General features: G+C 35.5%; 44 protein-coding genes, 7 tRNA genes, 1 rRNA gene and 2 riboswitches (1 of these 54 running past the window's edge). Of the genes, 37 read left to right on the top strand and 15 right to left on the bottom strand.

The genetic code is table 11. The features are described from left to right. The 4 genes from rrf to U8521_RS02860 form a co-directional block, all read left to right on the top strand. Positions 1 to 86: ribosomal RNA gene (gene rrf, locus U8521_RS12745) — 5S ribosomal RNA — on the top strand; the annotation flags it as partial. An 8-nt stretch (positions 87 to 94) separates the two neighbouring features. Beyond that, positions 95 to 167 (top strand) — tRNA-Asn (locus U8521_RS02850). Positions 168 to 181: 14 nt separating this feature from the next. Next, positions 182 to 272: transfer RNA gene (locus tag U8521_RS02855), tRNA-Ser, on the top strand. A gap of 107 nt (positions 273 to 379) precedes the next feature. Further along, positions 380 to 453: transfer RNA gene (locus U8521_RS02860), tRNA-Arg, on the top strand. Positions 454 to 495: 42 nt separating this feature from the next. On the opposite strand, the gene dapF is transcribed toward U8521_RS02860, so the two are convergent. Beyond that, a complete protein-coding gene (dapF, locus tag U8521_RS02865; protein WP_334351815.1) occupies positions 496 to 1,455 on the bottom strand; it encodes a diaminopimelate epimerase in 960 nt (319 codons plus the stop codon). Positions 1,456 to 1,469: 14 nt separating this feature from the next. Continuing rightward, positions 1,470 to 2,828, bottom strand: coding sequence for an aspartate kinase (locus tag U8521_RS02870; RefSeq protein ID WP_334351816.1), 1,359 nt, complete (start codon positions 2,826 to 2,828; stop codon positions 1,470 to 1,472). Positions 2,829 to 2,973: 145 nt separating this feature from the next. Continuing rightward, a riboswitch (Lysine riboswitch) is annotated at positions 2,974 to 3,149 on the top strand. 67 nt (positions 3,150 to 3,216) lie between these two features. Here U8521_RS02870 and lysA point away from each other — a divergent pair. The 11 genes from lysA (at position 3,217) to U8521_RS02925 (ending at position 17,238) form a co-directional block, all read left to right on the top strand. Continuing rightward, positions 3,217 to 4,500, top strand: coding sequence for a diaminopimelate decarboxylase (gene lysA, locus U8521_RS02875; RefSeq protein WP_442886003.1), 1,284 nt, complete (start codon positions 3,217 to 3,219; stop codon positions 4,498 to 4,500). A gap of 10 nt (positions 4,501 to 4,510) precedes the next feature. Next, entirely contained in the window at positions 4,511 to 5,215 is a 705-nt protein-coding gene (dapD, locus tag U8521_RS02880) for a 2,3,4,5-tetrahydropyridine-2,6-dicarboxylate N-acetyltransferase (RefSeq protein ID WP_334351817.1), read from the top strand. Positions 5,216 to 5,217: 2 nt separating this feature from the next. After that, positions 5,218 to 6,390 carry an N-acetyldiaminopimelate deacetylase gene (locus U8521_RS02885; protein ID WP_334351818.1) on the top strand — a complete coding sequence of 391 codons (1,173 nt, stop codon included), beginning with the start codon at positions 5,218 to 5,220 and terminating at the stop codon, positions 6,388 to 6,390. Next, complete coding sequence (dapA, locus tag U8521_RS02890) at positions 6,375 to 7,244, top strand: 4-hydroxy-tetrahydrodipicolinate synthase (RefSeq protein WP_334351819.1); 870 nt, start codon at positions 6,375 to 6,377, stop codon at positions 7,242 to 7,244. The genes U8521_RS02885 and dapA overlap by 16 nt, the downstream gene beginning before the upstream one ends. A 10-nt stretch (positions 7,245 to 7,254) precedes the next feature. After that, positions 7,255 to 8,028: a 4-hydroxy-tetrahydrodipicolinate reductase gene (dapB, locus tag U8521_RS02895; protein WP_334333568.1), complete on the top strand. Its 774-nt coding sequence runs from the start codon at positions 7,255 to 7,257 to the stop codon at positions 8,026 to 8,028. 79 nt (positions 8,029 to 8,107) lie between these two features. Further along, entirely contained in the window at positions 8,108 to 9,298 is a 1,191-nt protein-coding gene (locus U8521_RS02900; RefSeq protein WP_334351820.1) for an aminotransferase class I/II-fold pyridoxal phosphate-dependent enzyme, read from the top strand. Positions 9,299 to 9,316: 18 nt separating this feature from the next. Next, on the top strand, positions 9,317 to 10,375 hold the full coding sequence (locus tag U8521_RS02905; RefSeq protein ID WP_334351821.1) for an aspartate-semialdehyde dehydrogenase: 1,059 nt from the start codon (positions 9,317 to 9,319) through the stop codon (positions 10,373 to 10,375). Between the two features lie 348 nt (positions 10,376 to 10,723). Further along, positions 10,724 to 12,031 (top strand): hypothetical protein, encoded by a 1,308-nt coding sequence (locus tag U8521_RS02910; protein WP_334351822.1) that lies wholly within the window; start codon positions 10,724 to 10,726, stop codon positions 12,029 to 12,031. A 248-nt stretch (positions 12,032 to 12,279) separates the two neighbouring features. Beyond that, complete coding sequence (nrdD, locus tag U8521_RS02915; RefSeq protein WP_334351823.1) at positions 12,280 to 14,487, top strand: anaerobic ribonucleoside-triphosphate reductase; 2,208 nt, start codon at positions 12,280 to 12,282, stop codon at positions 14,485 to 14,487. Next, positions 14,417 to 14,998, top strand: coding sequence for an anaerobic ribonucleoside-triphosphate reductase activating protein (gene nrdG, locus U8521_RS02920; protein WP_334351824.1), 582 nt, complete (start codon positions 14,417 to 14,419; stop codon positions 14,996 to 14,998). Before nrdD ends, nrdG begins: the two co-directional genes overlap by 71 nt. 440 nt (positions 14,999 to 15,438) lie before the next feature. Then, positions 15,439 to 17,238 (top strand): heavy metal translocating P-type ATPase, encoded by a 1,800-nt coding sequence (locus tag U8521_RS02925; RefSeq protein ID WP_334333574.1) that lies wholly within the window; start codon positions 15,439 to 15,441, stop codon positions 17,236 to 17,238. On the opposite strand, the gene U8521_RS02930 is transcribed toward U8521_RS02925, so the two are convergent. Then, a complete protein-coding gene (locus U8521_RS02930; RefSeq protein ID WP_334351825.1) occupies positions 17,233 to 17,856 on the bottom strand; it encodes a DNA-3-methyladenine glycosylase in 624 nt (207 codons plus the stop codon). The genes U8521_RS02925 and U8521_RS02930 overlap by 6 nt on opposite strands. A gap of 117 nt (positions 17,857 to 17,973) precedes the next feature. On the opposite strand from U8521_RS02930, the gene U8521_RS02935 reads away from it, so the two are divergent. Then, positions 17,974 to 18,045: transfer RNA gene (locus U8521_RS02935), tRNA-Glu, on the top strand. Between the two features lie 4 nt (positions 18,046 to 18,049). Then, positions 18,050 to 18,122 (top strand) — tRNA-Val (locus tag U8521_RS02940). A 297-nt stretch (positions 18,123 to 18,419) separates the two neighbouring features. On the opposite strand, the gene U8521_RS02945 is transcribed toward U8521_RS02940, so the two are convergent. After that, on the bottom strand, positions 18,420 to 19,094 hold the full coding sequence (locus U8521_RS02945; RefSeq protein ID WP_334351826.1) for a hypothetical protein: 675 nt from the start codon (positions 19,092 to 19,094) through the stop codon (positions 18,420 to 18,422). A gap of 92 nt (positions 19,095 to 19,186) precedes the next feature. Next, a riboswitch (SMK box riboswitch) is annotated at positions 19,187 to 19,263 on the top strand. On the opposite strand from U8521_RS02945, the gene metK reads away from it, so the two are divergent. Beyond that, the gene (metK, locus tag U8521_RS02950; RefSeq protein ID WP_334333577.1) at positions 19,261 to 20,457 is read left to right on the top strand and encodes a methionine adenosyltransferase; all 1,197 of its coding nucleotides are present in this window, start codon (positions 19,261 to 19,263) and stop codon (positions 20,455 to 20,457) included. It overlaps the preceding riboswitch by 3 nt. Positions 20,458 to 20,531: 74 nt before the next feature. Next, the gene (locus U8521_RS02955; RefSeq protein WP_334351827.1) at positions 20,532 to 22,010 is read left to right on the top strand and encodes an MDR family MFS transporter; all 1,479 of its coding nucleotides are present in this window, start codon (positions 20,532 to 20,534) and stop codon (positions 22,008 to 22,010) included. Here the strand turns inward: U8521_RS02955 and U8521_RS02960 are convergent. After that, a complete protein-coding gene (locus U8521_RS02960; protein WP_334351828.1) occupies positions 21,954 to 22,604 on the bottom strand; it encodes a phosphatase PAP2 family protein in 651 nt (216 codons plus the stop codon). The two genes, U8521_RS02955 and U8521_RS02960, sit on opposite strands and share 57 nt — an antisense overlap. An 81-nt stretch (positions 22,605 to 22,685) precedes the next feature. On the opposite strand from U8521_RS02960, the gene U8521_RS02965 reads away from it, so the two are divergent. The 3 genes from U8521_RS02965 to U8521_RS02975 all read left to right on the top strand — a co-directional run bounded on the left by U8521_RS02965 (position 22,686) and on the right by U8521_RS02975 (position 28,619). After that, complete coding sequence (locus tag U8521_RS02965; RefSeq protein WP_334333580.1) at positions 22,686 to 23,939, top strand: glucosaminidase domain-containing protein; 1,254 nt, start codon at positions 22,686 to 22,688, stop codon at positions 23,937 to 23,939. Between the two features lie 251 nt (positions 23,940 to 24,190). Next, on the top strand, positions 24,191 to 26,605 hold the full coding sequence (gene leuS / locus U8521_RS02970; protein WP_334351829.1) for a leucine--tRNA ligase: 2,415 nt from the start codon (positions 24,191 to 24,193) through the stop codon (positions 26,603 to 26,605). A gap of 376 nt (positions 26,606 to 26,981) precedes the next feature. Continuing rightward, entirely contained in the window at positions 26,982 to 28,619 is a 1,638-nt protein-coding gene (locus U8521_RS02975; protein WP_334333607.1) for a putative polysaccharide biosynthesis protein, read from the top strand. Between the two features lie 41 nt (positions 28,620 to 28,660). On the opposite strand, the gene U8521_RS02980 is transcribed toward U8521_RS02975, so the two are convergent. Next, entirely contained in the window at positions 28,661 to 29,497 is an 837-nt protein-coding gene (locus tag U8521_RS02980) for an NAD(P)H-hydrate dehydratase (RefSeq protein ID WP_334351830.1), read from the bottom strand. A 60-nt stretch (positions 29,498 to 29,557) separates the two neighbouring features. Between U8521_RS02980 and U8521_RS02985 the strand changes: the two genes are divergently transcribed. After that, positions 29,558 to 29,640: transfer RNA gene (locus U8521_RS02985), tRNA-Leu, on the top strand. A gap of 48 nt (positions 29,641 to 29,688) precedes the next feature. Here the strand turns inward: U8521_RS02985 and U8521_RS02990 are convergent. Then, positions 29,689 to 31,062 carry an FAD-dependent oxidoreductase gene (locus U8521_RS02990; RefSeq protein ID WP_334351831.1) on the bottom strand — a complete coding sequence of 458 codons (1,374 nt, stop codon included), beginning with the start codon at positions 31,060 to 31,062 and terminating at the stop codon, positions 29,689 to 29,691. A gap of 108 nt (positions 31,063 to 31,170) precedes the next feature. Continuing rightward, positions 31,171 to 31,560, bottom strand: coding sequence for a hypothetical protein (locus U8521_RS02995; RefSeq protein ID WP_334351832.1), 390 nt, complete (start codon positions 31,558 to 31,560; stop codon positions 31,171 to 31,173). A 184-nt stretch (positions 31,561 to 31,744) separates the two neighbouring features. On the opposite strand from U8521_RS02995, the gene mscL reads away from it, so the two are divergent. After that, on the top strand, positions 31,745 to 32,143 hold the full coding sequence (gene mscL / locus U8521_RS03000) for a large-conductance mechanosensitive channel protein MscL (RefSeq protein WP_334333585.1): 399 nt from the start codon (positions 31,745 to 31,747) through the stop codon (positions 32,141 to 32,143). A gap of 14 nt (positions 32,144 to 32,157) precedes the next feature. Here the strand turns inward: mscL and U8521_RS03005 are convergent, their stop codons facing one another. From U8521_RS03005 to U8521_RS03015, 3 genes are all read right to left on the bottom strand, one after another. Beyond that, positions 32,158 to 35,055, bottom strand: a complete 2,898-nt coding sequence (locus U8521_RS03005) for a hypothetical protein (protein WP_334351833.1) — start codon at positions 35,053 to 35,055, stop codon at positions 32,158 to 32,160. 199 nt (positions 35,056 to 35,254) lie between these two features. After that, on the bottom strand, positions 35,255 to 36,571 hold the full coding sequence (locus U8521_RS03010) for a sensor histidine kinase (protein WP_334351834.1): 1,317 nt from the start codon (positions 36,569 to 36,571) through the stop codon (positions 35,255 to 35,257). Continuing rightward, entirely contained in the window at positions 36,561 to 37,253 is a 693-nt protein-coding gene (locus tag U8521_RS03015; RefSeq protein ID WP_334333588.1) for a response regulator transcription factor, read from the bottom strand. The genes U8521_RS03010 and U8521_RS03015 overlap by 11 nt, the downstream gene beginning before the upstream one ends. A 220-nt stretch (positions 37,254 to 37,473) precedes the next feature. Between U8521_RS03015 and U8521_RS03020 the strand changes: the two genes are divergently transcribed. Both U8521_RS03020 and U8521_RS03025 read left to right on the top strand, forming a co-directional pair. Further along, complete coding sequence (locus U8521_RS03020) at positions 37,474 to 39,879, top strand: ArnT family glycosyltransferase (protein ID WP_334351949.1); 2,406 nt, start codon at positions 37,474 to 37,476, stop codon at positions 39,877 to 39,879. 18 nt (positions 39,880 to 39,897) lie between these two features. Further along, positions 39,898 to 40,863 carry a glycosyltransferase family 2 protein gene (locus U8521_RS03025; RefSeq protein ID WP_334333589.1) on the top strand — a complete coding sequence of 322 codons (966 nt, stop codon included), beginning with the start codon at positions 39,898 to 39,900 and terminating at the stop codon, positions 40,861 to 40,863. Between the two features lie 191 nt (positions 40,864 to 41,054). Here the strand turns inward: U8521_RS03025 and U8521_RS03030 are convergent, their stop codons facing one another. Continuing rightward, a complete protein-coding gene (locus tag U8521_RS03030; RefSeq protein ID WP_334333590.1) occupies positions 41,055 to 42,032 on the bottom strand; it encodes a GMP reductase in 978 nt (325 codons plus the stop codon). Between the two features lie 305 nt (positions 42,033 to 42,337). Between U8521_RS03030 and glnA the strand changes: the two genes are divergently transcribed. Continuing rightward, the gene (gene glnA, locus U8521_RS03035) at positions 42,338 to 43,669 is read left to right on the top strand and encodes a type I glutamate--ammonia ligase (protein ID WP_334333591.1); all 1,332 of its coding nucleotides are present in this window, start codon (positions 42,338 to 42,340) and stop codon (positions 43,667 to 43,669) included. Positions 43,670 to 43,905: 236 nt separating this feature from the next. Here the strand turns inward: glnA and U8521_RS03040 are convergent, their stop codons facing one another. Then, positions 43,906 to 44,184: a hypothetical protein gene (locus U8521_RS03040; protein WP_334333592.1), complete on the bottom strand. Its 279-nt coding sequence runs from the start codon at positions 44,182 to 44,184 to the stop codon at positions 43,906 to 43,908. Positions 44,185 to 44,288: 104 nt separating this feature from the next. Between U8521_RS03040 and U8521_RS03045 the strand changes: the two genes are divergently transcribed. From U8521_RS03045 to U8521_RS03075, 7 genes are all read left to right on the top strand, one after another. Then, a complete protein-coding gene (locus U8521_RS03045; protein WP_334351835.1) occupies positions 44,289 to 45,407 on the top strand; it encodes a hypothetical protein in 1,119 nt (372 codons plus the stop codon). A gap of 20 nt (positions 45,408 to 45,427) precedes the next feature. After that, the gene (wsfD, locus tag U8521_RS03050) at positions 45,428 to 46,912 is read left to right on the top strand and encodes a glycan biosynthesis hexose transferase WsfD (protein ID WP_334351837.1); all 1,485 of its coding nucleotides are present in this window, start codon (positions 45,428 to 45,430) and stop codon (positions 46,910 to 46,912) included. Then, positions 46,905 to 48,461, top strand: coding sequence for a hypothetical protein (locus U8521_RS03055; RefSeq protein ID WP_334351838.1), 1,557 nt, complete (start codon positions 46,905 to 46,907; stop codon positions 48,459 to 48,461). The genes wsfD and U8521_RS03055 overlap by 8 nt, the downstream gene beginning before the upstream one ends. A 43-nt stretch (positions 48,462 to 48,504) precedes the next feature. After that, a complete protein-coding gene (locus U8521_RS03060) occupies positions 48,505 to 49,734 on the top strand; it encodes a glycosyltransferase family 2 protein (protein ID WP_334333597.1) in 1,230 nt (409 codons plus the stop codon). Continuing rightward, positions 49,658 to 51,802: a cellulose biosynthesis cyclic di-GMP-binding regulatory protein BcsB gene (locus U8521_RS03065; protein WP_334351839.1), complete on the top strand. Its 2,145-nt coding sequence runs from the start codon at positions 49,658 to 49,660 to the stop codon at positions 51,800 to 51,802. Before U8521_RS03060 ends, U8521_RS03065 begins: the two co-directional genes overlap by 77 nt. Further along, positions 51,789 to 52,646: a GGDEF domain-containing protein gene (locus U8521_RS03070; RefSeq protein WP_334333599.1), complete on the top strand. Its 858-nt coding sequence runs from the start codon at positions 51,789 to 51,791 to the stop codon at positions 52,644 to 52,646. Before U8521_RS03065 ends, U8521_RS03070 begins: the two co-directional genes overlap by 14 nt. A gap of 428 nt (positions 52,647 to 53,074) precedes the next feature. Next, complete coding sequence (locus U8521_RS03075) at positions 53,075 to 53,197, top strand: hypothetical protein (protein WP_281275445.1); 123 nt, start codon at positions 53,075 to 53,077, stop codon at positions 53,195 to 53,197. Positions 53,198 to 53,351: 154 nt separating this feature from the next. Here the strand turns inward: U8521_RS03075 and U8521_RS03080 are convergent. Next, a tRNA-Gly gene (locus U8521_RS03080) sits at positions 53,352 to 53,422 on the bottom strand. A gap of 167 nt (positions 53,423 to 53,589) precedes the next feature. On the opposite strand from U8521_RS03080, the gene U8521_RS03085 reads away from it, so the two are divergent. The 3 genes from U8521_RS03085 to U8521_RS03095 all read left to right on the top strand — a co-directional run bounded on the left by U8521_RS03085 (position 53,590) and on the right by U8521_RS03095 (position 57,255). Continuing rightward, positions 53,590 to 54,072 (top strand): hypothetical protein, encoded by a 483-nt coding sequence (locus U8521_RS03085; RefSeq protein ID WP_334333042.1) that lies wholly within the window; start codon positions 53,590 to 53,592, stop codon positions 54,070 to 54,072. Positions 54,073 to 54,630: 558 nt separating this feature from the next. Beyond that, positions 54,631 to 56,322, top strand: coding sequence for an arginine--tRNA ligase (gene argS, locus U8521_RS03090; RefSeq protein WP_334351840.1), 1,692 nt, complete (start codon positions 54,631 to 54,633; stop codon positions 56,320 to 56,322). A 12-nt stretch (positions 56,323 to 56,334) separates the two neighbouring features. Further along, positions 56,335 to 57,255, top strand: a complete 921-nt coding sequence (locus U8521_RS03095) for a prenyltransferase (RefSeq protein ID WP_334351841.1) — start codon at positions 56,335 to 56,337, stop codon at positions 57,253 to 57,255. Between the two features lie 61 nt (positions 57,256 to 57,316). Here U8521_RS03095 and U8521_RS03100 read toward each other — a convergent pair whose 3' ends face one another. Then, positions 57,317 to 57,671: the 3' portion of an RluA family pseudouridine synthase gene (locus U8521_RS03100; RefSeq protein ID WP_334351843.1), read on the bottom strand. The gene runs 560 nt beyond the window's last position; the window shows 355 of its 915 coding nt (coding positions 561–915); the start codon falls outside the window, past its right edge; its stop codon occupies positions 57,317 to 57,319.

The following is a 57,671-nucleotide window of genomic DNA, read 5'->3' on the forward strand; positions in this document are numbered from 1 at the left end:
TTCCCATGCCGAACACAGAAGTTAAGCTTCTTCACGTCGAAAGTAGTTGGTGGGAAACTACCCGCGAGGATAGATAGTCGCTACGCTGTTTTATTCCGGATTAGCTCAGTTGGTAGAGCATCTGACTGTTAATCAGGGTGTCGTCAGTTCGAGTCTGACATCCGGAGTTTTTTTTTACCTTGGAGAGTTGTCCGAGTGGCTGAAGGAGCATGATTGGAAATCATGTATACGGGTATTGACCTGTATCAAGGGTTCAAATCCCTTACTCTCCGTAAGCATAATGTCTTTGCATAAATGCAGAGACATTTTTTATCTTAAGGCTTCCCAAGGTAATTTCGACAAATTGTCTACTTGATGTTACAATGTAGTCGAAGAAAATGCGCCCATAGCGCAATTGGATAGAGTGTCTGACTACGAATCAGAAGGTTGTAGGTTCGACTCCTACTGGGCGCATAATATAAAAGAGGTTCACGATTTTATCGTGAACCTCTTTTTTTATTTTATACTTTGAACAAAAGCTTGATAATCAGATTCCTCACCAGTTTGAGTGATAGAGATGTTTGTTAAATCATTTTCGTGCAATTTTTGCTCATCTATGTTTATTTCATGAGTGAAAGTTGCATTGCCGATTAACTTGATCAAACTTTTTTCTTTATCAGTATTTAATTGAATATTTGTCTTTACCATACCGCCTGGATTGTAAACTGAAATATCTTTAGTTGAATCAAATTGCTTATTATGAAGAATTGCAAATAATAAACTAGTAGCGGACATTCCGGTTCCACAGGCATTAGTAAAACCAACCCCACGTTCGAATGTCTGGACGAACAATTTGTTAGTTCCTAAGATCTTGCAAAAACTAACGTTGACTCCTTCAGGAAAATAAGGATTTTTAGCATTTAATTTGGTACCTAAATTGTTTAATTCATCATGATCAATTTCTTCGACGAATTTGATCAAGTGAGGATTAGGAACAGCAACTGCAGAATAAGTTCCGTTACCGAATTCGGGTACTTCTTGATCGATCATTTCGTTTAAATCACGATAGGAAAATGGTAAAGCGTCTTTTTGAAATGAGATTGGTGATATTTCGACACTAAAAGCAGGAACGCCGGAATAGAAATCTTTGGCACGCTTAACTGCTAAATTTGATTCTAAAGTCTCAACTTTGAATTCATTTAACTGATATTTATCTGATAAGTAACGACTCACTGTCCGTAATCCGTTACCACACATTTTAGCTTCACTACCATCAGCATTGATAACACGCATTTTACCAAGACAGTCAATACTTGTATCGACCACTAACAAACCGTCAGCCCCATTAAGAACATTTTGGCAAAGATTGATTGCCAGTTGTTTTATTTCAGTATCAGTCAAAGGTTTATCTAATAAGGATTGATCTAAGATAAAGAATTGATTTTCAGAACCATGTACTTTTAATAATTTAACCATGTAAAAAACCTCACTTAATCAAAAAATGTTTTATAGATTTGTCGAACGGCTTCGTCGGCATCAGAAACTTGGGTTCCAATCATAATTGAGATTCGTGAAGCCCCTTGGTTGATCATATGAATAGCAATATTATTTTCAGTCAATGAATCGATCACTTTACCGATCGTATCGACGTTATGTGCGATTCCTTCACCAACCACCATAATGATTGCATAATCGTTTATCCATTCTAAATAATCTGGATTTAAAGTTTCTTTGACATCACGACACAATTTTTGGATAGTATCTTTATCTAACTTACTGCGATCGAAAATGACAGTTAGATCATCAATACCTGATGGCATGTGTTCGTACGAAATATTGTACTTATAGAAAATTTTTAAAAGTTTCAAAGTGAAACCGACTTCTTTATTCAGCAGGTAACGGTGCAAGTAGAGTGCTGAGAAGCGTTTGGAACAAGCAATACCTGTAATTTGATTGGCAGGATCAAAAATAAATTGTTCTGGAACAATCATTGTACCGGGTGCTTCAGGATTATTGGTGTTTTTAATATTAACGGGAACTTGTCCTTTAACAGCAGGAATAATCGCCTCGTCTTGAAAAACTGAAAAACCGGCATATGATAACTCACGCATTTCTCGATAAGACATTTTTTTGATAGCTTGTGGGTGTGCCACGATTTTATTATTGGCGACATAAATTGCGTCAACATCAGTGAAATTTTCGTATAGATCTGCATTTAGACCACGACTTAAAATTGCACCTGTGATATCAGATCCACCTCTAGAGAAAGTATAGATCGAACCATCTTTGCTGTAACCAAAGAAACCAGGAAAAACTAATCGAGAGTCTTTTGGTAAATCGAGGCGACTCAAATTTAAATATGTCTCAGGAGCAATATCGGCGTCATTTGGTTGACCTTTTACAACAATACCGGCAGCTTTTGGATTGATAAAAATGGCTTTGATGCCTTGAGAATTTAAAACATCAGTTAACAACATGGCATTCAAGTATTCACCGTGAGCCTTAAAGACAGCCATTAAATGTTCATCATCGGAAAAATCAGTCGTAGCTAATTTTTCTAATTTATCGTTTAAATGAGAGGTTACTGAGTCATCAAGTTTGAAGTGGTCAGCGATTTCTTGGTAGCGTGACATGATTTCTGAAACGATTGGCTGATAATCTTTTTTATTTAAAACGGACTGAGCATATTCAATTAATAAATCAGTTACTTTAATGTCGCCACTGAAACGTTTCCCCGGTGCCGAAGTTACAATTACTTTTCGTTCAAAATCATCGTCAATTATTTTAATTACTTTTTCGAATTGATCGCCTGTGGCAAGAGAACTACCACCAAATTTGATGACCTTCATACAATACACCCCTAAAAATTAAATAGTTTTTAATGATGAGTGTATCATTTTTGGAACTTATGACAAGAAAAAAGTTAATAAAGTTAGAAAAAATGATTAATTTTTAATATTGCTTGACGAATAATGAGTGTTGTTATAATCTTAATATCAATAAAGAGGTCGCAATTGACATCAGTAAATGGATGAGCTACTGCAATAGCGTTGATTTCATTGAAAGGGAAAATTGCCGAAGTGTTAGATTTTGCAGAATCTAATGAACTGGGGCGTATTAATAAGAGGATACGAACTGTCGCAGTGATTGCTGCGTTGAGCTTATAACAATTTGTGTGGACTGGGTCTCTTTGTTATTGGCAAAGAGATCTTTTTTTATTCTAAAGGAGTTTTGAATATGATTATTGATGAATTGCAAAGTAATAATGGTCACTTGATGATAGGTGGAGTCGACAGTACCGTTTTAGCAAAGAAGTATGGCACGCCACTGTATGTTTTTGATGTTGAGAAAATTAGAAAACAGATTAGAAGTTTTAAAACTGCTTTTGAAAAAAATCAATTGAAATATCAAATTAGTTACGCCAGTAAAGCTTTTGCGGTTAAAGCAATTTATCAGGTCATGAAACAAGAAGATGTTCATGTTGATGTCGTTTCTGGTGGCGAATTGTATACGGCACTGCAAGCTGGTTTTCCAAGTGAAAAGATTAGTTTTCACGGTAATAACAAGTCAGCGGATGAATTAAAGATGGCCGTGGAAAATCATGTCGGTGTGATTATCTTAGATAACTTCTTAGAGATTTCCTTGCTCAGTCAAATTTTACACACAACTAATCAAAAAATTAACGTCATGTTACGTTTGACTCCGGGAATTTCAGCTCACACTCACAAGTATGACCAAACTGGACAGACTGATAGTAAATTTGGTTTTGATGTTGAATCTGGTCAAGCTAAACGTGCTTTGAAACTAGTTTTAGCTGATCCAAATATGAAAATGATTGGGATTCATGCACATATTGGTTCACAGATTTTTGGAACACAAGGTTTTGTTATGTTAGCGAAAAAGATGATTGAGATCGCCAAAAGTTTTCAAACTGAATTAAATTATTGGCCCGATGTTATTAATTTGGGTGGAGGTTTTGGTATCAGCTATACCGAAGACGATGATCCGATCACTGCAGAAACATTTATCTCACAAATTAGTGATGAATTAAAAAATGATTGTCAAAATGTTCCCGAAATTTGGATTGAACCAGGACGTTCAATCGTTGGACCAGCCGGATATACTTTGTATTCTATTGGATCACGTAAGGATATTCCTAATTTAACCTCTTATCTATCAGTTGATGGTGGCATGGGAGATAATATCAGACCGGCTTTGTATCAAGCTAAATATGAAGCTGTCGTGGCCAATAAGATGGATCAGCCAAATCAAGAAAGAGTGCATATTGCTGGTAAATATTGTGAATCAGGTGATATCTTGATTGAGAATCTAGCAGTGCCTAAGACTAAACCAGGTGACATCTTAGCAGTTTTAGATACAGGTGCTTATGGATATTCGATGGCAATGAATTACAACCGAAATCCGAGACCGGCAGTTGTTTTTGTAGAAAATGGCAAGGACAAGTTAGTAGTAAAAAGAGAAACTTATGCGGATTTAATTAAATTAGATGGTGACTATTAAGGAGTAGCTTATGACAAAGATGGGTGCAGAAGAAATTATTAATTATATAGGAAACGCTAAGAAAATTACGCCAGTAAAAGTATATTTACAAGCAGATATTAGTGGTATTGAATTTCCTCAAGCAGTTAGTGTATTTCACAGCAATGATTTAGCAATTTTAATTGGTGATTATCAAGTTATTCTACCAATTTTACGAACACATAATTTAACAAACTACTATGTCGAAACAATAGCTCAAAATTCAGCGGTTCCGATGCTAGATATTAAAGGAATTGATGCGCGAATCGAACCAGGTGCAATTATTCGTGATCAAGTTTCGATTGGACATAACGCCGTTATAATGATGGGAGCGATTATTAATATCGGTGCAGAAATTGGTGATCGATCAATGATTGATATGGGAGCTGTTTTAGGTGGCCGAGCTATCGTCGGAAAAGATTCTCATATTGGAGCAAATGCTGTTTTAGCAGGTGTTATTGAACCAGCTTCGGCACGACCAGTTAGAATTGGTGATCACGTAATCGTCGGAGCAAATGCTGTTGTTTTGGAAGGCGTTCAAGTTGGTAATGGAGCTGTTATCGGAGCGGGAGCTGTTGTTACTAAAGACGTCGCAGAAAATGAAGTTGTTGCGGGTATTCCTGCAAAACAATTAAAAATTAAAGATCAAAAAACGACTGATAAAACAAAACTTGAAAGTAATTTAAGGAAGTTGTAAAGATGGTCTTATCAAGTGATAAATTAATTCGAATCAGACGACAGTTGCATCAGATTCCAGAACTAGCGATGAACGAGTTTCAAACGAATGATTATTTGCTACAAGTCATCAATAGCTTTTCGCAACAATATTTAGAAATTGGCAGCATACCTGATTTGCCTACGGCCATATTGGTACGAGTCAATGGTAGTAGTCCTAAACGCAACATTGGTTATCGGTGCGACATGGACGCTTTGCCCGTCGATGAAGATAATGGTTTAAGTTACGCTTCGAAACATCCACATGTTATGCATGCTTGTGGACATGATATTCATATGACAGTAGCTTTAGGAATTTTAAATTATTTCAGTGAGAATCAACCAATCGATAATTTGATATTTTTCTTTCAACCAGCTGAAGAGAGTCAAAGCGGTGGGAAAGTTGCTTATGATAGAAATGCTTTTTCAGGACGCTTTCGTGTAGATGAATTTTATGGACTGCATGATAATGCCCAGTTACCAGCAGGCGTTATAGGATGTCGTAACGGTACCTTATTTGCCGGTACAACCGAAGTCAATATTATTATTACTGGTAAGAGTGGCCATGCAGCTTATCCTCATTTAGCAAATGATAGTATCGTTATCGCAGCAAACTTTATCCAGCAAGTACAGACAATTGTGTCACGCAATATCGATCCCACTAAATGCGGTGTGATTACTTTCGGTAAGATTGATGGTGGTGTGATTAGAAATGTAATTGCCGGTTCAACGCGCTTGGAAGGTACGATACGTGGTTTAACACAACCAATGATTGAATTTATTCGTCAACGAATTACTGAAATCGCTAGTGGATTACAAAAATCATTTAATTGCCAGATTACGGTCGAATTTAATCAAGGTGGTTATTTTCCGGTTGAAAATAATCCAAGATTGACTAAGATCTTTATTGATTTTATGAAAAACGATCCTAAAGTCACTTTTCAAGAAACCGAGCCAAAAATGACGGGCGAAGATTTTGGCTACTTGTTAAATAAGATTCCAGGAACGATGTTTTGGTTAGGCGTCGACAGTCCAGGAGCCTTACATTCAGCTGAGTTTTTACCTAAAGAGTCTGCAATTGACAAAGGAATTGCAGCGATGACTAGCTTTTTGAAATATAGGATGAAATTGGAGGATAAAAAATGTTCAATGATGTAGATTTAATGACGGCGATAATTACTCCGTTTGATCAAGCACAAAAAATTGATTATCCAGCTCTGAAAAAGTTGACGGAACACTTACTCGCAACAGGCACGAAGGGTTTTGTCATTGGCGGTACGACAGGAGAGACACCAACTTTGACAGAAGCTGAAAAACTAGAATTGTATCGGAAATTTGTTGAAATAGTCGATGGTAGAGTGCCAATTATTGCTGGAGCCGGTAGTAACAATACTCAACAGACGATTGATTTTATTAACAAGTTGGCTCAGATTTCAGGAATTGATATGGCTTTGGTCGTAGTACCTTATTACAACAAGCCTAATCAACGTGGCATGAAGGCTCACTTTGAAACAATTGCTAAGAATTCCCCCTTACCAATTATGATCTACAATATTCCAGGTCGAACCGGAGTCTTGATGGAAAAGGAAACTGTCGTTGAATTATCTCAAAATCCAAATATTCAAGGAATCAAACAGTGTAATACGATGGAAGATTTGGAATACATCGTTGAACATACTCCAGCTGATTTTAATGTTTACAGTGGTGAAGATGCCCAAGCACTTTTTGCAAAAGTAATTGGTGCAAATGGAGTCGTGTCAGTAGCTTCACACATTTATGGAAATGAAATGTCGAAGATGTACAGCCTTTTGGATCAAGGAAATTATCAAGAGGCAGGGGCAATCCAACGTCAATTGACACCTAAGATGGCAGCTTTGTTCATGTATCCTTCACCTTCACCAGTTAAAGCAGCTTTGAATAAATTAGGTTATCAAGTTGGTGGCTGTCGTTTGCCAATTGTATCTTTGAATGATGAAGAAAAAGCTATTTTATTTGAAAAACTAGGATTATAGGAGGATTTAGATGATAAAAGTAATTGTTTCTGGTTTCAATGGATCAATGGGACAAAAGGCCGTTAAGATGGTCAATTCAAATGACGATTTACAATTAGTTGCAGGTTTTAATCCAGTAGTTAAAGAGCTAGATCCAGCAAAATATGGGTTAGCTAAGGAAGTAAAAATTTTTAATCGGTTAGATGATATTGATGTTGCAGCTGATATTTGGATCGATTTCTCAATCCCTAGTGCTGTTTATGAAAATACTAAGTTTGCAATTGAACACGGTATTCGTCCAGTAATTGGAACTAGTGGAATGTCTGAAGAACAGACGCAACAGTTAAAAAAATTAGCCGATAGTAAAAATCTTGGTGGGATCATTGCCTCAAACTTTGGTTTATCAGCAGTTTTGATGATGAAATTTGCGCAGGTAGCTGCTAAGTACTTTGATGAATCAGAAATTGTCGAAAAGCATCATGAAGATAAAATCGATGCACCATCTGGAACAGCTTTGAATACTGCTCGCTTGATTTATGAAGCTCGAGGACATGATCAAGTTCAGCACAGTAATAACGACCCAATGCAGACGCGTGGTGGCGATTATCATGGAACGAAGATTCATGCTTTGCGTCTACCTGGATTTGTCGCCGATGAGGAAGTTATTTTTGGTGGAACCGGTGAAACTTTAACAATTTCTCAGAGTACGACGGATCGAGAATCATTTATGACTGGAGTTAAATTAGCTATTCATGAAGTGATAAAACAAGATCATTTAGTGATTGGACTAGAGAAAATTATTTAGAAATAATTACATTAAAACTAATTAAATGAGTCTGATTTATTATAGAATTAAATTAATATAATTTAAGGAGTGTAATAGAATGCCAGAATTAGATTCAACTGTAAAGAATGTTGTAAATGAGACGCTTGATCCAATGGGTCGTTCCCAAATCAGAATTTTTGCAGAAAAATTTGCTAAGATTCCTGGAATCATCAAAATGACTCTAGGTGAGCCTGACTTCAATGTTCCTGAACATGTTAAAGCCGCCGCAATTGAAAGTATAAAGGATAATGATTCACATTATTCTGACCAAAAAGGAATTCTTGGTTTACGTGAAGCCATTTCCAATTATTTAAGTCAACGTTTTGATATTCACTATGATCCAGAAACGGAAGTCGTAGTAACGATTGGTGCTACCGAAGCTATTTTAGATTCTTTAGCTGCCATTATTAATCCGGGTGACAAGGTATTGATTCCGACACCAACTTTTGCTTTGTACATTCCAATTGTCAAAGTACTAGGTGGAATTCCAGTTCAAATCAACACTACAGACGATGGTTTTCGTTTGACTGGTGAACGCCTTCAAGAAGTTATTGATGAGGAGGGAGCTGATAAGGTTAAAGCTTTGATGCTCAATTTCCCAGGTAACCCAACAGGCTTTGTTTATTCAAAGGAGCAACTGGAAGAAATTGTTGATGTAGTTAAAGATAAAAATATGTTTGTCGTTTCAGATGAAATCTATGCTGAATTGACTTATGGACGAAAACATATTTCATTGGCAAAATTAATGCCAGGAAAGACGATTTTGATTAATGGGTTATCGAAATCACACGCAATGACAGGTTACCGGATCGGTTATGTCGTTGGACCAAAAGATTTCATTACAAACGCAGCAAAGATGCATGCCTTTGCTGTCACTGCACCTTCTAATCCAGCTCAATATGCGGCTAAAGAAGCGTTGACTAATGGAATTGATGATCCAGTTGCAATGCGCGATATTTATCAAAAGCGCCGAGACTACATTGTTGAGCAATTAAATGACATCGGCTATAAAACACTTTTGCCAGAGGGAGCTTTTTATACTTTCTCAAAGATTCCAGAAGAGTTTCATTTAACAGCTATTGAATTTGCCAATAAGTTAGCAACTGAAGGCAAAGTTGGTGTCACGCCAGGTGTTGCTTTCGGTGAAGGCGGCGAAGGTCATTTCAGAATGTCCTACGCTTGTTCAATGGATGATATTAAAGAAGCCATGAAACGTTTAAGAGCTTTTACTGAACAATTAAAAAATTGATTTAAGGGATGAAATAATATGAGTGATGGATATACAGTAGCAATTTTAGGTGCCACAGGTGCCGTGGGAACGCGTTTAATTCAACAATTGGAACAATCAACGATTCCAGTAAGTAAAGTTAAATTATTAGCGTCATTTCGTTCAGCCGGGAAAGTTTTACAATTCAAAGGTCAAGATGTGACCGTTGAAGAAGCTAAGCCAGAATCCTTCGATGGTGTCGATATTGTTTTAGCTTCAGCAGGTGGTTCAGTTTCAAAGAAATTCTTGCCTGAAGCTGTCAAACGAGGCGCAGTTTGTGTCGATAACACTAGTGCTTTTCGAATGGAAGAGTCAGTTCCTTTAGTTGTTCCTGAAGTCAATGAGGCAGCGTTATACAACCATCACGGTATTATTGCCAACCCTAACTGTTCAACGATTCAAATGATGGTCGCACTAGAACCGATTAGAAAAGCTTTTGGTTTGAAACAAATTATCGTTTCAACTTATCAAGCTGCAAGTGGTGCAGGTCAGAGTGCTCTAAACGAGCTATATTCCGAAGCAAAAGATTACCTAGATGGTAAAGATATGCAAGCTAATATTTTCCCAACTAAGGGAGATAAAAAACACTATCCACTAGCCTTTAATTTGTTGCCACAAATTGATGTCTTAGAGGACAATTTATATTCACATGAAGAGTGGAAGATGATTCATGAAACTAAGAAAATCATGCTTGGCGACATGAATTCACCAAAAATCAAAGTTACTGCAACTTGTGTCAGAGTTCCAGTTCCCATCAGCCATGGTGAATCGATCTATATTGAAGTAGAAGACAAGTCAGCTACAACTGAACAAATTCAAGACTTGATCAGAAAAGCTCCAGGAGCTGTTTTGCAAGACGATCCCAAGAATCAAGTTTATCCACAACCTATTAATGCAGTTGGCAAGCGTGAAACATTTGTTGGTCGGATTCGTCCAGATTTGGAAAACCAAGGTGCTTTCAATATGTGGGTCGTTTCCGACAATCTACTAAAAGGTGCAGCTTGGAATACGGTTCAAATTGCGGAGTGCTTAGTAGCAGACGGCTTGGTTCATAATTAGAGTTTGTTGCTCCGGACTGAATAACGGATCTATGTTTTATCTGCTTTCCGTTTATTTAGGAATAATAGTTCTATTTGAAATAAAAGAAACAAAATTTAAAACAAACTAAAAAAATAACATCTATTCTTTAATAGTACGCAATTGGTTGTTAAGTAATCATACGCATATTGAGAATAGATGCTATTTTATTTTCAGAATTGATTGAGATAAATATTAATAGATACTATCTTGTGCGGAAAACGGCAATGCAAAAAGAAAACTGCTGTATTTTAAACCTTGTTCCATTTTTTTTGCGTGATTTCTGTTAGAATATTCAGAGACAAAAAAATTTTCAAGGTGAGAATAAAAATGAAGCGAATAACGAATGTTTTCAACGAAGGTGCCTTAGACTTATTGGCAAATGCCGGAGTCGCGATACCGTATTTCTTCTGTTTGACTTTGTACAATCAAAATAAGAGTGTCTTTGTATATGCTTTACCATTTTTAATGCTGTATACTTTTCGGGCTTTAGGGATGTTGATGACTACTTTTATCACATTGCCAGCTTCGACCATGTTAGCAATGTCGAGCTTTTTTGGCGTTATAGGTTCGTTATGTATCTTGGGAGCAGGCAATCCTGTCTTTGGTATTATCGGTGGAATCCTTTTAGGATTAGCATCTAGTTGGATTTGGCCTTATTATTTGACGGTGCGTTCTCGAGGTAAAATGGATAAAGAGTTTAAATTCAATCGGATGCATTTGTTATCAGTTGTTTTGACATTAATTCTGTTGCTCGTGGTTGAATTGATTGCGACAAAGACAAAATTATTGAGTTTATCTTTTGTTTTGCTAGCGTTCCTATTTTTTGCAGCGATGGTTGGCGGTATGACGATCACTCATCGTCTGACGTTCTACCAAGGGATTGAGACGAAACAAAAATTCAGAGTTAATTCTTTATTTAGTTTGATTGTTTTGGCCAGTTTAGTGATGATGGTCTTTATTATTCGTTATTCTAGACTCCAAGCAGTTTCCAAGACTTTTGATTTAGTGATTGGTGTCGCTGCTATTTTGCTATTTTTATTCTTGGCTTATTATCAGATTGATATTCATAAGAAGATTTTTCCAGTTAGTTTGGTTGCTATCAATCGTGGTGTTGTGATGAACTTTGTCATGTTGTATGCAGTATTTGACAGTACAGTTCGTTTTGGTTTCAATTCTTTGATGCTGATTTATGCAATTTATTTAATTGGTTTTGAATTAGGCCCAGTTATTTTGAAAAAGTATCAGTCTTTACGCTATCCATTGTTACTATTAGGCTTGTTGTTGACGCTGATCAATTTCACATACTTTATAGGTTTATTCCTATGTGCAGTCTTCGTAGGGACAGATAATCGAATTTTGAATGATACTTTATACAGTCACCCGGACTTAGATTCTGAAAGAGCATTTTTGATTAAATATCAATTGTCTTGTGTTGGGAATGTTTCTCAACAATTAGTCTATATGACGACAATTTATTTCATTAGTTATTTTACTAATATCAATGCTTTAGGATTCTTTAACAATTTGAGTGATGGGCCAACGAATGGTGTTTTGTATGCTGTTCATATTTTTATTACTGCAGTAGTTTTCATTTATGCTGCCGTGACATTTTATTTTGCCCGCGAAAAAGAATAGGCATTACAACGTTACGTATTTTTTGATTTTAATATTTTTACACAAAATAAACAGTTGCTCCGTCGATAGGGTAACGCCGATTTGTGAAAAATCAGAATGATGATTTTTCTAAAGTTACAAATTGACTACTATATATAGTATATGTGTGTTATATAGCACAATATATTGTATTTGGTAGTCTTATTTTTTTATAAAAATCTCTGTATACTATGACTGATAAAAATTATTTTGAAATGGTGGGAAAATAAATGGAAACGGTCTTAAATCAGTTAAAAACAATCCCAGTTGAAAAAAGAGATGGTACTCAAACTGATTTTTATAGTTATAAGATTGATTTTATTTTAGATAAATTAGAACTGACAAAAAATTCAAAGCAGACTTTAGAAGAAGTGCTAGTTTCTAAATTTCATAATAACGATTTAATAAAAACTAGTGAACTTCATCAGGTTATCTTTGAACAATTGTCAAAAGAATCACAGACTGCGGCTGATAAATATCAAACGTACTATTTGGCAGATCAAGCTCGTTTTAAAGATGCGACCAATGTGCAATTAAATATTGAAAAATTGTTTGATCGTAATGAGCAAGTAGTTCATGAAAATGCAAATAAGGATAGTAATATTTTTAATACGCAACGTGATTTAGAGGCTGGTGTGGCTAGTCGAGCTATGGGATTAAAAATGTTGCCTAATTTAGTTGCGAAAGCTCATCTACGTGGTGATATTCATTGGCATGATTTGGATTATTCGCCGGTGACACCAGAAACTAATTGTTGCTTGATTGATTTTGATGAAATGTTGAGTAATGGTTTTAAAATCGGTAATGCTTGGGTAGCTTCACCTAAATCGATTCAGACGGCGACGGCACAGATGTCACAGATCATTGCTAATGTTGCTTCATTACAATATGGAGGATGTTCAGCTAATCGAATCGATCAATTATTGGCTCCTTATGCGCAAATGAATTACCGGAAACATCTAGCTGATGCAAAGAAATGGATCATAGCTGAGAAACAAGTTGAGTTTGCTAAAGAAAAAACTAAAAAAGATATCTATGATGCTATGCAAGCTTTAGAATATGAGATCAATACTCTGTATTCTTCGCAAGGGCAGACACCGTTTACGACGATTAATTTTGGCTTAGGAACTAGTTGGATCGAACGACAAATTCAAAAATCAATTTTACAAATTAGAATTAAAGGCTTGGGGAAAGAACATCGGACAGCAATTTTTCCTAAATTAACGTTTACAGTTAAACGCGGTTTAAATTTGAATCCCAATGATCCAAATTATGATATTAAAGAATTAGCTTTAGAGTGTTCAACTAAAAGAATGTATCCCGATTTATTGATGTACGACAAAATCAAAGAAATTACTGGCAGTTTTAAAACGCCGATGGGATGTCGGTCATTTTTACAAGGTTGGAAAGATGAGAATGGGCGTGAAGTCAATTCCGGTCGCATGAATTTAGGCGTTGTAACGGTCAATTTACCTCGTATTGCTTTAGAAGCTCAAGGCGATATGGAATTATTTTGGGAAATTTTTGAAGAGAAGATGAATATTTGTCATCACGCTTTGGAGTATCGAATCGAAAGGACTAAACAAGCTAAGCCTGAGAATGCGCCATTATTATATATGTATGGTGCTTTTGGAAAACGTCTGAAAAAAGATGATTCGGTCGATGAATTGTTTAAAAATGAACGAGCCACAGTTTCGTTAGGTTACATTGGTTTGTATGAAGTTTGCACAGTCTTTTTTGGTGATCACTGGGAAAACAATCAGACGGCACATGATTTTGCCGAAAAAATTACTAAAGCTTTGCATGATAAATGTCAAATGTGGGCTAAAACTAGTGGCTATCACTACAGTCTGTATTCCACGCCGGCTGAATCGTTGACAGATACTTTTTGTCGTGATGATTTAGAGAAATTCGGTGCAATTCCTGACGTTACGCAAAAAGAATACTACACTAATAGTTTTCACTATGATGTTAGAAAGCATCCAAACCCATTTGAAAAATTGACTTTTGAAGAAGTTTTTCCTAAATATGCTTCGGGTGGTTTCATTCATTATTGCGAATATCCTAATTTGCGCCAAAATCCTAAAGCTTTGGAGGCTGTTTGGGATTGGGCCTATGATCATGTGGGTTATTTAGGGACCAATACTTCGATTGATCAATGTTTCAAGTGTGGTTTCAAAGGTGAATTCAATGCGACTGCTAGAGGTTTTGTCTGTCCTAGTTGTGGAAATCATGATCCTCAATTTTGTGATGTGGTAAAAAGAACTTGTGGATACCTGGGCAATCCTCAGCAACGACCAATGATTCATGGACGGCATGTAGAAATTGCCTCTCGAAAAAAGAATTTGACTCCGGAGATGATAAAGAATGTCGCAGAATACGAGAAAACCAAACAATCCGACTCCCAAAGAATGGTTAAGCGCGGATTACAGTCTTAAAAAATACGCTGATTATAAACCGTTCAATTTCGTTGATGGGGAAGGAATACGGTGCAGTTTCTATGTTTCGGGATGCTTATTTAAATGTCCTGGTTGTTACAATGTAGCTGCTCAAAGTTTTAATTATGGTAAACCTTATACAAAACAATTGGAAGATCAAATAATTTCTGATTTGAGTCAAAGCTATGTTCAAGGATTGACACTTTTGGGTGGAGAGCCTTTTTTGAATACCGAAGTTTGCTTGTCGCTTTGTCGACGTGTCCGTCAAGAATTTGGTCATGAAAAAGATATTTGGTCTTGGACAGGCTATACATGGGAAGAAATGATGCAAGAATCAGCTGATAAATTGGAATTGTTATCACTACTTGATATTTTAGTCGATGGGCGTTTTATGCTCGATAAAAAAGATCTATCGTTACAATTTAGAGGTTCATCTAATCAAAGGATTATTGATGTACCAAAATCCCTAGCAAGTGGTAACGTTACAATTTGGGATAAACTAATTAAGTAAAACAGAGAGTGGAACAAGCCGGTTAGACTCAGACAGATAGCCTAATTTCACGAATTACACACTGGTTTTGTGTGTGATTTGGGAAATGTAGCTATGCGGCTGAGTCTGGCTTGTGTAACTCGTTTTAGTTAGAGAGTGGAAAACTCTCAAGCATTAAAACATATTAGGCCCTGGTAATTGTTTTTTGATTACCAGGGCCTTAATATGTTTTAAGCACAAAGTTTTTTGTTAGAGCTATTCAAAACTAATTGATAATTAGCCCAATTTAGAAAGAAATTGATAATTTGGGTTGATAAAAGTCTACTAATGTAGCTGTTTTTTAATAAATATAAAATGAAAATTAAATAAGAATCATTCCAATTTATGTCTCAAATGACTTCTTTTCCTGACTTGAACAAGGTATAATTATCTTAATAAGAAAATGGGAAGGTTGTGATTTCATGAACTCCGATAAAATTAAATTGTACGGAACTTTAACAATTGGTTTTATTGCAGCAATGTTGGAATTCGTTTTCCACCTGCCTCAATATGCACAATTGATTATCAGTGTTCTGGGATTATTGTTAGCCTTGATTATGTTTGTCGACATGATCAAAGTTTTAAAGTCAGGAAATTTTGGAATTGATTTACTTGCTATCACGGCAATTGTGGCAACAATCGTTTTAGGACAGTATTGGGCCGGTTGGATCGTATTATTGATGCTGACTGGTGGAGATACACTGGAAGAATTTGCCGCAAACAAAGCTAAAAGTGAGTTAAAGTCACTTTTGGATAACACGCCATCACAAGCACATCTGATTGATGAATCGGGAATTAAGGATATTGACATTGATGACGTCAAAGTGGGCGATACTTTATTAGTTCGTCCGAAAGAACAAGTACCTGTTGACGGAATCGTTTTTGAAGGTAATTCAGAAATTGACGAATCTTCTTTGACCGGTGAATCAGTGCCAGTCAATGTTTCTGAAGGGTCTCACGTCATGTCTGGTTCGATCAATGGAGACAATCCTTTTAAGATTACAGCAGAAAAAGTAGCCGCTGATTCAGAATATCAAGCTATCGTAAAGCTAGTCAAAGAATCAGAGACACATCCAGCTAAATTTGTTCGTTTGGCTGACCGTTATGCAGTGCCATTTACTTTGATTGCTTACATTATTGCGGGGGTTGCTTGGTATATTTCAAAAGATCCAGTTCGAATTGCTCAAGTTCTAGTCGTGGCTTCACCATGTCCACTGATTTTAGCTGCTCCAATTGCATTTGTATCTGGAATGAGTCGGACAAGTCGAAACGGAATTATTATCAAATCTGGTACTGCACTAGAGAAGCTCAATTCAGCTCAAACAGTTGCGTTCGATAAAACAGGTACCATCACTAAAGGTAAGTTGGTAGTTGATGAACTCCTTGTGCCAACTAATTTTGACCAAGACCAAGTCATTGCTTATGCCGCTAGTTTGGAACAAAATTCCAGCCACGTTATGGCGAAAGCAATTGTTGATTATGCCATCGAAAAGAAAATTCCATTTGAAAAAACTGAGAATTTAAAGGAGATAACCGCTCAAGGAATTCAAGGCACAATTGATGGTCATGATGTTAAAGTCGGTCAAGCACAGTTTGTAACGACGCAACAAGTTCCTGAGGTAACTGGTTCTGGAGTTTATATTTCCATCGATGGTCAATACGCTGGTGTGTACAGTCTATTAGACCAAATCCGGACGGAATCAAAGTCGACGATTCAAAAATTGAAAGATTTTGGTATCAAAAACATTTTAATGATTTCTGGCGATAAAAAAGAAGCAACTGAAATGGTTGCCTCTAAAGTTGGAATCACTCAAGCTTTTCCATCTAGTTTGCCAGCTGATAAAGTTAAGATCATCAATAATTTACCTAAAGAATTTCACCCAACTGTTATGGTCGGGGATGGTGTCAATGATGCGCCCGCCTTGGCTTTAGCTGATGTCGGTATTGCAATGGGATATAAAGGTGCTAATGCGGCCAGTGAATCAGCTGATGCCGTTATTTTACAGGATGATCTAAGTAAAGTTTCGACAGCTGTAAAAATTGCTCACGATACGATGAAAGTTGCTAAGGAAGCTGTTTTGATTGGGATTTTCATCTGTATTGCTTTAATGTTAGTAGCAGCTTTTGGTTTGATACCAACGATCATCGGTGCTATGTTGCAAGAAGTAGTCGATACCGTCGCTATCCTTTATGCACTACGTGCTAGAAGTGATAAATTATAACCAACCGTAAGTATCTAAATCCATATCACGCTTGGGTAATTTGGAAACGTAGGGATTACCCTCAACAATAAAACGCATATTTTTTGAAGTCCAAGGCTCCTTATTCTTCACGCCAATTCGAGGTGTGGCAAGAATATTTTTCGGAGTTTGGACTTTTTTTTCGGAAAAAATAAAGTTTTTGTCATTTAACTTAGTTCCGGATAAAGTTTTATCTTTGATACCAAAGGCGGACATCCACTTAGCCGGTCCATTTGTGACGTCAAAGCCAGTTTTCTTGCGATTCTGCTCCATGAGTTCTAAACCTTCAAGTGGTTGTAGAGCACGAATTAAGATACCATTTGGAGTACCAGCTTTTTGAATACTGATATCCATATCCAACCAACTGTGGATCGAATAAATATAAATTGTTCCTCCAGCTTGATATAGTGGGTCATTAGCTTCAGTATGTCGATTGTTGTAACTATGAGCCGCCATGTCGATTGGACCTAAATAAGCTTCAGTTTCCACAATAATTCCTGAAAATTTACCTTTTTCAGAATTATAAGTGAAAGTATGGCCCAACATATCCTGCGCTAAACCCATTGTTGCCGCGCTTTCGAAGTACTTTTGAATATTCAAAATAAAAAATCCTCCTGTTTTTTCAAAAAAAGTTAAAAAAAAGCTTGCTACACTCTTATTATTATTGTATTATATTTCTTGTGCTTGAGAGAGAGCCAAACACAAATAAATATTTATGACCCGTTGGTCAAGTGGTTAAGACACCGCCCTTTCACGGCGGTAACATGAGTTCAAATCTCGTACGGGTCATTTTGGAGGATTAGCTCAGCTGGGAGAGCATCTGCCTTACAAGCAGGAGGTCACAGGTTCGATCCCTGTATCCTCCATTCCAAAAACGTTAAGCATCTAACTTAGTTAGGTGCTTTTTTGTTGTGCTTTTAAACAGGATAAATTTTTAGTTATGTCATACATTTTAATATTTTGGTTGAATAGGAGCACAATCATCTATCAAAATACCAAATCTTGAATCAGAATAGATTTAGTGTTCCTAAATATACGGAAAGCAAATAAAATATAGCATCGTTATTCAGTCCTCCACAAAAAACTCAATTGTGCCCAGAGCGTTCCAGTCCCAATTGAGTTTTTTGTGGAGGACGGCATATTTACACCATCCAGCTAAAACATTAGATTATTAAAATAATATTTCCTACGATTCGATAAAATAAATTTGATTCTGAAAATCCACGATATTTTTTCAGTAAAGACATCAATAAAACAAACACAACGATAACAATTGCCGTGATTAAACTAATATATTTTAAGAAAAACAAAATCAACGCTAAAACAGATAGAACTCCAATCTGCAAATAGTCGGAAAGTTTCCCATCAAAATAATTGATCAAAACACTAGCTAAGTTTATCAAAAGCAGTGGTACGACAAAGTTAATTGAGATAAAATGCATATAGGTAAACGCTAATGCAATTGACATAAAACTTGGTACGACAAAGTTTTCAATCAAGGGACCGTAATTTTGATAATTATCTGGCAAATACTTAAGTAAGTATAAGAAGACTAATTGCGCAAAAATCAAAATGATGACAAATTTGTTGAGTGAACTTAGTGATAAAATGGCGACAATTAGATAAATGACGCTATATAAGATGTGAAAGTACTTATTAGGATTAAGCTGTAGGATATAATCTTTATAAAGTGCGACCATCGCTACCATGATGATCAAAAATCCGTTGATTGAGTAATTATGAAGATCATTTACGAAGATAAAGATAAATGGAAATATGTGGTAGCTCAAAAATTCCATGAAAGATATTAATAATTTTTTAGATTTTAAATTGGTCATGAGCACTCCTCTTATGTATAAAATCATATTAATGTAGAAAAAGTTTAACGTCAATTACAGTTTTTTTATGAAAATAGCCCAATTTTGTGTTAACCTGTTAAGAGGTTCCTGATGGGATCCTTTTTTGCGAGGAGAAGCCCTGTAACCGAAAAGGTGGAAAGAAAACATGTCAAAAAATTATTTATTTACTTCTGAATCAGTTTCAGAAGGACATCCAGATAAAGTTGCTGATCAAATAAGTGATGCAATTCTCGATGCTATTTTAGCAAAGGATAAAGATGCACGTGTTGCGTGCGAAACAACCGTTACAACTGGTTTAGTACTAGTTGTAGGTGAAATATCAACTACCGCATACGTTGATATTCAAAGTGTTGTTCGTAAGACAATTACAGATATTGGCTACGATGGCACTAATCCAGGATTTGATGGTAATAGTTGTGCCGTATTGGTAGCACTAGATGAACAATCTCCTGATATTGCCCAAGGTGTAGATGATGCGCTCGAAAAGCGTGACAATGCAAAGGACGTCGACCCATTGGATCAAATCGGTGCCGGTGATCAAGGTTTTGTCTTCGGTTTCGCTACTAATGAAACTAAAGAATTCATGCCATTGCCAATTTCTCTAGCTCACAAGTTGATGAGAAAAACTGCTGAAGTTAGAAAAAACGGTACGATCCCTTACTTGATGCCAGATGCAAAATCTCAAGTTACCATCGAATATGATGGAAATGATCATCCAGTACGTGTTGACACAATCGTTTTGAGTACTCAACACAAAGCTGATGCAAGCTTAGATCAAGTTAAAAAAGACATCAAGAAGTATGTTATCGATGAAGTTGTTCCAAGTAACATGATGGATGAAAATACAAAAATTTTAATTAATCCTACTGGTCGTTTTGTTATTGGTGGACCAGAAGGAGATTCCGGTTTAACTGGACGTAAAGTTATCGTTGATACATACGGTGGTTTTGCTCGTCATGGTGGTGGTGCTTTTTCAGGTAAAGATGCTACTAAAGTTGACCGTTCAGCTAGTTACGCTGCTAGATACATCGCTAAGAATCTAGTTGCGGCTGGTGTGGCTGAAAAAATGGAAATTCAAATTGCTTATGCCATTGGTGTAGCAAGACCAGTATCAATTCATGTTGATACTTTTGGTACTAGTGATTATTCAGAAGAACAAATTGTTAATTGCATTAACCAATTCTTCGACTTACGTCCACTAGGTATCATTCAAATGTTGGATCTACAAAGACCAATCTATAAGAAGACGGCCGCATATGGTCACTTCGGACGTACAGATATCGATTTACCATGGGAAAAACTTGATAAAATTAATGATATTAAGAGTTTCTTGAAAATTTAGTCGGTGATTACAGAGGCGTTCCTTAAAGGTAAACTTTAAGAGACGTCTCTTTTTTTATGGGAGGATTTATTTATATGGAACAAAAGAATCAATCAAATGTAGTAATTGTTACAATAGCGGTTTTCATAGCAACATTTATGACTGCCATTGAGGGGACAATCGTTTCAACTGCCATGCCAACAATAATTGGTAGTTTACATGGTGTTAGTCTGATGAATTGGGTCTTCTCAATTTATTTATTAATGACTGCAGTTGCTACACCGATTTACGGAAAATTATCAGATATTGTCGGACGTAAACCAGTTTTAATGATTGGTTTAGTTTTGTTCGTTATTGGATCAACACTTTGTGCCATGTCAAATTCAATGTTGACCTTGATTTTAGCACGAGTGGTCCAAGGAATAGGTTCCGGTGCGATTCAGCCCTTGACCTTTACAATAATTGCAGATATTTATCCGCTTGAAAAAAGAGCCAAAATTTTAGGATTCAATGGGTCAGCTTGGGGAATTGCTGCGATTATTGCACCACTATTAGGTGGTTTTATCGTTGAGCAGTTAAGTTGGCACTGGGTCTTCTTGATCAATTTACCAGTTGGATTGTTGACGATGGGCTTGATCTGGTTCTTCTTTAAAGAAGAAAAACGTGAACACACTAAATTGAGTATAGATTACACAGGAACTGTTTTATTGATTTTTGTCTTGTTGCCTTTGATGCTAGCACTACAAAATATTGGCAGTGGCAAAGCAATATTGACAATTGGATTAATATTGGTGTCACTTATTTCAATTTTCTTATTTATTAAGACAGAGAAAAAAGTTAAAGACCCAATTTTGCCTTTAGAATTGTTTAAGAATAAAACTTTCGTAATTCAGAACTTATTAGCCTTGATCGTTAGTGGATTTTTGATTGGCTTTGAAGCCTATATTCCAACTTGGATGCAAGGAATTCTTGGACTTAGCCCTTCCATGGGAGGATTTGCCGTTACACCAAGTTCAATCGTTTGGATCTTTGGATCATTCTGGGCTGGAATGTTAATTAAAAAAATGGCTCCAAATAGAGTCATTTATATTAGTTTATTTTTCTTAGCAATTGCTAATGGCTTGTTATTAATGGCCGGACCAACGACGCCATTTATTTATTTCTGTAGTTTAGCGGCAGTAGCCGGTTTAGGATTCGGCTTAACAATCACAACGACAACCGTAACCGCACAAACTGTTGTTGAACCAGAAAATGTTGGTGTGGCAACTAGTTTCAATACGTTGTTGAGAACCATTGGTCAATCAATGATGGTCTCAGTTTACGGAATTATTTTGAATACCGCCTTAGCTAAAGGTGCTGCAGAAAATAAGAATATTTCAGTCGATATGATGAATAAGCTGATTGATCCGCAAACGGCTAGTTCCTTGCCACACGAGCTTTTACCCAAAATGCGACAAATTCTTTTTTCTGGATTGCACAATATTTACGTCGCTTCTCTTGTATTATTAGTGTTGGGATTAATTTTGAATGCCTTTGAGCTGAAGAATAAAAAGATCCTTGGCTCTGAACAATAGAGTATTAAAAGTTAGGATAGTAGCTGCTAAAGTATATCCGCCTAACACATCACTCGGATAATGAACGCCGAGAAAGATTCGACTGAAGCCGACTAAAACTACCGCGAGAATTGCAAGGATACTAATGATAAATTTGATTGAAGTTTTCTTTATAATGAAGAGACTGATAATTAAAAGTGAAATGTATAACGCAAATGAGCTGGCTGAGTGCCCACTAGGGTAACTGAAGCCACCCGCATAGACATAATGGTGATGACTTGGTCGAGGTCGATCCATTATGTTTTTTATTAGGCTATTTAAGAGCGCCACGACGACCTTATTCAGTACCAAAAATATTCCAGCATAATAATATTTTTTACAAATTAAAATTATAAAAAATATAGCTGCAAGTAATATTGTAGGTATAGTATCACCCATATTTGTAATCGGTTTAAAAATATTTAAAGACCAGATATTGTGATGATAAAATTGCTGGATAAGCGCTTGATCAAAGGATGTAATCAATTTTGTTTTTAAGGCAACATTCATCGTCCAAAAAACGAAGAATAATGCCAAAAAGATATCCAATATGGATAATTTTTGAGTTATTTTCATAATTTTTAATCTCTCTATTGTTTAAGTTTTTGTTAAGAAATATAATAAAGTATAAAGATTTTGAGGGAGAGCAAAATACTTATGGTTATTACACGTCGAGAAAGAAAAAGCGAAGACAGTCGCTTGACTAGATTAAATAATAAAAAAATAAAGAATGCAAACTTCCGCAAAAACATGACCATTTTGGGTTCTAGTATGTTTGTCGGAGCAACCGTAGTTGAGATTGCCGATATTGCTGCTCCAACTCCAGTTAAAGCTGAGGCACTATCTGTCAATAATTTATTGTCTCAAAACTCAGTTATTACTAAACAAATTACTTCGAAAGGTTCAGGAGATCAACAATTCTTGGACTATATTGGTAATTCAGCACGTAAATTAGCTTCAAACAATGACTTGTACGCTTCGGTCATGATTGCCCAAGCGATGATTGAAAGTGGATGGGGTACTAGTGGTTTAGCAAGTGCGCCTAATTACAATCTCTTTGGTATCAAAGGAGAATACGACGGCCAATCAGTTAATATGGGTACACAAGAAGACGATGGTACTGGAAATCTATATTCAATCGATTCTAATTTTAGAAAGTATCCATCGTATAAAGAGTCCCTTGAAGATTACGTTTCTTTGTTGAGAGGTGGCACATCAGACAATTCGCAATTGTACGCTGGAGCTTGGAAGAGTAACACAACATCTTATAAGGATGCTACTAAGTTTTTGACTGGCCGTTATGCTACTGATACAACTTATGCTGATAAATTAAATAATTTGATTGAAAAGTACAATTTAACACAGTTTGATACTGACACAACTAGCAAGGATAAAACTTACACGGTTGCTCAAGGTGACACTTTGCAATCTATTGCGGATAAATTTAATATTTCAGTTGAAGATTTGATGAGTATTAATAATTTAAAAACTAACAATTATATTTATCCTGGTAAGACTTTGATCATCACACAAATTATTGGTGCTGATGGCAATCCATTGTCACAGTCAACAACTTCTTCAAGCGATAACAATACGATTATGGTCAATACTTCGGCTGTAAAAGAAGATACAGGTAACGTCGGTGATGCTTATGAAGATTCACAAGCACCAGTTGTCGTTCAAGATGAACGTAATGGTGTTAAAAAATATGATCCAAGTGAAAATACCGATACGATCAATGTTCAAAATGATTATGATTCACAAGCCCAAGAATCTAAATCTGTCACGGTTCAAGATGGCGATACACTGGACTCGATTGCTAATAGTGCAGGAACGACAGTTGACAATTTAAAGAAGTTAAATAACTTAAATTCAGATTTATTGGTTGTCGGAACTACATTATTGGTATAGAATACTAATCAATGGAAGTAGTAGATTTTAAGAAGACTATTCAGAAAGCGCATGGGGATGTGAATGCGTAGCTTCTTATTTTCGAACTCGTCCACTTATCATAGTTGCCGAAACTAAGTAAGTAACTACATCTAATCCGTGTTAAGGATTTCAAGAGTCGTACTTATTTAGTGCGGAACTTAGGTGGTAACGCGATAACTCGTCCTATGATTTTATAATCATAGGATTTTTTTTGTATAGGAGGAGAATTTATGTACAATCACAATACTGTTGAAAAGAAATGGCAAAAGTATTGGAAGGAACACGATACTTTTAGAACAACTAATGATCCTAAGAAGAAGAACTTTTATGCCTTAGATATGTTCCCATACCCATCAGGTCAAGGACTTCACGTGGGACACCCAGAAGGTTATACAGCTACTGATATTATTGCTCGTATGAAACGTGCTCAAGGATACAATGTTTTGCATCCAATGGGCTTTGATGCCTTTGGACTACCAGCTGAACAATATGCCCTAAATACAGGACACACACCAGCTGACTTTACTGAAAAGAATATTCAAAACTTCAAGCGTCAAATCAATTCACTTGGTTTTTCATATGATTGGGATCGTGAAGTTCAAACAACTGATCCGAAGTTCTACAAATGGACACAATGGATCTTTGAACAAATGTACAAAAAAGGTTTGGCTTATGAAGCTGAAGTTCCTGTTAACTGGTCACCAGATTTAGGGACTGTTGTTGCTAATGAGGAAATCATTGATGGAAAGACTGAACGTGGTGGTTTCCCAGTTATTAGAAAACCTATGCGTCAGTGGATGCTTAAGATTACAGCTTATGCTGATCGTCTGATTGATGATTTGGATGATATTGATTGGCCAGAAAGCATCAAGGAAATGCAAAGAAACTGGATCGGTCGTTCAGTTGGTGCTCAAATTACTTTCCCATTAGTTGACCATGACGAAAAGGTCAATATCTTCACAACTAGACCAGATACAGCTTTTGGTGTGCAATACATGGTGCTTGCTCCAGAACATGATTTAGTTGATAAAATCACAACACCTGAGCAAAAAGCAGCTGTGGATGCATATAAAGAAGAAGTGTCACACAAGTCTGATTTGGATAGAACTGATTTAAATGATGAAAAGACTGGTGTCTTCACTGGTGCTTATGCTATTAATCCAGTTAATGGTGAAAAGATTCCCGTTTGGATCTCTGATTATGTCCTTGTAACTTATGGTACAGGTGCTGTGATGGCTGTTCCTGCTCATGATGATCGTGATTTTGCTTTTGCAAAGAAATTCAATCTACCAATGAAACAAGTTATCGAAGGCAACCTTGATGATGGTGCAATCACTGGTGACGGAAAGCATATCAATTCTGATTTTCTCAATGGTTTGAATAAGGAAGATGCTATCAATCGGATGGTTGAATATCTTGAAGATAAAGGCATCGGTGAAAAGAAGGTTAATTATCGTCTACGTGATTGGGTCTTCTCACGTCAAAGATACTGGGGTGAACCAATTCCTGTTATCCATTGGGAAGATGGCACAACAAGTCTTGTTCCAGAAGATGAATTACCACTTAAATTACCAGAAGATGATGACATCAAGCCATCCGGTACAGGTGAAAGTCCATTAGCTAACTTAACTGACTGGGTCAACGTGGTTGATAAAAACGGTCGTAAAGGCCGCCGTGAAACTAATACAATGCCACAGTGGGCCGGTTCATCATGGTACTACTTGAGATACATTGATCCACATAATGATAAAGAACTTGCTGATTACGACCTATTGAAACAATGGTTACCAGTTGATCTTTATATCGGTGGTGCAGAACACGCTGTACTTCACTTACTCTACGCTCGTTTCTGGCACAAAGTTCTTTATGATCTAGGAGTTGTTCCAACTAAGGAACCATTCCAAAAGCTATTCAACCAAGGAATGATTCTTGGTAAAGGTCATGAAAAGATGTCTAAATCAAAAGGTAACGTTGTTAACCCTGATGATGTAGTCGAACAATATGGTGCCGATACTTTGAGAACTTACGAAATGTTCATGGGACCACTAGATGCTTCAATCGCTTGGTCAGAAAATGGACTTTCCGGTTCAAGCAAATTCTTAGACCGTGTCTGGAATCTCTTCATCAATGATGATGACTATTCAACACTTCGTGATGGCTTCTTGAGTGACGAAAATGATGGAAAACTTGATAAAGTTTACAATCAAACTGTTAAGAAAGTCACAGAAGACTATGATGCTTTGCATTTCAACACTGCTATTTCGCAAATGATGGTTTTCGTCAATGAAGCGCACAAAGTCGATACAATGCCAAAATCTTACGCTGAAGGATTAGTTAAGTTGCTTGCACCAATCGCTCCCCATATGATGGAAGAACTTTGGAATAAATTTGGTCATTCAGAATCAATCTCATATGCTGCTTGGCCAACATTTGATGAAAGCAAACTAGTTTCTGATACAGTTGAGATCATCGTCCAAGTCAATGGTAAACTTCGTGATAAGCTTGAAGTTGCAACTGATACGGCAAAAGATGAATTAGAAAAACTTGCTAGAAATGATGAGAAAGTTCAAAAATTCATTGAAGGTAAAAGCATCGTTAAAGTAATTGTTATTCCTAATAAAATCGTTAATATCGTTGTTAAATAATTAATCAACAAAAAAGGCTTCGGAAATTTTTCCGGAGCCTTTTTGGTTGAATAATTAAACTATCTGAACATTAAAGGGTGAGGGCTGATACGTGTGTGTAAATGAATAATTGCATGAAACTACTTTATATTTAAATAAAATATTTTATGGTCTAAATATCCAACAAACATTATTTTACCATTTGGAAACAATCGTTAGTAGCGAATAAATTGGCAATTTGTCTAATTTAATTTTTTTTGGCATAGAAATAATTTGCAATTTCTCGAATTTAAGAGTAATTTAAATTTTTTAAGATGATAACTTTGCTATAATTGAGAAGATAGTTTTTAAGGTGGTGCATGTTTTGGGCGTAAATAAGAGCCAAGATGAAGAAGTTATGCCAGTTTTAAATCCAGAATCGTCATCTCAAGATACAATGCTGAAGGGTTCAGCCTGGATGACGGCTGGTAGTATTTTCTCTCGAATATTAGGAGCAATCTATATTATTCCCTGGATGGCTTGGATGGGATCAGATTATCCGGCCGCTAATGCGTTATTTGCAAAAGGATATAATATTTATAGTCTCTTTTTAATTGTTTCAACTGCAGGAATTCCTGGAGCAATTTCAAAGCAAATTTCTCACTATAATGCTCTTGATCAATATTCAACTGGAAATAAGCTGTTTAAGCACGGTTTGAAGATCATGACCTTTATGGGTGTTTTATTTGGAGCAATCATGTTCTTTGGGGCACCTGTATTAGCGACGTTATTTACAGATGGTGATCCACGTAGTATTCCTGTTATTAAATCTTTAGCAGTAGCTGTTCTAATTATTCCAATTCTAAGTATCTTAAGAGGATACCTACAAGGTTATTCGGATATGGCGCCTTCGGCAATCTCACAATTTATCGAGCAAATAGCTCGGGTGATCTATATGTTGCTTGCAACTTATTTAATTATGGTTGTAAATAAGGGGAATTATATTAACGCGGTTGTCCAATCAACTTTTGCAGCCTTTATTGGTGCGGCAGTCGCTATTGGAATTTTGGTCCTGGCAATTTTGAAAAAATTACCACGACTACGTCAGTTATCCCGAAATGGTAAACCAACCGAGAATGTTAATGAAAATAACTTTACTCGTGAAATCTTTGAACAAGCGGTTCCATTTATTATTTTGGACGCTGGTATAACATTCTTTAATTTGTTTGACCAATCTACTTTTAATCAATTTATGAGAATGTTTGTAAATGCTACTTCAGCGCAATTAGATAATTATTATTCGCTATTTGGTTTTCAAGCAAATAAGTTGATCATGATTATCGTTTCCTTATCTAGTGCAATGGCAGTTACCGCTGTACCAATTTTGTCAGGTTTGTATTCTAAAGGGAACAAGCGAAAAATTGAAGATCAAATTTCAAATACTTTGGAACTCTTTTTCTTCATAATGATTCCAGCTTCATTAGGGATGTATGCTGTGGCACAACCATTGTGGACAACTTTTTATCGTTATGATTCACTCGGTATCTTAATGCTCCAATTTTCATCCGTGATTTCTATTTTGCTAGGTCTGTTTACTGTTTTATCCGCGGTCTTACAGGCTTTGTATCGTAACAGATTAGCTATTAAATATTTCGTCTATGGTTTTATTGCCAAAGTCGTCGTGCAATTACCAATGATTGGGATTTTCCACGAATTCGGTCCATTGGTTGCAACGAGTATCGGTATGGGTGTAGTTTCATGGTTAATGTTAAGAGAATTACATGCGATTTATCCATTTGATACCGGTCGTATTTCTCGTCGTATTAGTGGTATCATCTTGTTCTCATTGATCATGTTTGTTTCTGTAATGATCGTTAATTGGATTGTTTTCCACTTTGTTGGCAATTCAGATCGTATCATCAGTATGGTGGCATTGGTCTTTGAAGCAGGACTAGGTGGCGTAATTTATGGTTACTTAGTTTTGAAGACTTCACTAGCTGATAAGATTGTTGGTTCAAAAGTTGATCGAATTAGAAGATTGTTAAGAATGAAATAAAAAGTACCTCTTTTGGAAAATATTCCAAGAGGTACTTTTTTTTACTCCTGACTGAATTTAGCCATATATTTTGGTAATTTTTCTATTATTTTGGAAGGTAGAACGACATAGTTAGTTTTATTTAATTTATCTGCAATAATACTGTGGATTAAAAGGGCGCTGGAGACAGTTTTGATTGAAAAGCCAAACTGACCAATGAAACCGGCTAAGATGCCAGTTAAGGTGTCACCCATGCCGCCAGTTGCCATGCCCGGATTTCCAGCTTGAATTTGAAGAATTCGATCTTGATAGTAGATTTCGGACAGATGCTTTTTTACGATCAAAACGGCTTTAGAATTGAGTTGCTTTAATTTGGCTTGATTATTGGCAGGTGTTTGCTGATCAATGGTTAATTGTGATAGTCTTTGCCATTCTCCTTGGTGTGGCGTCAAAATCAAATTAGCTTCAGACTGTAAAGCAATGTCAGTTTCGGCAATTAAAGTTAGAGCTGAAGCATCCAAAATGACGGTTTGTTGCGCTGTGGCTTTTGCTAAAACTACTTTTACAAGTCCCTTAGCAATTGATGAAGTTCCTAGGCCTGGCCCAATAGCAATGACATTACTATTTTTAATGGCTTCTTGTAAATCTTTTTTATTATGATAATCAATCGTCATAGCTTCAGGAATTCTGACATTGATGGCAGTAAATTTTTCAGGTACGGTAGCGACAGTTACTAAACCAGCACCACTGTGAATGGCAGCACTACTGCAAAGGATAGCGGCACCTCCAAAATGATTGGAACCGGCGACAATAAGAATTTTTCCATAATTTCCCTTATATGATTGAGGGTTTCGAGGGTTGATTACTTGATTTAAAACGATTTTATTGATTTTTTCCATTGCAAGAACCTCCAATTGTAGTATCATTTTAATTGTAATCTATTTTTGAAAAAAAGTATTGCCGTTGTGGCGGAACTGGCAGACGCGCAGTGTTCAGGTCGCTGTATGGTTTCCATGTGCGGGTTCGAATCCCGCCAACGGCATTAAAAAAGGGCAGATGCATGAGGCATCTGTCCTTTTTGAATCTCTAATTAGAAATCTTTTTCTCCTAAAGCATGTTGAGCGGCAACGTTTAAGATACTCCATTGTCTGTCAAAACCAGGTTGGAAGAAGAAGTCAGCATCGGCTAAATCTTCAACTGTTAGTTTATGTTGAATAGCGAGTGCTAAGACGTTTCCTTGAGCTGTAACGTCATAAGTGGAAAGAATGGCGCCACCTAAGAGAACGTGTGAACTTGGATTGAAGAATAGTTGGACGTAGACTTCAGGATTATTGTTGCCTGCTGGAACATAAGCTGGTCTGAGACTTCCTTGATAGAAGGAAGATTTGACATCAACGTTTGATCTCTTGGCTGTGAAGCTATTGAGTCCACTTTCAGCGAAGTGATAGTCAAAGACGCTCAAAGCAGAACTGCCAACGACACCACTAAATGGTAGAGCAGGATTCTTTTCGAATAAATGCTTAACAACGTATCTTGCTTCACGACGAACTACTGTGGCTAAAGCAATTGGCACGTGATTGTCAGCCGGAATTGAATAAGCAAGTGTAGCGTCACCAATAGCGTATACGTCAGGCAAATTAGTTTGGAGATATTCGTTAGTCTTGATCCAACCACGATCATCCAAATCGACAGTACCTTTTAGCCAATCAGTATTAGGTTGTACACCAGCAGCTTGAATAACTAAATCACTTGGATATTCGGCCGTATCAGTTTTGACACCAGTTACTGCCTTGTCTCCAGTGTAAGCTTCAATTTTAGTTCCAGTAACAACCTTAACGCCTTTTTCTTCAAGGTGTTTTTGAAGAATATCGGTCATTTCGGAATCTAAATAAGTTCCAAGAGGACGATCCAAAACATCGATCAAAGTAACATTTTTGCCGGCTTTAACACTAGCTTCAGCAGCTTCGATACCGATGTAACCAGCACCGACAACGGTGATATTCTTAACGGCTGAGTCTTCCAACTTAGCTTTGATCTTAGTTGCCCAGTCAAAACCTCTCATTAGAAAGACATTTTCCAAATCATTTCCAGCAACGGGAAGTGACTTTGGTGTGACTCCAGAACTTAAGATCAATTTATCGTAAGGATAATCTTGACTTGAGTTATCGGTAGTATCAATAACTGTGACGGTCTTTTTATCTGAATTGATTTTAGTAACTTGATGATTATTTAAAATTGCTACATTTTTATTTTCCGCAAAATCAGCAGGGCTAAAATTGCGAACATCATTTACATCTGTAACACTGTTTTCTAAATATAACTCCATACCACAGGACATGAATGAGACGAAATCTCCAGCCTCAAATAATTTAATATCAACATCATCATAGCGTTTCAATAATTCTAAAATTGATTGATGGCCACCGTGAGATGCTCCGACGATTACTACTCTTGTCTTTGACATAAAATAACCTCCATCTGTTCTTAATAAGAATCATTACAATCTAAGAATAGCTCTAAATGAAATCACTGTCAAATTATATGTTAGTTGACATATGTAAATAAATTAGTTTTAACTAAAAACAATCTTAGAAAGAACTTTACTGAGAGACTTTGGCGATAAAGCCAAATTTTCCTGTTTTAAGAGATCGTTGATTTCTTCTTTGATAGCTTGATCTTGCAGTTTCTTTAAGTATTGAAAACCAGCAATTGTTAAGCCGTTCAATTTGATCAAAGTAACGTATTTGAGTGGACTGACCACGCCAGAAACAATGTTATCATCAACCATACTAACTAAAGTGTTTTGCATGTCACGAATCAAGATTTGATTGTTATTGTCACTGGCGATGTAGTCTTTAACCTTCTGGTAACTTCTAGAGTCATCTAGTAGCTCTTGGAAATCCTTAGGATTTTTTTCAGCCATGATTTCTAAAATCATCTTGTACATGTCGAAGTAATTCATAAATACACAACCCTTCTTATTTACTCATCTTCATTATATTATCAGTCAATGATTAATGGGGAAAAATTAAATTAATCATAAATTACGCAAAATATGCTATTTGTATATTGCGTATTCTCAAAATATTTGCAAAATTTACCTCGAAAACCCCATAATTGAAGTAATAAAGATAGGAGATTTTATTATGATTAAAGAATTTAAGGACTTTATTAGTCGTGGTAATGTTTTGGATTTAGCAGTTGGTGTCATTATGGGGGCTGCTTTTACTTCCATCGTACAATCTTTGGTAAGTAATTTGATCAATCCATTGATTGGTTTATTTCTCGGAAAAATCAATTTAAGTAATCTAACCTTTGAAGTAGGTGATGCAACTTTCAAATACGGAACCTTCATTGAATCCATTATTAATTTCTTGATTATTGCTTTTGTTGTTTTCCTATTAGTTAAAGTTATGAACAAGATTATCAAAACTCGTCAGGAAGAAGTTGAAGAGGAAGAAGACGACAAACAAGAAGAAATGATTATGTACTTAAAGAAGATTTCTGAATTATTAGATGAAAAAAAAGAAGCTAATCGAAAATAATTAGCTTCTTTTTGTTATTCAATAGAATCAACCGTTTGCCAAGTCCAATGGCTGACATAGGTACCCATTGTACCGCCATCTTTTGAGTTAAAACTTAGTTGTAATTTTTTGAGAATCTGGTCGGTGAAGTCGGTCGAATATTGCCAATCAGAAGTGTTTTTACCATTAGTTTCGCCAATTATGAAGTTATGGCTATCAACTAATTTTTTATCCCAATAGGCCGTGTGTCCAATAGATTCTTTTTCGAGACGAGATTCATCCTCATCACCCTCATCATCCGAATCCACGCCTGGATCATTATGAGTATTCTCTTCTAATTTATAAAACGTGTCCATTGACAAACTTACGGCGACTGGTCCGGAGTTTTTTTGTCGAAAATCATCAAGAACTACACGACCAGCATCGATTTTAGGACTAGTTAATGAACTGCCATTTGGAGTGACAGCAACTGTACCTAAATCGATTTCTTCGGGAGCAGACAGTTTTAATCCACCCGGCTGATGTTGGAAATAAAATTCTTCCGTGCCTGTTAAATCCTTGTCATCAGTAATAGTGAAAGTCAATTTGTGTAACTTGAAGTCATTGCAATCACTAATCGATAATTCATCTAGCTTCCAATTAACCAAAGAACCAGGCTTATCGTTTTTTAAATCTTTAAAAATTACTTTTTTAGTTGGATCGTTGTCTAAAGTATAAGAAACCTCTTTGATTTTTTTACTATCTTTATCGGTCCAATATCCAGATAACTCTAAATCAGTATCCATTGGATCGTAGGGCTCTTTTTGATTGGAATGAGGAGTAGTAACGATGAATTGAGGTGCTTTAGTCGATTCTCTAATAAAACGAATATAGTGTGTCTTAACAGGAGAACGGTGACCTTCGGCATCTTCCATATAAAAACGGATAATGTGGGTGCCTTCATCTAAATTTTTGAAATTAACTTTTTGCTTTTGAATTTCTTGATGTTTTCCATTAAAGGCATCGCTAGAAGATTGTTTACCGTTAAAAAGAATTTGGTAGTCTTCATCTTTGTCACTGTCGATCGAGTAATGCATTGTCACGTTAGTACTGTCATAGTCATACCACTGCCCAGTTATTGGTAGTGATCCCGAATTTGTTGGCAGTAATTGGGGATTATCTTCAGTTCCATGTAGGTCTAATTCGATTACAGGATTAAAAGTTGTTCCTCTAACATCAGTTTGGGTCATGTATTGCAAGGTTGTGGTTTTACCGATTGGTAAATCAATCATTGACGTACGCATCGTTAAACCAGAATCCCATTGAGTAAAATCATCATCTTTAACACCTAAACGAGTTCCAGCGGCAGAATTATCATCAGTGTCACCACGATCATTTAAGTCTTCAAAGGCGTTGAATAAATTTCCTTTAACGTAAGGGGATTTGAATTGATTCTTTTTCTTATCAAAGAATTTAGTTGGTCTACCAAAACCAGCCGTAACGTAACGATTTTTCCCAACTTTCCAAGGATAATATCTCTCAGTTACGGGAATTAGTCCAATCAAACCAGGATTATAGGCAAATCCTTTATAAGCTGCATAAGATTTAGCAGTTGAACGGGCAGCCCAGGCATTAGGACCGTTGGGATTGTTGACGTAAACACTATGTCTGACTTGGTTATCACCAGATTGAATGTACATACCACGCTTATTTCCCAAAGTTCGCATTGAGACGTAATTACCAATTCTTTTACCTTTTTTATCAGTGATCTCACGACCATCTTTATTTAAGGAAAAATCTTGATTAGAGAAACCAACAAAGTCGGTGAAGTAATAATTACCAGTATTTTTAAAGGTGATTTTTGTCACCACACGTCCCATATCATTGAAACTTTGTTTGATAGTAGTCGTGATTTCAGGATTAGGGTGATTCTTCTTGGGAATATAGAAAGCACGTTGTTTATAGACCATTTTTTGTTCTTCAAATCCAGTTTGCGGATTAGTACGATAGTAGAATTTAGGCGTCTCCGGCAATCCATAGGCTACCCCCAAAATGTCTGGTCCAGAAACTCCGGGGACTCCGTGTCCATCAGTTGGAACAACGTAGTTATATAAGTTGTTGGAAATAAAATTTCTTGGAGAACCTTCAGATTTATCTTCAATGCCTCGAGGACTGATTCCCATGTTGATAATGTCTTTTGATTCAAAATCTCCTTCTTGGTGATCTCCATAGTGTGAAGTGTAAATATGATTGCCAGAGGCTCTGGGTCCATCGAGAATTTTACTATTAGGTTCAGCATAAAGAATGGCCGAGTTCGCTGCAGTTAAACTATCTTTTCGACTATTTCCTTTAGTTGCGTATGCTTCAGTAATTGAAGCACGGCTTTGTGCCATGTTGTAATCACCAAAGTAGAGTAGTGGTCTAGTACTACTGCCATCGGAGTGCTCGAGAATTGGTCCTTCACTGACTTTTAGAAATTCAGAGAAGACCCAACCGGATTCATTGGAATCATCATCAGTCTCAGTTGCAACATTATTTTTACTTTCAGGTGGGTTTAAATCGTAATCAAAAATTTTTTCACCATCAGCCTTTAAGATGGTCAAAGTAAAAGGCTTTTCATTATTAGTAAAGAGTTTGAAAGAAAGCTTGTTAGGTTGATCTAGTGTTAATTTAAATTCATTTTGATCGTTATTACTATCGACCTTGTCATCGCCAAGATCGCTTTTTAAGGCAGTCAAGTCGATTACTTTATCTTCACTAGTTTTAACGATTAATTCTTTTTCAGCTTCTAGAATATAGCTAATGACGATTTCGTTATTATTTTTGTGTTGAAAGATTTGTGAAATATCAGCGGTAGTTAATTTTTCTGCTTGTGCTTTGATCGTGGTAGTTTTCGTGCATGAAAATAAGATGCACAAGAAAAGTATGCATAGTAAGATTTTTTTTCGTTTCATAAATTACTCCCTCAAAACATGATTTTGTAATCTTATCATCACGATAATTTTTTTATGGTTCATAATTTTGAAGTTGATTTGTTATGAAATGAAGTACGAAATATTAACAATTATATGAAATTTATTAAGTTAGATTAGATAAAACGCTTAGAAAAATAGTGCAAATAAAAAAAGTGATTTTGATAAATTAATATCATAATCACTTATTTCGTTTAATTGGCAATTCCACCACGAATTCACTACCCTGAGGTAGGTTGTCACGGACACTGATACTGCCGTGATGATTATCGACAATTTGTTTAGCAATTGCTAAGCCTAATCCATGCCCACCACTACTTTGCGTGCGTGATTTGTCAACTCGATAAAATCTCCCAAAAATTTTTTCCTTATCAGAATCTTTAATACCGACGCCGGTATCAGCGATGATCAACTGATACTTACCATTTTCAATTTGGTCATAGATACGAATAGTTCCGTTCTTTTGAGTATACTTGGTGGCATTGTCGAGTAGGATGATCAACAATTGTTTGATTTTGTCACGGTCTAAATATAAGGTGGGATGCTGGTTGAGACTGATTTGAAAAACTTTGTGCTGAGAATTAATGATATCTTTGAACGGCATAATAGGATCTTTTAAAAATACTTTTGGATCAGTGTATTCAAAATTTAATTGAGTCGTTGCATTGTCAAAGCGAGCCAAATCAAGCAGATTGTTCGTTAATGAATTGAGTCGGCTGACTTCATCTAGTGATACGGAAATTGATTCAGCCTCATCAATAATCTTTTTATTCGGCTTAGTTAGCATGTACTCCAATTTGCCTTGAATGATAGTCAAAGGCGTTCGTAATTCGTGGGCAGCATCGTTAACAAATTCGGTCTGTTGTTTCCATGAACGAACAATCGGCAACATGTTGATCCGAGCTAAGAAATAGGAGATTACCAGTGCGATTACCCAAAAGACGAAGAAGGTGATCGCAAGGATTTTTTCAAAATTGTTCATCGTTTGGATTTGTGTATCGATATTCTGCATGATCAAAACATAATTTCCAGCATACATTGGATTATTATTATTCTTGGAAACTTTTATTAAAATTGAGCGGAAGTTCATATTTTTTATTACGATAGTTTGTTTCTTGTTAAGATTTTTTTTGTTCAATTTTATATTTTTTAGAATTGAATAACGATTACCCAAACTAGATTTATTTAATAATTTTCCTTGATTATTAAAGACTAAAATGGATGCTTGAAAGGGAGCCTTAGGTGTAGGTTCCTTTTTTTTATGTTCAGGATTGGGATCAGTTTGAGGTCCGGGGTCGTCATGTTGTAAACTGGGCTGCTTTTGAACGGAGAGGACTTCTGATTTCATTTCTTTGTCAATACTTTTATAAGTTGAGCTTTGAAAAGAATTAAAAATAATTAAACCAAGGGTCAAAAATAAGACGGCAAATGAGGCCATGATTGAAAGAAAGAGTTTAAATTGTTGCCGACGTGTAATGGCATTCTGTTTAGATTTCATTTTCATCTTGGAAAATATACCCGACGTTTCTAATAGTTTTAATTAAAGAATCATTTTTGGAAGGGCGTAATTTTTTACGCAAATTACTCATATATACCTCGACTACGGTAATGGAGGTATCAGAATCAAAGCCCCAAATACGTTCAAAAATTTGATCCTTAGTTAAGATAGTGTTTTTATTTTGCAACAAATAAACTAATAAATCATATTCTTTACCATTTAAAGCAATTTTTTGATTGTCCGCCACAATTTCATGATTATTCAAATTGACTTCGAGATTTCTAATCTTTAGAACAGAATCATCAGCTAAGGTGCCACTGCGTTTTAAGAGTGCTTTAACGCGAACTAATAATTCTTCACGGTGAAATGGTTTGGTTAAATAGTCATCCGCTCCTAGATTGAAACCGTGAATTTTGTCATCTAATTCCGCTTTGGCAGTCAAAATTAAGACCGGTGTGTTGATTTTTTCAGCCCGAATATTCTTTAAAACATCATAGCCATTCATCTCAGGTAACATGATATCTAAAATTATTAAGTCGTAGACGTTCTCAGTGGCAGCAAATTTTCCACTTAATCCATCAGTCTCGATATCGACGTGTGAAAAATCAGATAAGAAAGTTGAAATGTTATCGGCTAAATTTTTATCATCTTCCACTACTAAAATTCTTATATTCTTCGGCATAATACAACTCCTTTGTAAATTCTAATTACAAGTATAAAGCAAAATCTTTAATTTAAGCTTAATTTAAGTTAATTTGGCTAATCTTGGATTCGTTGTTACGAAAGGAATGGAGCAAATGAAAAATTTGACACAATTGCGACCGATCATTTTGTCGATCTTAATTTATTCGGTCATTTGTTTTTTTATTAAAATAGCTTTCTAAGATGGGAGAAGATAAATGATGGAATCAAAAGAGAGTCGTGTCGAAAATCGACACCAAAATAATTTCATTAATAAAGTTAGAAATATCAAGTACGATTATTGGCTGATTGCCATTTTGATCTTAGCGGCTTTTCTCTATGCTTGGAATATTTGGGAAGCAGGGGAAGCTAATAATTTTTATACAGCAGCGATTGTCAGTATGACTAAAAGTTTTAAAAATTTCTGGTATGCCAGTTTTGATCCGGCAGGATTTATTACAGTTGATAAACCACCGGTAGCACTTTGGTTTATGACCATCAGTGCAAAAATTTTTGGTGTACACGGCTGGAGTGTTGTTTTACCGTCGATTCTATTTGGAATTGGTTCGGTATATCTTATTTACAATCTGATACATAAACGTTTTGGCAAAGTCCCTGCAAGAATTGCAGCGTTTATCATGACTTTAACACCAATCGTGGTCGCTGATTCTAGAACTAACAATATGGATGCAACCTTAGTATTTTTCTTGTTATTATCGGTCTGGTTCGTTCAAAAGTCGGTGATGGGACAAAAAAAGCGTTACTTGTGGATCGGTTTTGCTCTAATGGGGGTATCGTTTAACATTAAGATGCTCCAAGCTTTCATGATTTTACCAGCATTATATTTGTACTACTGGATTGCTAGTGACTTCAATTGGAAGAAAAAAATCGGTCATTTATCGATTGCAACAATTTTTTTAGCAATCTTTACACTGATTTGGCCTTTGTCGGTCGATTTAACTAACTCAAATAGTCGTCCATATGAGGGTGGTTCTGAAACCAATTCAGCTTTAGAGTTAGCTTTTGGTTATAACGGTACTCAACGGCTTTTGGGTCAGACTACTGGAACTGGTGGAGCTTTTCCAGGGATGGGCAATTCTAAGAAGAGTGGTAGTAAAAAGTCTATGACGCCACCATCTGGTTCGAAGAAATCTTCTGAATCAATGACGCCACCTTCAAATAGTGGTTCTAAAAAGAATAGTTCGTCTTCAAATCCACCTGCATTACCAAGTGGAACTAAGAAATCGTCTCAAAATGGGAATCCACCAACTAAACCTGGTAATTCTCAAAAAATGGGTGGCTCAACTAATGGTGCCGGTACAGGTGGCGGCGGTGGCGGTGCCTTCAATATTGGTACTGCTGGACCACTTAGATTATTCCAAAAGGAACTCGGTCCGCAAATTAGTTGGCTATTACTCATAGCAATCTTTGGTGTAATCTCTAGTTTTGTATATTATCGCGGTTCAAAAATGAAAAAATGGTATTCACTTAATCCTCAAAGAAATGAGCTTTGGTTGTGGGTTGCTTGGCTGATTCCAGTCGGCGGATTCTTCTCCGTCGCTAGTTTCTTCCATCCATACTACACGATCATGCTTGCACCAGCGATTGCCGCTTTAGGTGGTATCGGAATTTATACGATGATCAAACAATGGCGTGAAAAATCTATTTGGGCGATGTTGTTACCGATCTCGATTTTATCAACTAGTCTTTTACAAGCTTGGTATTTGTTTGATTACTATCCAACGCTTGCTTGGATATTGTTGATAGCTGGAATTATTTTGTCGATTCCACTGTTTGTTTTACCTTGGATCGCTATCAAATTGAAGAATAAACGAATCTGGCCAACTTTAGCTTTGATTCTAATTATGTTAGCTCCCGGATTTTGGTCATTGACGCCAACTTTGGCTGGTGCTTCTGACAGTATTCCAAGTGCAGGACCTTCCTTGTTATCACAAATGGGTGGTGGAGGAGGCAACATGAATTCTCAAGTTGATTCTACATTGCTTACTTATTTGCAAAAGCATAAAGGAAATGCTGAGTACTTGTTTGCAACTGATGATTCAAGTACTGCTGCACCATATATCATTCAAACTGGCGAGGCTGTAATGGCCATGGGTGGTTTTAATGGAACTGATAAAGCTATTACTTTGAAGCAGTTTAAGAAGCTAGTTAAAGAAGGAAAAGTTAAATATTACTATTCTGGCGGTAAGACTGGTGGCTCAAATAATCAAATCGTCAACTGGATCAAGAAACACGCTAAGAAAGTAACTTTGAATAATAGTTCTAGTGCAACTAGTTCAGTGACTGTAGCTACTAATAGTAGTAATAAGACAGGTCAAAGTTCAAATCAGCCACCTGCTCAACCACAAGGACAAGGCCAACCTCAAGGTCAAGGTCAGAACCAAGGTCAGGCTCCGCAAGGTCAAGCTCCAACTAACTCAAATGAAGGTATGGGAACACCCCCTTCCGGAAACAAACAACCTAAGAAAAAGAAATTAACTAAGAAACAATTAAAGAAAATGAAGAAGAACAAATCAAATAACTCATCTCAAGGTACACCTTCAATGGGTGGAGGAATGCCAGGACAATCTGGAACCTTGTATGACTTATCAAGTATTTATGATTAATGAAAGGATGGATTGGTTATGAAATTGATCTCCATTGTATTGCCAGTCTTTAATGAAGAAGCAGGCATTCAAGTAACCATTGATACGTTGCTGAATTATATTGAACAGCAAGAAGAAGATTATGAATTGATTTTTGTTGATGATGGTTCGAGCGATAAATCAGTGCCGATCATTCGACGTATGTTGGCACAACACAAAAATATTAAACTAGTCGAATTTTCCAGAAATTTTGGACACCAATTGGCCATCACAGCGGGTCTTCATTATGCAAAAGGTGACGCGGTTGTAGTGATGGATGCTGATTTGCAAGATCCGCCGGAGGTCATTCCGCAAATGATTAAAAAGTGGCATCAAGGCTACCAAATTGTTTATGGCAAACGCATGCAAAGGGATGGTGAAACATTTTTCAAGAAATTCACTGCCAAGATGTTTTACCGGACTTTCGAAAAAATTGCTACGATTAAGATGCCACTTGATACTGGTGACTTTCGGTTAATGGATCGGGTAGCGGTCAATCAACTTTTGAAATTGCACGAGAAAGATCCATTTGTTAGAGGACAAGTAACTTGGATTGGTTTTAAACAAACGAGTGTCATGTACCATCGTCAAGAGAGAATCGCCGGAGAAACAAAATATCCACTTTCTAAGATGATTAAATTAGCATTAGATGGAATCACATCTTTTTCAATGAAACCATTGCAGCTTGTTAATATTTTTTCGGTTATTCCTTTGGTCAGTGGGGTGTTTTACCTAGGTTATATGATTGCAAGTAGCAACGTTAATGTTGCTTCAGTAGGTATCACAATTCTATTGTTTACCTTGGGATTATTGATGTTATCAATTGGGATAATGGGTAGCTACTTAGGTAGAGTATTGGATCAAGTTAATGATCGTCCAAGCTATATTGTTAGCAAAACTGAAGGATTTGAAGAACGGAATAAAGGAATTCATAGTTTTGATGTTCGACAAATTAATAATAATTAGATTAGAAATAATCTGAAAAATTAAAAGGTTTGATACTGTTTAATTAATCGTTTATGTGTTACAGTAATGGTAAATTTGATAAGTTAATTGTTTGATGGACAGTTATCTTATTAAATTGAAAATGAACTATCCCATTCATAAAAAAAGAAGCTGACGAACACCCAGTCGTCAGCCTCTTTTTTTTGTCTTTTTTAGTAAACATCACCGTTGTAAATCGAATTTTTAACGATAACATAATCAACTTTTCTTAATGAATTTAGATCTTTACCACCAGCATATGAAATGGATGATTGGAGATCTTGTTGCATTTCAGTTAAGGTCTTTTGAATCTCACCTTTGTAAGGGACGAGCATTCTTTTACCTTCAACATTCTTGTATTCACCTTTTTGGTATTGGGAAGCAGAACCGAAATAAGCTTTATACTTCTTGCCATCTTGTTCGATAATTTCACCAGGTGATTCTTTATGACCGGCTAGTAGGGAACCAATCATTACCATGCTGGCACCAAAACGAATTGATTTGGCGATATCACCATCATTTCTAACACCACCGTCAGCGATGATAGGTTTGCTAGCAGCTTTGCCACAGAGTCTGATAGCGGCTAATTGCCAACCGCCTGTACCAAAACCAGTTTTGAGTTTGGTGATACATACCTTACCAGGTCCAATACCAACTTTAGTAGCATCGGCTCCAGCATTTTCCAATTCACGAACAGCTTCTGGTGTACCAACGTTACCGGCAATCAAGAAACTTTCAGGAATATTTGTTTTGATGTATTTGATCATTTTGATTACGCGATCACTATGACCATGAGCGACGTCAATTGTAATGTAATCAGGTTTGAGATTTTCTTTTTTTAATTGGTCGATAAAATCAAATTCGCCTTGTTTGATACCGACGCTGATAGAAGTAAAAAGGTTTTTTTCCTGCATATGTTTGATAAAACCGATTCTTTTTTCTGGTTCAAAACGATGCATGATGTAAAAATAACCATTTTCAGCCAATTTTTCAGCTAGATTCTCATCTAAAATTGTTTGCATATTTGCTGGTACGACAGGAATCTTAAATGTTCTAGGTCCAAATTGTATACTTGTATCACATTCTGAGCGGCTATCTACAATACATTTGTTCGGTATTAGTTGAATATCCTCATAATCAAAAACTTGCATGTTTTATTCACTCCATTAATTACGAACAATTATTATTTTTATATTCGTTTTCGTTCGTACTTGTAATGTACATGATAATTTCAAGGAAGTCAAATTTATTCTTCGGATAATTTTCAATAATGTGCTAAAATTTTCATATACAAAATAATTTGTTTTTTTATCAAAATCCATTTAAAATCAAAGATAAATGTTTGACACCGATAAATGGAATTGGTATTATCAACATGTTATTGGTTAAACGTTATATTAATAACATTTATTAGAAGTCTACAAAAAATTGGTATATACAATAGGAGTGGCTAAAAATGCAACATTATACTGCAGAAGATATTACGAAAATGGCAAATGATGAAAACGTTGAATTTATTTGCTTGATGTTTACAGATATCAACGGGATCATCAAAAACGTTGAAGTTCCTGTTTCACAATTGGATAAGGTTCTTGCAAACAAGATTACTTTTGATGGTTCATCAATTGATGGATTCACTCGTATCGAGGAAAGTGATATGTTATTACATCCAGATCTTTCAACTTGGTTGATTTTCCCATGGGGAGAAGAACATGGAAAAGTTGCTCGTTTGATCTGTGATATTTATGAAACTGATGGTGTGACACCATTCGCTGGAGATCCTCGTGTTAACTTGAAGAGAATTGTTAAAAAGATGCAAAAGATGGGTTATACCAACTTCAACATCGGACCAGAACCAGAATTCTTCTTATTCAACACTGATGAACACGGTAAACCAACTCTTCATTTAAATGATGATGGTAGTTACTTTGACTTTTCACCTGCTGATCTTGGCGTTAACGTACGTAAAGACATTGTTTTAGGATTAGAAAAGATGGGCTTTGAAGTTGAAGCCAGTCACCACGAAGTCGCTCCAGGACAACAAGAAATTGATTTTAAGTATGAAGATGCCGTATCCGCTGCAGATAGCATTGAAACATTCAAATTGGTTGTAAAGACTATCGCTAGAAAGCACGGTCTCTATGCAACCTTTATGCCAAAGCCTGTTCAAGGAATTAATGGTTCAGGAATGCATATTAATATGTCACTCTTCAAGGGTGAAGATAATATCTTTGATACAACTGACGATATGTTGTCAGATACAGCTAAGAAGTTCATGAGTGGTTTGTTGAAACATGCTCGTGCTCTAACAGCTGTTAATAACCCAACCGTTAACTCATATAAACGTTTGGTTCCAGGTTTTGAGGCTCCAACTTATGTTGCTTGGTCAAGCAAGAACCGTTCTCCTTTGATCCGTGTACCTGCTGCTACTGGTAAATCAAAACGTATTGAAATGAGAAGTGTTGATCCAACAACAAATCCATACTTAGCAATTGCATGTATTTTGGATGCTGGACTTGATGGAATTCAAAGCAATTACGATTTGATGCCAGAAGTTAAAGATAATATTTACGAAATGTCAGAAGAAAAACGTCGTGAAGAAGGTATTATCGATCTTCCTTCAACATTGCACAATGCTTTGAAAGCCTTGAGAAAAGACGAATACGTTCAACAATCACTTGGCAAAGACTTAACTAATAGTTTGTTTGCCGCTAAGAATGCTGAATGGGCTAGATATCAACAAACTGTTTCCCAATGGGAAAGAGATACTTACATGACTCAATATTAATTAATATTTTACTGAAAATACATTTAATTTTTACTTATCAAATTGAACCTGGAAACAGCTTCAAAAGCCAAGTTATCAATAAATAATTAATTTTTAATTTACATAGTTTTCTCTGGAAATGAAACTTTTTTCATGTTAAGATTTAGCGTAATCAAAATTCTGATTACTGCTTTCCCCCCAGAGAGCAGAAAAGGTCTCAGCGTAAGCTGAGACCTTTTTTTTTGAATTTAAATGAATTATTCACGTGTGATTCCTAAAACAGCAGTTGATTTAATGGAATTCTTATTTTTTCCGAAAGTTATCCAGTCACTAGCACTGATTAGACCCTCTAACTTATTTTCCTCGTCGTCTTCGGTTACTTTTCCATCCTCAAATTTGCCTTGAAAAATGCAATCAAGATAATAGTGATCGGCATTACTTGCCATGACCGATGATTGATACTTCCAAGCGGTGATGAAAGTATCATCGGTTACTTCGATGTTTTTCCCATTGATTAAATTTATTTGAATAGCCATGAAACCGCCTCCTTAATTTTGATTATAACAAAACCACAAAAATACGCCTAAAAATATTATAATTAACACGAGAACTTCAATTGATTGTATTGGGGGTTAAATTTTTGCAAAGAAAAATTAAATTGGTTTTTATTTTTTTGCTTTCTTTATTAGTCACGGGTTGTGCAAAAGAAGAGGTTCAGGTAAATATTCCTAGTGGAAAAAGTGATTTTTCACAGACAACTGATTATGGCCAATACTCTAATCAAGAAAATAAATTGAGATCTTTTATCGAGAAGAAACTTCTAATCCAAAAAGGTATTTATACTAATTTCAAAAAGCAATCATTTAAAGAAGATGCTGCTCGTGGTCATGAGTTATTATCCGAATCTTCAGGTATGTGGTTAGAATATTTGGTTTATAGTCACCAGTACAAAGAATTTAGAGAATTTTATAAAGAAACTAAGAAAACTTTCGATTTAAAAACGCAATTTAGTTATCGGTACACTCCCAGTAAAAAGAAAAAATTTCCTGTTAATGCCACTTTGGATGACTTAAGAATAATTAAAGCCTTACAGATGTATGGAGAAGCTACGGGAAATAAGAAATATAAAAAAGAAGCTGCAACGAGATTTGCTATGTTGAAGAAAAATACGATGAGTAAAGGGAAAATAGCAAGTTTTTATGATACGGATGCCAAAAAACAGAGTGCTGAAGGATCTTTGGCATACTATGATTTTCAAGTTTTGAAATATTTTGAAAATACAAAGCAAGGTCAGAAAATGTATCGTCAACAGCTTGCTGTAGTTCAAAATGGCTATTTAGGTGATGCTTTTCCGTTGTATGCTTCTAGTTATAATTGGCAGAGTAAATCATACAGCAATGCTGATTTAAATACTTCTGAAGCAATGGAGACGTTATTACATTTATCTAAAATTAATAAATTGCAAAAAGCATCTTTCAATTGGTTAAGTCGTCAAGTTGAAAATAACACTTTGTATAATACTTATTCAGTAAATGGTAATATTATCGACCGTTCGCATTCGGCTGGTAGTTATGCTATTGCAGCAATGATTTTTGCAAATGAGCATGATAAAAAAATGTATCAAAAAGCTATGAAGCTTGTTTGGAAGTATCAAGTTTTAAATAAGAATTCTGATATTTATGGTGGTATTGGTATTGAACATCAGAATGAAGCCTATTCCTTTAATAATTTAACAACATTATTAGCAGCTAATTATTAGTCATGGGGGAACAAAAAGTCATGAAGAAATTTTTGAAAACATCATTTGTTAATTTTTCTAGATGGGTTTCTCCAGCCTTATTGGGTACAATTTTGGTTGCTCTAATTAGTGGTTACATTCTTTTTGTGCCACCAATTCATGGTTTGGCTGATAATGGTGATTTTTACCGTTCGATTTTAAGTAATGGAATCTATCGATTACCAACTAGCTATAGCCAATATAGTGATTATGTGATTACTAAATTTGGTATAATGCAATATTTTAATGAAAATAATGTTTCTGTTTTGTCATCTCAAACTCTATTTATTCAAATAGCGTTGTTTTTGAATAAGTTATTTTATAGCAAAACTATTTTTACGATTCAGTTTATGGGACTAGTTTATTATTTGTTTTATTTAGGTGGCATCTATTTATTGATAAATGCCCTAGTTCATCCATTTAGAAAATTGAAACATTACTTTTTAGCATTATTGATTGTTTTGATTTTTGCTGATTCTGCTTATACGTTATACTTCAATTCTTTTTTTGCTGAGCCTGGGATGTTAGTATTAATGGTTTACATTTGTGCTGCAATTATCTCATTGGCACGTAATGTCTATTCAAAGAGATGGCCGATGATCACTTTGTTTTTTGTATCGACTGTTTTATTAATTACCAATAAACAACAGAATGCTCCATTAGCCTTGAGTTTTGGTGTAGTTGCAATTGGAATTATGTTTTTACCACATTTTAAGGCTAGAAGAATGGCCACAGCTTTAGGAATCTTAATTGTCTTATTTTCAGGTATTGGTATTTATAAATCAATTGGTTCAGAGATTGTTGGTGCTAATACTTTTCAAACCTTTTCCCACGGAACTTTGCTGGAAACAGGTGATCCGACTAAGAAAATCGAACGTGGCGGAGTTGATGGCCAATTTGCTCTAATGAGAAATGAAAATTACTATTCCAAGGATTATGCTACGTTAGATCCAAGTAGTCCTTATGTTGAGAAACATCTGATGAAAAAGACGGGATTTGGTTGGATAATGCGGTATTATCTTGCCAACTTAAAACAATTCAATAATTTATTAGATTTAGCTGCTAAGGATATTGCCGCTGTCCAACCGAGGGCTGTAGGTGATTTTGTGAGAGGCTCGCATCATAAGCCGGGTGAACAGGTCAAATATTTTACATTGTATAGTTCTCTAGTGGGAGCATTTTTCCCTGGTAAGTATGCGTTTGACTGTTTGTTAGCAGTTGGTTTTATTGCTGTTTACAGTGTTGGTCTATATTTGGATTTCAAATCCAATCGTTATATGGGAATACTACGCTTTTTCTTGATTTTTGGATTGATGACGATAGTTGTTTTTGTACCAATTGTTTCTATCATTGGTGATGGGGATGCTGACTTGGCAAAGCATTTATTTTTAATTCCTATTAGTTTAAATATGTCATTATTAATTTTTGTATCGGATTTGATCAATCATACTTTGTGGAATACGAAGGGGGATAAAGCAGATGTTTAAAAGAAAAGTTTCATTAGTTTTTCTGATAATTGCCTCCATAATGTTGCTTTTTACTTTTCCCCAAAAGGTGGACGCTGCCAGTAACAATCGGGTTTTGTTAGTTTATGATTCACAAAACGATGTCAAAAATGACAAAGTGAATATTGATGCCTTGCAACGTAGTTTAACTAGTATGAATTTACAAGTAAAAACTCTCCAGCAATCGGATTATAAAAAAGGAATGTTAAATAATAAGTATCTAGGTGTAATTACGATGGTTAATTGGCGCCAAGTCGGTTTGACCAATCAAGCTTTTATCCAAGATAGAGATAGTTTCTCGGGAATCAAATTACATATTGGTGAGGAATTAACTCAAACGGAAATAAGCCAATTGAAGGTTCAAGTTAAAAAAATTTATCAACAGCAACTGATTTTAACTGAAGGTCATGATCAAGAAACATTACCTTTTAAACAAAGTATCACGGTAATTACTAAAACTGAGGATTCTGGGCATCAAATTGGAGTGTTGTCGAGTCAACAGGCTAATCAAAAAAAATATCCCTTTGGATATATCAATGGGAAACAAGGGTATTTACCATTTTTCTCAAATGAAGGGTTAAGCTTAATGGTTCAAACGAAAATGATTGCCCAATTGTTTAGTCGTGCTGGGAAATATCAACCACTTCTAACAATTACTAATGTCACACCCTATACGAATTTGGCTACATTAGATAAATTGAGCTTATTTTGTTATAAAAATGAAATTCCTTTTGCAATCAGTATGACTTCTGTGAGTGAGAATACTGAAATGAAAGCCTTTAGTAGATTTACTGCTGTCTTGAGAAATGTTGAAAATCGTGGAGGAATTATTTTCTTGCAGACGCCAACTGTAAGTTCAGGGATTGATTCTGATGGTCAGATCATCAATAAAAATTTTTTAACTTATATTGTTAGTTTAGCTAGACAACAAGTTTTTCCAGTTGGGATTAGTTCCGAGGGATTTTGGAATCAAGACAAAGTTTTACGAGAGAATTCTTTAAAATTTGCCGATCATTGGTTACTATTGCCAAATGAAGAAAAAGTTACTTATGTTGATGAAGATAACAACGCCAAGAGTTCGCAAGAAACTTTTTTTGGAATGTCAGCTTCATCATTGAATAATGTTAAAAAAAATGATGAGACATTTTTTACTATTCCGACAGCTTTAACAATTTCAATGCCGTACAGTCAGAAACAATTAGAACATGTTCAAAGTGAAATTAAAAGTTTAAATTTGACTTGGTTTGATCCAGTTGATGATGATCTAAGAACAAGTTTAAATACTGAAACGACGGCTTTGCAATATAAGCATGGGCAATATATTGTCAATGGTAAAATAGAAGATATACATCCAGCTAGTTCGGATTTAAACAAACAATTCTCTGACGGAAAATCTACAGCACTATTTAGTGGATATTTTAAAATCCAAGGTAATATTTTAGCTGTGTTTTTCGTTATAATTATGATTGTATTATTAATTTTTATTTTTATAGGTCAAAGAATCTATTGGAATCGCTTCAGACGAAAATGATTAGAGAGGGGATGTAACTATCTCAGTATTGGATTTTTTCCTAATGATTGCGGTAATTTCTATTTGGGGAACGTTAGTTGTAAATCTTATTTTGACAGTTGCAGGATACACGTGGTATTTGAGGCATGTTCATAAACCAGATCCAAAACTTCCAAAGGATCCTCCATTTGTGTCAATTTTAGTACCCGCTCACAATGAGGGAATCGTTATTGTCAAGACTGTTCTTTCCTTATTAAGTTTTGATTATCCACAAGATAAATATGAAGTGATTGTAATTAATGATAATTCCAGTGATAATTCAGCGGAGTTACTGGGCGGATTGCAAGATCAATTTGGTCATCACCGGTTGAAAGTGATCAATACTGATAAAAAGACTGGTGGTAAAGGTAAGTCTAATGCTTTAAACATTGGTTTAAAAAAGGCTAAAGGTAGTTTGATCTCAATTTATGATGCCGACAATACTCCTGAGCATGGGGCATTAAGAATTCTAGTGGCAGAACTTCTTGAAAATGATCGGCTTGCAGCAGTAATCGGTAAATTCCGGACCAGAAATAAAAATGCGACACTTTTGACTCGCTTTATCAATATCGAAACATTATCATTTCAGTGGATGGCACAGGCTGGTCGACAACAACTTTTTCATCTATGCACGATTCCGGGGACTAATTATGTTATTAGAAGATCTGTTTTAGAAAAAGTTGGAGGTTGGGATGTTAAAGCCTTAGCTGAAGATACTGAAATAAGTTTTCGTGTTTACCAAATGGGGTATCGAATTAAGTTTCAACCGCGAGCAGTTACTTGGGAACAAGAACCGCAAACCTTGGATGTCTGGTTCCATCAGCGAACTCGTTGGGTAAAGGGAAATATCTACGTAATCATCAAGAACGCAAAATTATTGTTTCAAAAAAAAGGTCGTCCAATTCGTTTTGATTTACTTTATTTTTTAACAATCTATTTCTTACTAATGACATCACTCGTGTTATCTGATTCAGTTTTTGTTTTGTCAGTGGCAGGAATAGTTCATTCAGATTTACAAGGTTTTAGTAATTATTTGTGGCTCTTTGCAGTGTTGATGTTTGTAATTAGTACATTTGTAACAATAACAACTGAACGTGGGGAATTAACCTTCAGCAATCTTTTGTTAATCGTTTTTATGTATTTAGTTTATAGTCAAATGTGGCTGGCAGTAGCCGCTTATGGAATGGTGGGGTATATTCGTGAACAAGTATTTCATAAACAAGCAAAATGGTATAAAACAAAACGTTATAAGTAGTTTGATCAATATTAGTATATTGTTTATTTTGTTTTTATTTTTATCAAATCCAACGACTATTAAGGCTGCGGATAATCAAACTTATACACAACAGTTTCAAAATAGTACAACGACTCTTTCAGGAAAATCCGTGGAAGCAAATATGTATTTTACCAAAATGGATTATTGGGATGTTAAGAAATTAACTTTTAACTTTAACTATCAGGTCTCACAATTGGCTAATCGCCAAGCGTCTGATATAACTGTTTCTTTGAATGGAGTGAAATTTTACTCTTTTCGTCCTGGTGATAAAACCGGATTTCAAACTGAAAAAATTGATGTTCCTTTAAAATTACTCAGTGGAAGTAACAAGTTAACCATTAATGGGCAAATATTGGATCAAATGGATAATAAGAATTATCAATTACAGCAGACCCCAGCAAATTGGTTGACTATTGGGGACGGCTCTAATGTGAATTTTGAGTATCAACTTAAAGAAGCTGAGAATACTTTAAGCTCATTTTATGCTCATTTTTCTGGACAAGATACAATAGCCTATCAAAGATCAAAAATCATTACAGCTAATAATCCAAGTGCGGATGAATTAACTGCCAGTATGATTGCACTGTCGGGTGAATCTAGGATAATCACTACTGAAAATGACCAAATACCAGTTCTTCAAGCAAAGCATATCGATGCTGATAAAAATGATTATATGTTAGTAATTGCTAAATATGATCACTTACCAAGTGATTTAAAAAAACAAATTGATCCTAATTCATTGAATGATCGTGCGGTTATCAAAACATACTATACAGACAATAAATATTATTTAATTGTTACTGCAAAAACTGGGGCTTTAATTAAAAAAGCTGCTCGATTTGTTGCCAATGAGGAATTGATGAAAGAAACTGATAAATCATCTGAGGATGTTGAAGCTTCGACTGACACGTATACTTCTTCGTTGCATGACAATGGAACACATTATTTAACTACGACTTCTGACCAAATTCAGGGGGCTGGACATAGGGAAACTAGTTTCTTAGTCCAATTGCCCAATGATCGTTCCAATGCTGATGGGTCTCAAATAAATTTGCATTTCAATTACAGTAAAAATTTAAATTTCAATCGATCACTTGTTACGGTTTATATAAATAATACAGTGATTGGAAGTAAAAAATTAACTAAAGTTAGAGCCGACAAAGACACTTTAACTTTAAAATTACCTAGAGGTTTGTCATTGGGTAGTAGCTTTACTGTTCGAGTTGCATTTGATTTAGAGATGAAAGATCAAGATACGTCGGATAATAGTAATACACCTTGGGCATCGGTGGATTCTAATTCAAAAATGATAATAAAATCCGAGCGGAGTAATGATTTACTATTCACAAATTATCCAACGTTATTTATCTCTAATGAAACGTATAATGATATAGCGGTAGTAACTCCAAAGAAGCTGGATGAAAATGATTTTAAATCATTGACTAATATCTTTAATCTAATTGGTAATTTTGCAAAGAGTAACACTGGAACAATCAAATTTTATAAAAAAATACCAAGTAATGATGTTTTGAAAAACAGTAATGTGATTGTTTTAGGAACTCCAAGTAATAATAAAATGATTAAAACTTTAAATTCCCACTTGTATTTCAAGTATTCCAAACAATTTGATCGAATCGTTTCTAATGAAAAATTAAGTATCGAAAAGGATTATGGAAAGAAAATTGGAACGGCACAGTTGATACGTTCGCCATATAATGACAAACGGGGGATGCTGGTCGTAACCGGTGTTAATTCGTTAGATACTTATATTGCATCTACCCAGATTAATTTTCAGAAGAATATTCAACAGTTTAACGGAGATGCCATTGTCGTAGATATGAATAATGCGCATTATGGATATCGCTTTAAGAAAAATAAGGCAATTGATAAATCGTTAGAGAACAAGCGAACATTCAGTAAGAACTCTCAATTAATTCTTTATTTAGGACTTGCAATTGTGGTTATTTTGTTGATAGGTATGGCCGTGATTTTGACAGTGAGAAAACAAGCACGTTTAAATGGGGGCGAGAAGGATGAAAAACAATAACGATGAGAAAAAGTCTCTTTGGCAAGACATAGGACTTTTGGTTTTCATTTCGCTCTTTAGCATCACAGCAGTATTAATGTCTCTTTCTGGAAATATACTATTAAATGTAATTTATCTTTTTTGCACAATTTTGTTGTTAATGATCACGTATTTCTTTGGCGTTTTGCCTAGTTTGATATCGAATATAATCTTTATCGGCATACAGGCAATAATTATGACTTATCAGTTTGTCGTTCAAGTGAAAGAAATTCCTTGGCAATTGAGTTTTTGGATGGTGGTACCAATATTACTATCATTAGCCTTATATTCGATGACGAAAAATCAAGTTGAGCTTCAGAAGTCAAATGGCGAGCTAAGAACAGCTTTAATCGAGCGTGGGGCATTTGATGAGCAAACTAATTTGCGGACGACAGTGGCTTATATTGAAGATATAGCGGTATTTGCTGAAACTAATCGAAGATTCGATATACCTGTAACGACAGCTATTATTAAAATTCGTTATTTCAATGATTTGAAGCGAATGATGAGCCCTAATCAGATGAAATTGCTATTAAAACTGACGACAGATGCAATCAAAGAAAAGACGCGAACAAATGATATTACTTATTTGTTAAATAGTGATGATCCGACTTGGGCAATTCTTCTGTATACAGATGCCAAAGGAGCAGGAATCGCCACTAGTCGAATCAAAGATGGTTTTGAAAAGAAAGTTAAATCCAGCGACTCACTTTCAAACATGGCAATTTCTATGGTAGTGGGAATCGCTTCGTGGGATTCATCTACAATGAAGACGCCTTATGATTTGATGAATGCTGGTATTCATGAAACTCAATATGATGTTTAAAATCAATATTTGAGTTCAAGTTATTAAAATTAATGCATACAAAAAATACCCATCAGCTCATTTTGAGTTGATGGGTATTTGCTATTTAAATGTCGTTATCAATTTATTATAAGTAAAAAAATCGCAAAAAAGATAATATCAAGAATGGCCGACCATTCGTACCACCTGTCAGGTATACTAAACTCTACTGTGTTATGCCCCCGTTTACGAGGGTTCCACGACGGATATTCTTTTTTGGACATATTCTTCATTTTGCATCTTCTCCTTATTTGGTAATTCAATTATAATCACAATCAGTAAAAATTTCTACCATAACCCTATTATTTTTCGTAGAAAATTTAAAAATGTAAGGGCTTGCTTTTTATCAAATTAATTATATAATTAGTTACATCCGTTGAGTTAATAAGAAAAAATTGGGAGGTAGACAAATGAAATATCAAGTTAGTCTAAATACAAAATCTCAATTGTTTACCGTTGTAGATACAAGTACAAAGCTTTTTGCAAACGGTAAAACAATTGAAGAAGCAGTTAATAAATTAAAAACTGTTTAATTGACAAATTATTTTTAAATATTAGTTAATAAATAGCTCACAGTTTGTTGCTGTGAGTTTTTTATTTGGAGTGATTTTGTGGTTTCAATGAAAATTTGGTTGAAATAAAAAAAGCCGATCATTACTGACCGACTTTTAAGCGAATTGTTAATTAAGCGAACTACGAGAATCGAACTCGCGACACTAGCTTGGGAAGCTGGTATTTTACCATTAAACTAAGTTCGCATTTATTACAACTATTTGATTATACAACACATTATTCCAAAAAGATAAGTTTTATTTAAAATTCCTTTGCAAAGTAACGATATAAATTGATTTTTAATTATGCTTACCATAGAATCAAAGATGACGGTAGATTTCTATCGATATATTGCGTCAAGGAGAAGATAATAATGAAAAAAACATTGGTTACTTTATTAGCCGCTGTTTCATTAATGGGTGGATTTGCCACAGTTGCTACTGGTTGCTCAACCAATACAAAGAATACTGAACAAGTTGAAAAACACTCTGCCAAAAAGATCACTAAAGATGAAGTTAAGGGCCATGACTACGTTGGAGTTAGTGATGATAATAAAGATGAGTATTTGACTTTCTTCACGGGTAAAGATAAGAAGAAAGTTCAATTTGTTCGTGTAAGTAAAAATGGTTCACAAAAAGCCATCACTGATTTTAAGAAAGCTAAATTAGTTCTTAATAAAAAGAACCCTAAGAAATTCAAGATCGATGGTTTTAGAATTTTAAAAGAACCAGACTTTGAATGGAATTTCGTTAAGGTTGGTAAGACAACAATCAAATCTCCTGATGGTAAGAAATGGAAACTATATAACGGAACACACAAACAAGCAGTAAAGGCTGTTCAAAAGAACGGTAAATAATTAGAAGGTTTTAACATAAAGCAATATCTATTTTTAGGTATGATAGCCTATACTTAAAAATAGATGTTGCTTTTTATATTGCAAAAGAACATTATCACGTCTAAAATGAAACCAGTAAAAACGTTTTAAGGGTGGGTAATATGTTCAAATTTCAAACTAGAGCAGGCTCTTTAATTGGAACTTTAGGTGGAGTTTTTTTAGCTCATGTCTTTAAATTACGTGATAAAGTTTTAGAAGAAAAGAATAATTGTTTCCTATAAGATTGTGAAATTGTTGTAATGATAATTGCAAATAAAGATTGTTATTGCAGTTTTTATGTGCTATCATATTTTTGCAAAAGAGGGACTAATTAGTGATTCGATTTTCAGCGAGGTCAAGTTTGGTGTGAGTTGACTATTTCGGAAGCTAAGTCGCATCCCATCTTAATTAAATATTAATTTAATATATTAAATAATGAGTGGATATTAATCAATTAGAGTGGTACCGCGGGAAATCTCGTCTCTTTCAATACTAATTTGTATTGGAAGAGGCGTTTTTTTTATCCAATAGGAGGAAAATATGGACTTTAAGAAACAAGTAGTTGAAGCATTAACTAAAGTTTTACCAGACGAAATTACTGAGGAACAAGTTACAAAATTAATTGAAAAGCCTAAGACTTCAGATTTAGGTGATTACGCTTTTCCAACTTTCATCTTGGCAAAATCATTGCACAAGAATCCTAAAGTTATTGCTGAAGAATTAGTTGGTCAAATCGACACAGATGGCTTTGAAAAAGTTGTTAATACAGGTGCTTACATCAACTTCTTCTTGGATAAAAAAGCCTTTTCAGAAAATGTTATTAAAGAAGTTTTAGATCAAAAAGAAAATTATGGTAATGATGATTTAGGTAAGGGTCGTAACGTACCAATCGATATGTCTTCACCTAATATTGCAAAACCTATGTCAATGGGTCACTTGCGTTCGACAGTTATCGGTAATTCAATTGCTAATATTATCAAGAAATTGAATTATCAACCAGTGAAAATCAATCACTTGGGTGACTGGGGAACTCAATTTGGTAAGTTGATCGTTGGTTACAAAATGTGGGGTTCAGTTGAAGAAGTTGAAGCTGATCCAATCAATAATCTATTGAAGTATTATGTACGTTTCCACAAGGAAGCTGAAGAAAAACCAGAACTTGATGACGAAGCTCGTGCTTGGTTCAAGAAGATGGAAGATGGCGATGAAGAAGCATTAGCTCTTTGGACATGGTTTAAGGAACTTTCACTAAAAGAATTCCAAACAATCTATGACCGTTTAGGTGTTGAATTTGATCACTTTACTGGTGAATCATTCTACAACGATAAGATGGATGCAATCGTAAAGACCTTGGAAGACAAGAACTTGCTTGAAGAAAGCCGTGGAGCTGAAATCGTTGATTTATCTCAATACGACTTATCACCAGCTTTGATTAAGAAGACTGATGGTGCAACACTTTACATCACGCGTGATTTGGCTGCTGCCAAGTATCGTAAAGATACTTTTGACTTTGTGAAATCACTTTATGTTGTTGGTAGTGAACAAGCTGAGCACTTTACTAAATTGAAAATCGTTCTCAAGAAGATGGGTTACGATTGGGCCGACGACATTGTTTATATTCCATTTGGACTTATCACTACAGGTGGTAAGAAACTTTCAACTCGTAAGGGTAACGTTATCCTACTAGATGATGTTCTAAACGATGCTGTTAAATTAGCTAAGAAACAAATCGAAGAAAAGAACCCTAACTTGAAGAATAAAGATGCTGTAGCTGAGGCTGTTGGTGTCGGTGCGGTTGTTTTCCATGATTTGAAGAATGATCGTCGTGATAGCTTCGATTTCAATCTTGAAGAAGTTGTTCGTTTTGAAGGTGAAACTGGTCCTTACGTTCAATACACAAATGCTCGTGCTTTGAGTATTTTGAGAAAAGCTGACGTTGATTATAGTAATGCTGACAGTTTTGCTATTACTGACGGTGAAGCTTGGGATACTTTGAAGATGCTAGCTGACTTCCCTAATGTTATCCAACGTGCGGCTAATTCATATGAACCATCAGTTGTTGCTAAATATGTTTTGAAGCTTGCTAAGAGTTTCAACCAATATTACGCACACAGCCGTATCCTCAATGATGACGAAGGCTTAAAGGCTAGACTTGGTTTAGTTAAATCAGTTTCAACAGTATTACAAATGTCTCTAGCACTTCTAGGTGTTAAAGCTCCAGAAGAAATGTAGGGTGAATTAATTTTGGATAGAAAACTTTTTAGCGAACTATCAGAGATAAAAACGACCACACTTGATGTAGCGTGGTTGATATTAGCAATTGGTTTTACTTATCTAAATTACGAAACTTTCAATTTCTTGTACGGAATTTTAGGTTTTATCGCAGTTTTCTTCATTCATTTATTCATCAACTTCCATAACAATCTGATGGATTATCGAAATTCGAAGAGTGAAGAGTACCGTGAAAAAATCAGTACGATTGGGATTAATCGTGAATCATTGGCAGTAGTCAAAAAATGGATGTACGGTTTGGCCATTTTTCCATTAATAATTGGAGCCTTCTTAGTATATAAGACCGGTTGGTTCACTTTGGCATTAGGTGTCATTGGAGTCGGCATTGGTCTATTATACTCAGCAGGACCCAAGCCACTTAACTCTACAATGTTTGGAGAAGCAGTGGTGGCTATTGCCATAACCCAACTGATTCCTTTGACTTATGTCTATTTAGGCATGGTCGGGATTGGTAAGTTTGATTCTAGTACCGCAATTTCAGTGATTTTGGTCAGTCTACCAAATACATTTGCTGCCTTTTGTGCAGAACTTGCAAATGGAACTTGTGATCTAGAAGCAGATATCAAAAATGGTCGTCACACATTGGTCGAAACAATTGGGAAAGCCAATGCACTAGATTTATTTAAAGCTAGTTGGGCCTTAGCCTTCCTGCTAATTCCCATTATGGCTATTTTAAAAGTAGTACCTTACATTACACTCATGCTCGTACTACTTTATCCAAATATTTGGGATGATTTGCGACCTTACTTGAAAAAACAAGTTAAGAAACAAACATATCCTTTAGTAATCAAAGCAGTAACTAAATTGTCGGTGGGATATATTTTATTAATTGCTGTCGGGGCGATTGTAAAATTGATTATGTCCATGTTTTAGTTACTAACAACCAGAAAAGTTACTTCACTCCTAAACTTTTTTGGACAAAAAGAGAGCTCATCTAATTGTCGGGATTAGATGAGCTTTTTGGTTGCTTTAAATAAGCACATAGTAAATTATACATATCTTTAGGTAATTTTGCCTTAATTTTTTTAGATTTTTCACTAAAGGGCTCTTGGAAAATTAGTTCGTCGGCAAATAAAAATAACTTATCACGCTTCAAATCAGCGTTATATAGTGGGTCGTTGACGATTGGCCAACCCATATATGATAAGTGAACGCGCAGTTGATGAGTGCGACCAGTCAAGAGATTTAATTTTAAGAGAGCGTAGTTTTCATTTTTTTGAATGACTTTAAATTTAGTGATGGCTGAAAGTCCGTCTACTGAAACTTTACGTTTACGAACGTCATTAGGA

Source organism: Companilactobacillus miaonis, from assembly GCF_036913615.1.
Classification (GTDB): domain Bacteria; phylum Bacillota; class Bacilli; order Lactobacillales; family Lactobacillaceae; genus Companilactobacillus.

What these genes read in the sequence shown, in the direction of transcription:
- U8521_RS02980 (WP_334351830.1), bottom strand. Translation starts at nt 29,497, where the DNA reads ATGGAAAAAATCAATAAAATCGTTTTAAATCAAGTAATCAACCCTCGA.
- nrdD (WP_334351823.1), top strand. Translation starts at nt 12,280, where the DNA reads ATGGAAACGGTCTTAAATCAGTTAAAAACAATCCCAGTTGAAAAAAGA.
- dapD (WP_334351817.1), top strand. Translation starts at nt 4,511, where the DNA reads ATGACAAAGATGGGTGCAGAAGAAATTATTAATTATATAGGAAACGCT.
- U8521_RS02960 (WP_334351828.1), bottom strand. Translation starts at nt 22,604, where the DNA reads ATGAAAATAACTCAAAAATTATCCATATTGGATATCTTTTTGGCATTA.
- metK (WP_334333577.1), top strand. Translation starts at nt 19,261, where the DNA reads ATGTCAAAAAATTATTTATTTACTTCTGAATCAGTTTCAGAAGGACAT.
- U8521_RS02975 (WP_334333607.1), top strand. Translation starts at nt 26,982, where the DNA reads ATGCCAGTTTTAAATCCAGAATCGTCATCTCAAGATACAATGCTGAAG.
- leuS (WP_334351829.1), top strand. Translation starts at nt 24,191, where the DNA reads ATGTACAATCACAATACTGTTGAAAAGAAATGGCAAAAGTATTGGAAG.
- dapF (WP_334351815.1), bottom strand. Translation starts at nt 1,455, where the DNA reads ATGGTTAAATTATTAAAAGTACATGGTTCTGAAAATCAATTCTTTATC.
- U8521_RS02905 (WP_334351821.1), top strand. Translation starts at nt 9,317, where the DNA reads ATGAGTGATGGATATACAGTAGCAATTTTAGGTGCCACAGGTGCCGTG.
- U8521_RS02925 (WP_334333574.1), top strand. Translation starts at nt 15,439, where the DNA reads ATGAACTCCGATAAAATTAAATTGTACGGAACTTTAACAATTGGTTTT.
- U8521_RS03010 (WP_334351834.1), bottom strand. Translation starts at nt 36,571, where the DNA reads ATGAAATCTAAACAGAATGCCATTACACGTCGGCAACAATTTAAACTC.
- U8521_RS03055 (WP_334351838.1), top strand. Translation starts at nt 46,905, where the DNA reads ATGTTTAAAAGAAAAGTTTCATTAGTTTTTCTGATAATTGCCTCCATA.
- U8521_RS03020 (WP_334351949.1), top strand. Translation starts at nt 37,474, where the DNA reads ATGGAATCAAAAGAGAGTCGTGTCGAAAATCGACACCAAAATAATTTC.
- U8521_RS02910 (WP_334351822.1), top strand. Translation starts at nt 10,724, where the DNA reads ATGAAGCGAATAACGAATGTTTTCAACGAAGGTGCCTTAGACTTATTG.
- U8521_RS02990 (WP_334351831.1), bottom strand. Translation starts at nt 31,062, where the DNA reads ATGTCAAAGACAAGAGTAGTAATCGTCGGAGCATCTCACGGTGGCCAT.
- U8521_RS02965 (WP_334333580.1), top strand. Translation starts at nt 22,686, where the DNA reads ATGGTTATTACACGTCGAGAAAGAAAAAGCGAAGACAGTCGCTTGACT.
- dapA (WP_334351819.1), top strand. Translation starts at nt 6,375, where the DNA reads ATGTTCAATGATGTAGATTTAATGACGGCGATAATTACTCCGTTTGAT.
- U8521_RS03075 (WP_281275445.1), top strand. Translation starts at nt 53,075, where the DNA reads ATGAAATATCAAGTTAGTCTAAATACAAAATCTCAATTGTTTACCGTT.
- U8521_RS02885 (WP_334351818.1), top strand. Translation starts at nt 5,218, where the DNA reads ATGGTCTTATCAAGTGATAAATTAATTCGAATCAGACGACAGTTGCAT.
- dapB (WP_334333568.1), top strand. Translation starts at nt 7,255, where the DNA reads ATGATAAAAGTAATTGTTTCTGGTTTCAATGGATCAATGGGACAAAAG.
- glnA (WP_334333591.1), top strand. Translation starts at nt 42,338, where the DNA reads ATGCAACATTATACTGCAGAAGATATTACGAAAATGGCAAATGATGAA.
- U8521_RS03060 (WP_334333597.1), top strand. Translation starts at nt 48,505, where the DNA reads ATGATTGCGGTAATTTCTATTTGGGGAACGTTAGTTGTAAATCTTATT.
- U8521_RS03065 (WP_334351839.1), top strand. Translation starts at nt 49,658, where the DNA reads ATGGAATGGTGGGGTATATTCGTGAACAAGTATTTCATAAACAAGCAA.
- argS (WP_334351840.1), top strand. Translation starts at nt 54,631, where the DNA reads ATGGACTTTAAGAAACAAGTAGTTGAAGCATTAACTAAAGTTTTACCA.
- U8521_RS03070 (WP_334333599.1), top strand. Translation starts at nt 51,789, where the DNA reads ATGAAAAACAATAACGATGAGAAAAAGTCTCTTTGGCAAGACATAGGA.
- U8521_RS02870 (WP_334351816.1), bottom strand. Translation starts at nt 2,828, where the DNA reads ATGAAGGTCATCAAATTTGGTGGTAGTTCTCTTGCCACAGGCGATCAA.
- U8521_RS03015 (WP_334333588.1), bottom strand. Translation starts at nt 37,253, where the DNA reads ATGCCGAAGAATATAAGAATTTTAGTAGTGGAAGATGATAAAAATTTA.
- U8521_RS03040 (WP_334333592.1), bottom strand. Translation starts at nt 44,184, where the DNA reads ATGGCTATTCAAATAAATTTAATCAATGGGAAAAACATCGAAGTAACC.
- U8521_RS03005 (WP_334351833.1), bottom strand. Translation starts at nt 35,055, where the DNA reads ATGAAACGAAAAAAAATCTTACTATGCATACTTTTCTTGTGCATCTTA.
- mscL (WP_334333585.1), top strand. Translation starts at nt 31,745, where the DNA reads ATGATTAAAGAATTTAAGGACTTTATTAGTCGTGGTAATGTTTTGGAT.
- wsfD (WP_334351837.1), top strand. Translation starts at nt 45,428, where the DNA reads ATGAAGAAATTTTTGAAAACATCATTTGTTAATTTTTCTAGATGGGTT.
- U8521_RS02995 (WP_334351832.1), bottom strand. Translation starts at nt 31,560, where the DNA reads ATGAATTACTTCGACATGTACAAGATGATTTTAGAAATCATGGCTGAA.
- U8521_RS03025 (WP_334333589.1), top strand. Translation starts at nt 39,898, where the DNA reads ATGAAATTGATCTCCATTGTATTGCCAGTCTTTAATGAAGAAGCAGGC.
- U8521_RS03085 (WP_334333042.1), top strand. Translation starts at nt 53,590, where the DNA reads ATGAAAAAAACATTGGTTACTTTATTAGCCGCTGTTTCATTAATGGGT.
- nrdG (WP_334351824.1), top strand. Translation starts at nt 14,417, where the DNA reads ATGTCGCAGAATACGAGAAAACCAAACAATCCGACTCCCAAAGAATGG.
- U8521_RS02900 (WP_334351820.1), top strand. Translation starts at nt 8,108, where the DNA reads ATGCCAGAATTAGATTCAACTGTAAAGAATGTTGTAAATGAGACGCTT.
- U8521_RS02945 (WP_334351826.1), bottom strand. Translation starts at nt 19,094, where the DNA reads ATGACCAATTTAAAATCTAAAAAATTATTAATATCTTTCATGGAATTT.
- U8521_RS03030 (WP_334333590.1), bottom strand. Translation starts at nt 42,032, where the DNA reads ATGCAAGTTTTTGATTATGAGGATATTCAACTAATACCGAACAAATGT.
- U8521_RS02955 (WP_334351827.1), top strand. Translation starts at nt 20,532, where the DNA reads ATGGAACAAAAGAATCAATCAAATGTAGTAATTGTTACAATAGCGGTT.
- lysA (WP_442886003.1), top strand. Translation starts at nt 3,217, where the DNA reads ATGATTATTGATGAATTGCAAAGTAATAATGGTCACTTGATGATAGGT.